Annotated in this window: 56 protein-coding genes and 2 pseudogenes (1 of these 58 running past the window's edge); 19 read left to right on the top strand and 39 right to left on the bottom strand. The window is 40.5% G+C overall.

Annotated elements, in window-relative coordinates:
* Positions 1-235 precede the first annotated feature (235 nt).
* The 15 genes from FB6_RS09720 to ndhC form a co-directional block, all read right to left on the bottom strand.
* A complete protein-coding gene (locus FB6_RS09720) occupies positions 236-529 on the bottom strand; it encodes a cold-shock protein (protein ID WP_174559805.1) in 294 nt (97 codons plus the stop codon).
* An 84-nt stretch (positions 530-613) separates the two neighbouring features.
* The gene (gene upp, locus FB6_RS09725; protein WP_174559806.1) at positions 614-1,249 is read right to left on the bottom strand and encodes a uracil phosphoribosyltransferase; all 636 of its coding nucleotides are present in this window, start codon (positions 1,247-1,249) and stop codon (positions 614-616) included.
* Positions 1,250-1,371: 122 nt separating this feature from the next.
* Positions 1,372-2,865, bottom strand: coding sequence for an NADH-quinone oxidoreductase subunit NuoN (gene nuoN / locus FB6_RS09730; protein ID WP_174559807.1), 1,494 nt, complete (start codon positions 2,863-2,865; stop codon positions 1,372-1,374).
* Between the two features lie 3 nt (positions 2,866-2,868).
* Positions 2,869-4,473 carry an NADH-quinone oxidoreductase subunit M gene (gene nuoM, locus FB6_RS09735; RefSeq protein WP_174559900.1) on the bottom strand — a complete coding sequence of 535 codons (1,605 nt, stop codon included), beginning with the start codon at positions 4,471-4,473 and terminating at the stop codon, positions 2,869-2,871.
* Positions 4,474-4,480: 7 nt separating this feature from the next.
* Positions 4,481-6,376 carry an NADH-quinone oxidoreductase subunit L gene (nuoL, locus tag FB6_RS09740; RefSeq protein WP_174559808.1) on the bottom strand — a complete coding sequence of 632 codons (1,896 nt, stop codon included), beginning with the start codon at positions 6,374-6,376 and terminating at the stop codon, positions 4,481-4,483.
* Positions 6,373-6,681 (bottom strand): NADH-quinone oxidoreductase subunit NuoK, encoded by a 309-nt coding sequence (gene nuoK / locus FB6_RS09745; RefSeq protein ID WP_067726428.1) that lies wholly within the window; start codon positions 6,679-6,681, stop codon positions 6,373-6,375. Before nuoK ends, nuoL begins: the two co-directional genes overlap by 4 nt.
* On the bottom strand, positions 6,681-7,199 hold the full coding sequence (nuoJ, locus tag FB6_RS09750; protein WP_174559901.1) for an NADH-quinone oxidoreductase subunit J: 519 nt from the start codon (positions 7,197-7,199) through the stop codon (positions 6,681-6,683). The genes nuoK and nuoJ overlap by 1 nt, the downstream gene beginning before the upstream one ends.
* On the bottom strand, positions 7,199-7,741 hold the full coding sequence (gene nuoI, locus FB6_RS09755) for an NADH-quinone oxidoreductase subunit NuoI (RefSeq protein WP_174559809.1): 543 nt from the start codon (positions 7,739-7,741) through the stop codon (positions 7,199-7,201). Before nuoI ends, nuoJ begins: the two co-directional genes overlap by 1 nt.
* A gap of 18 nt (positions 7,742-7,759) precedes the next feature.
* Positions 7,760-8,776, bottom strand: a complete 1,017-nt coding sequence (gene nuoH, locus FB6_RS09760; RefSeq protein WP_174559810.1) for an NADH-quinone oxidoreductase subunit NuoH — start codon at positions 8,774-8,776, stop codon at positions 7,760-7,762.
* Positions 8,777-8,779: 3 nt separating this feature from the next.
* Entirely contained in the window at positions 8,780-11,461 is a 2,682-nt protein-coding gene (gene nuoG / locus FB6_RS09765; RefSeq protein WP_174559811.1) for an NADH-quinone oxidoreductase subunit NuoG, read from the bottom strand.
* An 11-nt stretch (positions 11,462-11,472) separates the two neighbouring features.
* Entirely contained in the window at positions 11,473-12,801 is a 1,329-nt protein-coding gene (nuoF, locus tag FB6_RS09770) for an NADH-quinone oxidoreductase subunit NuoF (RefSeq protein ID WP_174559812.1), read from the bottom strand.
* A complete protein-coding gene (nuoE, locus tag FB6_RS09775) occupies positions 12,798-13,307 on the bottom strand; it encodes an NADH-quinone oxidoreductase subunit NuoE (protein WP_174559813.1) in 510 nt (169 codons plus the stop codon). Before nuoE ends, nuoF begins: the two co-directional genes overlap by 4 nt.
* 13 nt (positions 13,308-13,320) lie before the next feature.
* Positions 13,321-15,108 carry an NADH-quinone oxidoreductase subunit C/D gene (nuoC, locus tag FB6_RS09780; RefSeq protein WP_174559814.1) on the bottom strand — a complete coding sequence of 596 codons (1,788 nt, stop codon included), beginning with the start codon at positions 15,106-15,108 and terminating at the stop codon, positions 13,321-13,323.
* An 87-nt stretch (positions 15,109-15,195) separates the two neighbouring features.
* The gene (locus tag FB6_RS09785) at positions 15,196-15,873 is read right to left on the bottom strand and encodes a NuoB/complex I 20 kDa subunit family protein (protein ID WP_174559815.1); all 678 of its coding nucleotides are present in this window, start codon (positions 15,871-15,873) and stop codon (positions 15,196-15,198) included.
* 6 nt (positions 15,874-15,879) lie between these two features.
* On the bottom strand, positions 15,880-16,428 hold the full coding sequence (gene ndhC, locus FB6_RS09790; RefSeq protein ID WP_174559816.1) for an NADH-quinone oxidoreductase subunit A: 549 nt from the start codon (positions 16,426-16,428) through the stop codon (positions 15,880-15,882).
* A 528-nt stretch (positions 16,429-16,956) separates the two neighbouring features.
* On the opposite strand from ndhC, the gene FB6_RS09795 reads away from it, so the two are divergent.
* Positions 16,957-17,313: a hypothetical protein gene (locus FB6_RS09795; RefSeq protein WP_174559817.1), complete on the top strand. Its 357-nt coding sequence runs from the start codon at positions 16,957-16,959 to the stop codon at positions 17,311-17,313.
* A gap of 42 nt (positions 17,314-17,355) precedes the next feature.
* On the opposite strand, the gene bfmS is transcribed toward FB6_RS09795, so the two are convergent.
* Both bfmS and bfmR read right to left on the bottom strand, forming a co-directional pair.
* The gene (bfmS, locus tag FB6_RS09800) at positions 17,356-19,026 is read right to left on the bottom strand and encodes a sensor histidine kinase BfmS (protein WP_217427336.1); all 1,671 of its coding nucleotides are present in this window, start codon (positions 19,024-19,026) and stop codon (positions 17,356-17,358) included.
* A 27-nt stretch (positions 19,027-19,053) separates the two neighbouring features.
* Positions 19,054-19,770, bottom strand: a complete 717-nt coding sequence (gene bfmR / locus FB6_RS09805; RefSeq protein ID WP_174559818.1) for a response regulator transcription factor BfmR — start codon at positions 19,768-19,770, stop codon at positions 19,054-19,056.
* A gap of 598 nt (positions 19,771-20,368) precedes the next feature.
* On the opposite strand from bfmR, the gene FB6_RS09810 reads away from it, so the two are divergent.
* The 3 genes from FB6_RS09810 to FB6_RS09815 all read left to right on the top strand — a co-directional run bounded on the left by FB6_RS09810 (position 20,369) and on the right by FB6_RS09815 (position 24,915).
* Positions 20,369-23,188: a ribonucleoside-diphosphate reductase subunit alpha gene (locus tag FB6_RS09810; RefSeq protein WP_174559819.1), complete on the top strand. Its 2,820-nt coding sequence runs from the start codon at positions 20,369-20,371 to the stop codon at positions 23,186-23,188.
* A 174-nt stretch (positions 23,189-23,362) separates the two neighbouring features.
* Positions 23,363-23,491, top strand: coding sequence for a hypothetical protein (locus FB6_RS16650; RefSeq protein WP_302476191.1), 129 nt, complete (start codon positions 23,363-23,365; stop codon positions 23,489-23,491).
* Between the two features lie 140 nt (positions 23,492-23,631).
* Entirely contained in the window at positions 23,632-24,915 is a 1,284-nt protein-coding gene (locus tag FB6_RS09815; RefSeq protein ID WP_174559820.1) for a ribonucleotide-diphosphate reductase subunit beta, read from the top strand.
* A gap of 141 nt (positions 24,916-25,056) precedes the next feature.
* On the opposite strand, the gene FB6_RS09820 is transcribed toward FB6_RS09815, so the two are convergent.
* The 5 genes and pseudogenes from FB6_RS09820 to FB6_RS09835 form a co-directional block, all read right to left on the bottom strand.
* Positions 25,057-29,055 (bottom strand): NACHT domain-containing protein, encoded by a 3,999-nt coding sequence (locus FB6_RS09820; RefSeq protein ID WP_174559821.1) that lies wholly within the window; start codon positions 29,053-29,055, stop codon positions 25,057-25,059.
* A 6-nt stretch (positions 29,056-29,061) separates the two neighbouring features.
* On the bottom strand, positions 29,062-29,577 hold the full coding sequence (locus FB6_RS09825; RefSeq protein ID WP_217427337.1) for a DUF6375 family protein: 516 nt from the start codon (positions 29,575-29,577) through the stop codon (positions 29,062-29,064).
* Positions 29,578-29,585: 8 nt separating this feature from the next.
* A complete protein-coding gene (locus FB6_RS09830; protein WP_174559822.1) occupies positions 29,586-30,479 on the bottom strand; it encodes a radical SAM protein in 894 nt (297 codons plus the stop codon).
* 77 nt (positions 30,480-30,556) lie between these two features.
* A pseudogene (locus FB6_RS16575) lies at positions 30,557-30,681 on the bottom strand (helix-turn-helix domain-containing protein); the annotation flags it as partial.
* 172 nt (positions 30,682-30,853) lie between these two features.
* Positions 30,854-31,060, bottom strand: a complete 207-nt coding sequence (locus FB6_RS09835; RefSeq protein ID WP_174559823.1) for a helix-turn-helix domain-containing protein — start codon at positions 31,058-31,060, stop codon at positions 30,854-30,856.
* A gap of 94 nt (positions 31,061-31,154) precedes the next feature.
* Between FB6_RS09835 and FB6_RS09840 the strand changes: the two genes are divergently transcribed.
* From FB6_RS09840 to FB6_RS16585, 7 genes are all read left to right on the top strand, one after another.
* Complete coding sequence (locus FB6_RS09840; RefSeq protein WP_174559824.1) at positions 31,155-31,637, top strand: hypothetical protein; 483 nt, start codon at positions 31,155-31,157, stop codon at positions 31,635-31,637.
* Between the two features lie 126 nt (positions 31,638-31,763).
* Positions 31,764-31,946, top strand: coding sequence for a DNA-binding protein (locus FB6_RS09845; protein WP_174559825.1), 183 nt, complete (start codon positions 31,764-31,766; stop codon positions 31,944-31,946).
* Between the two features lie 283 nt (positions 31,947-32,229).
* A complete protein-coding gene (locus FB6_RS09850; RefSeq protein WP_174559826.1) occupies positions 32,230-32,934 on the top strand; it encodes a hypothetical protein in 705 nt (234 codons plus the stop codon).
* A 1-nt stretch (position 32,935) separates the two neighbouring features.
* A complete protein-coding gene (locus tag FB6_RS09855; protein ID WP_174559827.1) occupies positions 32,936-34,816 on the top strand; it encodes a Mu transposase C-terminal domain-containing protein in 1,881 nt (626 codons plus the stop codon).
* Entirely contained in the window at positions 34,803-35,747 is a 945-nt protein-coding gene (locus tag FB6_RS09860) for a TniB family NTP-binding protein (protein ID WP_174559828.1), read from the top strand. Before FB6_RS09855 ends, FB6_RS09860 begins: the two co-directional genes overlap by 14 nt.
* An 8-nt stretch (positions 35,748-35,755) precedes the next feature.
* Positions 35,756-36,994, top strand: a complete 1,239-nt coding sequence (locus FB6_RS16580; protein ID WP_254592226.1) for a TniQ family protein — start codon at positions 35,756-35,758, stop codon at positions 36,992-36,994.
* Complete coding sequence (locus tag FB6_RS16585; protein WP_254592227.1) at positions 36,988-37,710, top strand: hypothetical protein; 723 nt, start codon at positions 36,988-36,990, stop codon at positions 37,708-37,710. The genes FB6_RS16580 and FB6_RS16585 overlap by 7 nt, the downstream gene beginning before the upstream one ends.
* 223 nt (positions 37,711-37,933) lie before the next feature.
* Here the strand turns inward: FB6_RS16585 and FB6_RS09870 are convergent, their stop codons facing one another.
* A complete protein-coding gene (locus tag FB6_RS09870; protein WP_217427338.1) occupies positions 37,934-38,614 on the bottom strand; it encodes a hypothetical protein in 681 nt (226 codons plus the stop codon).
* A 344-nt stretch (positions 38,615-38,958) separates the two neighbouring features.
* Here FB6_RS09870 and FB6_RS09875 point away from each other — a divergent pair, with 344 nt between their 5' ends.
* Both FB6_RS09875 and FB6_RS09880 read left to right on the top strand, forming a co-directional pair.
* Positions 38,959-39,714 carry a DUF3800 domain-containing protein gene (locus FB6_RS09875; protein ID WP_174559830.1) on the top strand — a complete coding sequence of 252 codons (756 nt, stop codon included), beginning with the start codon at positions 38,959-38,961 and terminating at the stop codon, positions 39,712-39,714.
* A gap of 163 nt (positions 39,715-39,877) precedes the next feature.
* The gene (locus FB6_RS09880; RefSeq protein ID WP_174559831.1) at positions 39,878-40,483 is read left to right on the top strand and encodes a DUF805 domain-containing protein; all 606 of its coding nucleotides are present in this window, start codon (positions 39,878-39,880) and stop codon (positions 40,481-40,483) included.
* Between the two features lie 43 nt (positions 40,484-40,526).
* Here FB6_RS09880 and FB6_RS09885 read toward each other — a convergent pair whose 3' ends face one another.
* From FB6_RS09885 to rutD, 8 genes are all read right to left on the bottom strand, one after another.
* A complete protein-coding gene (locus FB6_RS09885) occupies positions 40,527-40,940 on the bottom strand; it encodes a TM2 domain-containing protein (protein ID WP_174559832.1) in 414 nt (137 codons plus the stop codon).
* Positions 40,941-41,168: 228 nt separating this feature from the next.
* Positions 41,169-42,041 carry an NAD(P)-dependent oxidoreductase gene (locus FB6_RS09890; protein ID WP_174559833.1) on the bottom strand — a complete coding sequence of 291 codons (873 nt, stop codon included), beginning with the start codon at positions 42,039-42,041 and terminating at the stop codon, positions 41,169-41,171.
* A gap of 9 nt (positions 42,042-42,050) precedes the next feature.
* On the bottom strand, positions 42,051-43,421 hold the full coding sequence (gene rutG / locus FB6_RS09895) for a pyrimidine utilization transport protein G (RefSeq protein ID WP_174559834.1): 1,371 nt from the start codon (positions 43,419-43,421) through the stop codon (positions 42,051-42,053).
* A 34-nt stretch (positions 43,422-43,455) separates the two neighbouring features.
* Positions 43,456-43,962 carry an NADH-dependent FMN reductase RutF gene (gene rutF, locus FB6_RS09900; protein WP_254592230.1) on the bottom strand — a complete coding sequence of 169 codons (507 nt, stop codon included), beginning with the start codon at positions 43,960-43,962 and terminating at the stop codon, positions 43,456-43,458.
* Positions 43,963-44,123: 161 nt separating this feature from the next.
* Positions 44,124-44,504, bottom strand: coding sequence for a pyrimidine utilization protein C (rutC, locus tag FB6_RS09905; RefSeq protein WP_174559836.1), 381 nt, complete (start codon positions 44,502-44,504; stop codon positions 44,124-44,126).
* A 25-nt stretch (positions 44,505-44,529) separates the two neighbouring features.
* Positions 44,530-45,288, bottom strand: a complete 759-nt coding sequence (rutB, locus tag FB6_RS09910) for a pyrimidine utilization protein B (protein ID WP_174559837.1) — start codon at positions 45,286-45,288, stop codon at positions 44,530-44,532.
* Positions 45,285-46,400, bottom strand: coding sequence for a pyrimidine utilization protein A (gene rutA / locus FB6_RS09915; protein WP_174559838.1), 1,116 nt, complete (start codon positions 46,398-46,400; stop codon positions 45,285-45,287). Before rutA ends, rutB begins: the two co-directional genes overlap by 4 nt.
* Before the next feature lie 334 nt (positions 46,401-46,734).
* Positions 46,735-47,565 (bottom strand): pyrimidine utilization protein D, encoded by an 831-nt coding sequence (gene rutD / locus FB6_RS09920; RefSeq protein ID WP_174559839.1) that lies wholly within the window; start codon positions 47,563-47,565, stop codon positions 46,735-46,737.
* A 378-nt stretch (positions 47,566-47,943) separates the two neighbouring features.
* Between rutD and FB6_RS09925 the strand changes: the two genes are divergently transcribed.
* Positions 47,944-48,546, top strand: a complete 603-nt coding sequence (locus FB6_RS09925) for a hypothetical protein (protein ID WP_174559840.1) — start codon at positions 47,944-47,946, stop codon at positions 48,544-48,546.
* Positions 48,547-48,583: 37 nt separating this feature from the next.
* Here FB6_RS09925 and lysM read toward each other — a convergent pair whose 3' ends face one another.
* From lysM to FB6_RS09955, 6 genes are all read right to left on the bottom strand, one after another.
* Positions 48,584-49,057 (bottom strand): peptidoglycan-binding protein LysM, encoded by a 474-nt coding sequence (lysM, locus tag FB6_RS09930; RefSeq protein WP_174559841.1) that lies wholly within the window; start codon positions 49,055-49,057, stop codon positions 48,584-48,586.
* 187 nt (positions 49,058-49,244) lie between these two features.
* On the bottom strand, positions 49,245-49,481 hold the full coding sequence (gene acpP / locus FB6_RS09935; protein ID WP_004651013.1) for an acyl carrier protein: 237 nt from the start codon (positions 49,479-49,481) through the stop codon (positions 49,245-49,247).
* Positions 49,482-49,567: 86 nt separating this feature from the next.
* Positions 49,568-50,302 carry a 3-oxoacyl-ACP reductase FabG gene (gene fabG / locus FB6_RS09940; RefSeq protein WP_174559842.1) on the bottom strand — a complete coding sequence of 245 codons (735 nt, stop codon included), beginning with the start codon at positions 50,300-50,302 and terminating at the stop codon, positions 49,568-49,570.
* Positions 50,299-51,285, bottom strand: coding sequence for an ACP S-malonyltransferase (fabD, locus tag FB6_RS09945; protein ID WP_174559843.1), 987 nt, complete (start codon positions 51,283-51,285; stop codon positions 50,299-50,301). The genes fabG and fabD overlap by 4 nt, the downstream gene beginning before the upstream one ends.
* Positions 51,286-51,443: 158 nt before the next feature.
* Positions 51,444-51,626: a 50S ribosomal protein L32 gene (rpmF, locus tag FB6_RS09950; protein WP_005011848.1), complete on the bottom strand. Its 183-nt coding sequence runs from the start codon at positions 51,624-51,626 to the stop codon at positions 51,444-51,446.
* Between the two features lie 77 nt (positions 51,627-51,703).
* Entirely contained in the window at positions 51,704-52,261 is a 558-nt protein-coding gene (locus FB6_RS09955) for a YceD family protein (RefSeq protein WP_174559844.1), read from the bottom strand.
* Between the two features lie 97 nt (positions 52,262-52,358).
* Between FB6_RS09955 and FB6_RS09960 the strand changes: the two genes are divergently transcribed.
* Positions 52,359-53,021, top strand: coding sequence for an elongation factor P hydroxylase (locus tag FB6_RS09960; protein WP_174559845.1), 663 nt, complete (start codon positions 52,359-52,361; stop codon positions 53,019-53,021).
* 84 nt (positions 53,022-53,105) lie between these two features.
* Positions 53,106-53,723 (top strand): L-threonylcarbamoyladenylate synthase, encoded by a 618-nt coding sequence (locus FB6_RS09965; RefSeq protein WP_174559846.1) that lies wholly within the window; start codon positions 53,106-53,108, stop codon positions 53,721-53,723.
* Between the two features lie 125 nt (positions 53,724-53,848).
* Here the strand turns inward: FB6_RS09965 and FB6_RS09970 are convergent, their stop codons facing one another.
* Positions 53,849-54,304 carry a hypothetical protein gene (locus FB6_RS09970; RefSeq protein ID WP_174559847.1) on the bottom strand — a complete coding sequence of 152 codons (456 nt, stop codon included), beginning with the start codon at positions 54,302-54,304 and terminating at the stop codon, positions 53,849-53,851.
* 98 nt (positions 54,305-54,402) lie between these two features.
* On the bottom strand, positions 54,403-55,122 hold the full coding sequence (locus tag FB6_RS09975; protein WP_174559848.1) for a GNAT family N-acetyltransferase: 720 nt from the start codon (positions 55,120-55,122) through the stop codon (positions 54,403-54,405).
* Between the two features lie 291 nt (positions 55,123-55,413).
* Between FB6_RS09975 and FB6_RS09980 the strand changes: the two genes are divergently transcribed.
* The 3 genes and pseudogenes from FB6_RS09980 to rluB form a co-directional block, all read left to right on the top strand.
* Entirely contained in the window at positions 55,414-56,208 is a 795-nt protein-coding gene (locus tag FB6_RS09980) for a segregation and condensation protein A (RefSeq protein ID WP_174559849.1), read from the top strand.
* Positions 56,205-56,795 carry an SMC-Scp complex subunit ScpB gene (gene scpB / locus FB6_RS09985; RefSeq protein WP_174559850.1) on the top strand — a complete coding sequence of 197 codons (591 nt, stop codon included), beginning with the start codon at positions 56,205-56,207 and terminating at the stop codon, positions 56,793-56,795. Before FB6_RS09980 ends, scpB begins: the two co-directional genes overlap by 4 nt.
* Before the next feature lie 41 nt (positions 56,796-56,836).
* Positions 56,837-57,671 (top strand): annotated as a pseudogene (gene rluB, locus FB6_RS09990) (23S rRNA pseudouridine(2605) synthase RluB) (its annotated part continues 20 nt past the right edge of the window); the annotation flags it as partial.

Genomic DNA, 57,671 nt, shown 5'->3' on the forward strand with positions numbered 1-57,671 from the left:
TTGATGAAATACGGTATTCTGATGTGACAAAACCTGAGTCCTTATAGTTAAAGTGTTTGGTCGCACTTATATTTTAACTACTTTAGACTCAGGTTTTTTATTTAAAGCAAACTATGGGACAGCAGTGGACTTTATGCCTCTTTTTTGCTCACCCACTGGTCAGATTTTAATCTAAAAAATATCCCTGTGCCGGTACCAGCTCAAGATTAGATTATTAATCTTAAAATCTGAATCATCAACGTTTAAAATTCGACAATAAAGCAGATGTAATTGATTTATTGTGCGCAGAAATTTTTGATTTCTTAGCTTTAGCTGATTTATCTTCAACGCGTTCTATACGAACGGCCTTGTATTTATCACCATTTTCAACAGCCACAAATTTAACCCGTTCATTACGTTTCGGTTCGCCTTCTGCCGCAGGAAAATCTGAGATATGAAAGAAGATATCTCCTTCAGCCGTACCAATAAAACCAAAGCCTTTCTCAGGGTCATACTTTTTAATTTTACCCTGATGTAATTCATCTTTCATGCTGCTGCCCTATGCTAAAAATGCCATGTCTACAGTATATAAAAAAAGAGGCTAAAAAGCCCCTTTTCCGCTTCTATCCAAAATTTAGTCTTTTTGAACAGAACCAAAGATTTTATCGCCGGCATCACCCAGACCTGGCACGATATAACCGTTTTCATTTAAACCATGATCTACAGATGCAGTAAAAATGGTCACGTCAGGATGCGCATCTTCAACACGCTTAATACCTTCAGGTGCTGCAACCAACACCATGACGCGAATATCTTTACAACCGCTGGCTTTTAATACGTCAATGGCTGCAACCAAAGATGAACCTGTTGCGAGCATTGGATCAATAATCATCGCAAGACGATTTTGTACGTCTGGAACCAATTTTTTATAGTAAGTACGGGCTTGTAAAGTTTCTTCATCACGTTCTAAACCGAGTACAGATACTTTTGCACTTGGAATCAGGTTCAAGAAACCATCTAACATGCCAATACCGGCACGTAGAATCGGCACAACAGTAATTTTTTTACCGGCAATGCGGTCTACAGTTACTTTACCCGCCCAGCCATCAATTTCGTGATCACATACAGGTAAGTCTTTAGTTGCTTCATAAGTCAAAAGCATGGTGACTTCTTGTGCTAATTCGCGGAAGTTTTTTGTACTAATGTCTGCACGACGTAGCAAACCAAGTTTATGTCGAATGAGCGGATGACGGATTTCATGAATAGCCACGGGAGAGCACCTAAAAGATGAGATAAAATTTCAGCTATTATAAATGTTTTTTATATCTCTTATAAACTAAAAAGCCCCCTATCAAAGGAGGCTTTTTCGAAAAAACTTATAGTTTTTTTAGATTATTGCTGAGATAGCATGAAATGCAATGGAGATAAAATCTCGGCTTGAAGCGCAAGCTTGATAATTGGATCAGGATAAATACCAATCACCAATACAGCCAATGCCGCTGCAAGCACCATAATACCACCCACTTTTTGACCCCAATGTTTGTCGGCATCAATACGTGGAGTATCTGGCGGAGTCATGTACATCACGACCATTACACGCAGGTAATAGTAAAGACCAATACCTGAACCCACTACAATCATGGCAGCCAGGAACCAGTGCTGAGTTGTTACCGCAGCCATCACCACCAGAAACTTACCAATGAAGCCTGCAGTCAATGGAATACCTGCAAGAGACAACATCATCACAGTCAAGGTTGCAGTCAAGATTGGACGGCGCCAGAACAGACCGCGGTAATCGGCCAAGCTTTGTGCTTCATCTACATTGTTATACGGACTCGACATCAATGCTACAGCACCGAATGCACCAATCGTGGTTAACACATAAGTGATTACATATACAGATACGTTACCCAGGCTTGCATACGTCATGCTGACTAAACCAATCAGCAAATAACCAAAGTGTGCAATAGATGAGTAACCCAGAATACGTTTCAAGTTGACTTGACGTACTGCAAGGAAGTTACCCACCAGGATAGAAAGCACCGCAATAATCGTGATGATTGTGACGATGGATTCGACCAGGATGGCACCTGAAGACAGTAAATAACGCACGAACAAACCAATGGTTGCCACTTTAGCTACAGTCGCAAGGAAAGTTGCGATTGGCGCTGGTGCACCTGCATATACGTCTGGAGTCCATTTGTGGAATGGTGCAAGAGACAATTTAAATGCAACAGCAAAGACAATCAGGCCTAGGCCTAAAATCACCATTGGCTGTTTGATGGCTTGCATCAAGGCTTGAACATTGTCATAGAAAGACAATGAACCAGTATAGGCATAGATATAAGCCATACCCATCAACAACATTGCAGACGCAGTCGCTGAAAGTACCAGGTATTTAATACCGGCTTCCAAAGACTGTGAGCGCTGATGTGTATAAGCCAACAGACCGTATACAGGAATCGACATCAACTCAAGGCTAATGAAGAAAGATGCATAGTGAGAGCTTGCCACCATGAGCATTGCACCCGCTACCGAACACAACATCAAGATATACAATTCTTCACGGTTATCTTTATAGCTTTCAATATAAGCGTGTGACAGCGTACAGCAAGCCAGCGCAGCGACCAAAATCACCAATTGATAAAGCAAGGTAAATGGGTCGAGCATAAACATGCCCATCACGTTCGCTGGTGCAGAAGCACCACCGAACATCGCAATCAAGACATAGGCTGCTGCAAGGTTTAAACCGACTACAGAAGCAGTTGCAATTAAATTATGGTTACGTTTAATTGCAATGAGAAGCATCACTACGATCGCAGTTAAAGCCACGATCATCACAGGAGCTAATGGCATAAGCTCAGAAAATGACATTGTGAAGTTCATGGCTTATTGGATCTCCACATTTTGTTGAGATACGACTTGTTGAGTCGCATCGACAACTTCTTGAACTGGGATATAGCTGTTTGCTAACCACGCCATGCTTGAATTTGAAATATCAAGGAAGCTTTGTGGGTAGATACCGAGCCATAGTAGACCAAAAGCACACACTAACAAAATAACAATTTCACGCGCATTCAAGTCTTTCAATGGGCTTGTATAATTTTGTTTTTGCTCTTCATTTGGTGTACCAAACAATGCTTTGTGAATCAGGATCAAGCCGTAAAGACCTGCCAATACCAAACTGATGGCTGCCAAAATGGTGAAGGTTGGGAATTTTGCGTATGAACCCATCAAGATCAGGAATTCACCAATAAAGTTACCCAGGCCTGGAATACCCACTAACGCAGCAACAAAGAACATCAAGAAGAATGCAAGGTATTGGAACTGACCGCGAATACCGCCCATTAAACGTAAGTCACGTGTATGTAAACGTTCATACACTTGACCACACATGATGAACAGTGCAGCAGATGAAATACCATGTGCCAGCATCATGATCATCAAGCCCTGGAAGGTCAGGATATTACCGGCGTAAAGCGCAAGTAATACAAAGCCCATGTGCGAGATAGAGGTATACGCAAGTAAACGTTTCATATCGGTTTGCTGGAAAGCACACCAAGCACCGTAGAAGATACCGATTAAACCGAAAATGATCGCGATGTCTGCAAATTGAGCAGAAGCCGCCGGGAAGAATGGCATTACAAAACGCAGCAAACCGTATGCAGCTGTCTTAATCAAGATACCTGCCAAGTCAACAGAACCGGCTGTCGGTGCTTGAGCATGTGCATCTGGTAACCAGCCGTGCAATGGGAACACTGGAAGTTTTACAGCGAAACCAATGAACATACAGATCATCAAGGCATAAGCCACTGATGGCAATTGTGCATCAAGCGTATTCGCTACACCTAACAGGTAGTTGTAATCGAAGCCGATCATGCCAGTCATCATGTAACCGTAAACCACAAGGCCTAGGATACCGATGAGCATGATTAAACCTGCGACTTGGGTATAGATGAAGAACTTGGTCGCAGCATATACACGTGATTTGTTGTCCGCACCTTTATGACCCCATAACGCAATCAGGAAGTAGATTGGTACAAGCATCATCTCCCAGAAGAAGAAGAACAGGAACAAGTCAATCGCAAGGAATACACCGATCACCCCACCCAAAGACCATAAAAGGTTTAAGTGGAAGAAACCAACGTTCTTTTGAATCTCACCCCACGAACAGCCCACTGCAAGTACACCCAGTAATGCAGTCAAGCCAACCATAAGAAGTGAAAGACCATCCACCGCAAGGTGAATGTTAATGCCTAGGGTTGAAATCCAAGGCAGCATGAATTCGGCAGACCAAGTTGGAACTTTGGCGCCTAATTCATATTGATATGTACCCGAATTCCAAAGCGCAACAGTGAGACCCAGTGTTACGAGCATCCCCACTAACGCAATGTAACGCGGGAGTTTGTCATCGAGCTTGTCGACTAACCAGCAAATAAAACCTGCAATGAACGGTACGAGGATCAGCGCGGGTAAAATCCAGTTGTTTGTGATTTCCATCTTATTTCCCCACTACCTGAATCACGATCAGGATCATCAGCAAGACCACTACACCGAGTGACATACTTGATGCGTATTCACGTAATGAACCTGTTTGGCGTGAGCTTGTGAAGCTATGACCACTTTTAACAATGGCAGGAAGCACTAACCACAAACCATCAATCGGATCACGACCTAAAATTTTCGCGATAAGCAAATATGGTTGAACAAATACGATGTTATACAACGCATCAAAACCAAGTGCATTACGGCAGATATTCGCAAGACCAGCACCCAATGAAGTACGGGCAAAACCTTTCACTGCATTATAAGCAAAAGCAAATAACACAATACCGACTACTAGACCGGCAAGCGCAATACCCACAGCTGTATATTCAGCACCATGTACACCTGCTTCAAGCGCTTCAGGAATAACGAAAGCTGGAATATTGGCTTTGGTTAATGCAGCTTCTACTGGTGCTTTCAAGAAATAAGCCAAACCAGTTGAAAGTACCGCCAAGATACCCAACGGCGCCCAATACGTCGCACCTTTGATTTCGTGATACGGTGTGTTTTCTTTACCAAAGAATACAACCCAGATTAAACGGAATGTATAGATTGAGGTTAAGAATGCACCCGCAACACCTGTCCAGTATAAGCAGTTATATACAGGAAGATTTGCAATGTGACTTTGCGCCCAAACTGCGCCCAAGATCGCATCTTTCGAGAAGAAGCCGATGGTCAGGAATGGAATAGCTGCCAATGCACCGCCACCAATCGCGAAACAGGCAAACAGGAATTTGTTATGTTTGAACAAACCACCCATTTTGAAAATGTTTTGTTCGTGGTGGTAAGCCAGAATCACCGCACCAGAAGACAAGAATAATAATGCCTTGAAGAATGCGTGTGAAAGCATGTGGAATAGACCGGCCTGGTATGCTTCAGCACCTACTGCCATAAACATATAACCGAGCTGACTCATGGTTGAGTAAGCCAGAATACGTTTGATGTCGGTTTGAACCAGTGCCGCAAAACCAGCAACAATCAGTGTTACTGCACCAGTGATCGAGATGAACATCATCACTTCTGGAGTCATTTCAAACACGGAGAACATACGGCAGCACAAATAAACACCAGCGGTGACCATTGTTGCAGCATGGATCAATGCAGAAACAGGTGTAGGACCTGCCATCGCATCAGCCAACCATGTTTGTAATGGAATTTGTGCAGATTTACCGGCAGCACCCAAGAACAACATTAATGATGTCCAGATCGCAAGTGAATGGTCACCAGCTAGAACTTGAGGTGCATTGGCAACGATTGTTCCAATATGCAAAGTACCAAACTGTTGGTAAAGCAAGAACAATGCGATCAGCAAGAATACGTCACCGATACGGGTTACGGTAAATGCCTTGATTGCTGCAAAACCATTTTCCGGGTTTTGATAGTAGTAACCAATCAGCAAGTAAGAGCAAAGACCTACACCTTCCCAACCCAAGAACAATAACGCTAGGTTATCGCCCAGTACCAGCAAAAGCATGCTGGCTACGAACAGGTTGAAGTAAGAGAAGAAACGCGCGAAGTCTTCTTCACCACGCATGTACCATGATGCAAAGATGTGGATCAGGAAGCCCACACCGGTGATCATGCCGGTCATCAATAATGACAGGCCATCTAGATGCAAGCTCATGCCCGGTGCAAAACCACCGACATTGAACCAAGTCCAAAGATGTTGAACCTGAGCCAACGAGCCGTTACTGACAAAGCCCATACCGGCAATCAGTGCAAATAAAGCAGATAAACCGACTGAACCCACGCCAATAATGGCTGCCACATTTTCAGGAAGCTTATTGCGCCCCGCCGCTAAGAGGACAAAACCAATGAGCGGAAATAATACTGTTAAATATAAATAACTCATCCGCGCATCTCACTAGCAGCATCCACATCCAAATGATGGAAGCGATGGTAGAACTGAAGGACGATCGCAAGACCAATACAAGCCTCTGCAGCAGCCAAAGTTAAGATCAGGATGAACATGATTTGCCCATCTGGTTGTAACCATGCACTACCTGCAAGAACGAACGCAAGCGCAGCTGCGTTCATCATCACTTCAAGGCTCATCAACATAAATAGTAGGTTGCGTCGCACCATTACACCGTAAAAACCCAGTGCAAAAAGAATGGTTGCAACGATTAAACCGTGTTCTAAAGGAATGTTGCCCATTATTCTTTTTCCTCTTTTGCACTTGGTTCACGTTTACCTAAATGGAATGCTGCAACCAGGGCTGCAAGCAATAACATTGCGGCAACTTCAACCAATAGTAAGTAGTGAGTAAAGAGCGCAGTACCGACAACTTTAGGTCCTACAACTTTAGTGCCCATTACCGGACCTGCGGTTGTGTAATCCGAACCGAGCATCCAGACAAGCACAAGGCCCATCAGGAAGCTCATTAATGCTGGATATGCCCAAGCCGATGAAGTCAGCCATTTACGTTCCTGGTCCACTGTATTTTGACCAAGATTCAGCATCATCACCACGAACACGAACAACACCATGATCGCGCCGGCATAAACAATAATTTCAAGTGCACCGGCAAAAGGCGCACCCACGATCATGAATATCCCTGCTACAGCAAGGAGTGACACGATCAAGCTTAATAAAGCATGTACAGGATTTGCGTTAGTCACAACACGAATCGTAGAAACAATGGCCACGAGTGCCATCAAATAAAATGGCCACATCATGGTAATAAGCTCCGTACGTCAACTGGTGCACTTTCACGTTGTGCCTGACCTTTTTCTTTGCCTGCTACAGCCATACCGGTTACACGGTAGAAGTTGTAGTCAGGATATTTACCAGGACCTGAAATGAGCAAGTTCTCTTTCTCGTAAACCAAGTCTTGACGAACGTATTCACTTAACTCGAAGTCTGGTGTCAACTGAATTGCTGTCGTCGGACACGCTTCTTCACACATACCGCAGAAAATGCAACGAGAGAAGTTGATACGGAAAAATTCCGGATACCAACGACCATCTTCTTTTTCCGCTTTCTGTAAAGAAATACAGCCCACCGGACATGCAACCGCACACAGGTTACATGCTACGCAGCGCTCTTCACCATCTGGATCACGTGTCAAAACAATACGACCACGGTAACGTGGCGGAACAATTTGTTCAGCTGGCACTTCTGGATATAAAATCGTGTCACGTTTACGTGTCACGTGGCTGAAAACCATCCACAATGAACGTACAATTGACCCGAATCCAGCTAGAATTTTATACATTTTGTACTCCCTGCTGTCCTAGGCCTGATTCATCAGAATCACAGCACCAGTCACCAACAAGTTGACCAACGCCAATGGCAAACAAATTTTCCAACCAAAGTTCATGACTTGGTCATAACGTGGACGCATTAAAGAACCACGAGCCAAGACAAACATCATCACAAAGAATGCTGTTTTGATAATGAACCAGAACACTGGTGGAATAAATGGAATTTCTAAGTTGAATGGCGCTAACCAGCCACCGAAGAATAAAGTGACGATTAAAGCAGAGATCAGTACAACGTTAACGTATTCCGCAACGAAGAACATCCCCCATTTCATACCGCCATATTCGACATGGTAACCTTCCGCCAATTCTTGTTCCGCTTCTGGTTGGTCAAATGGATGACGGTGAGTTACCGCAACACCCGCAACCACAAAGATCAAGAAACCTAAGAATTGAGGAATCACAAACCAGACATCACGTTGAGCTTCAACAATTTCACGCATGTTGAATGAGCCTGCAATTGCAACCACACCCATTAATGAAATACCCAAGAACACTTCATAAGAAATGGTTTGAGCTGCAGAACGTAGACCACCCAAGAGTGCATATTTGTTGTTAGACGACCAACCGCCAAATAACACTGCATATACAGCAATACCGGCCATTGCCATAAAGAACAACAGGCCGATGCTCATGTCAGCAACACCAAGTGTTGGGCTGACAGGAATCACCATAAATGAAAGTACCGCAGTACCCATAGCCACTGCTGGTGCTAAACGGAAAGTCAGTTTGTCGGCAAACTTAGGTGTCCAATCCTCTTTGAACATGATTTTCAACATGTCGGCAACGATTTGGAACATCCCCCCAGGACCAACACGGTTTGGACCGTAACGGTCTTGCCATAACGCAAGTAAACGACGTTCGATGAATGACATCAACGCAGCGACAAGCACCACTACAAGCAAGATCACAATCGCCTGAATCACAGAATAAGCGATTGGCCAGTTCTCAGCCCATAGCGGTGTTTGACGTATAATTTCTTGATTCATGAATTACACTCCTACCGCGACTGATACAGGCTCTGCAAGTGAAACCGTTGGTGCAAGACCAATTGGGTAACCAATATAACCTGTAGGTAAATATTCAATAACTTGCACTGGAAGGCTAATGGTTGCCTCACCTGCTTGCACCGTAATTTTTTGACCATCTTGCAGGTTCAAACGCGCAGCATCCTGTTCACCTACGGCAAACATGGCATCAGGAATACGTGATTCCATCGCAGGTGTTTTCACCGTAAATTCACCAGAAGCAAAGATGTGATGCATAGGCACTAAACGGAAACTTTCAGGGTTTGCAAGTACTGGTGCCGGAGCAACAAAACTACGTGCCGGACGTTTCGCCAAACGGTCGAATAAACGAATACCTGAATCACCGCCTTTTAAGTGACCACCCACGTTGTCTTGGAATTTATTCCAAGCTTGTGGCGAATTCCAGCCTGCAGACCATGCAAACGGTATCAGTGATGATGGCGTTTCATTTCCGACATAACCTTCCATAGAGAACGTTAATGCAGAATCGACATCAATTGGCTGTTTAGGCTCATGAACTGAAAGCGGAGCACGCATTGCAGTACGACCTGAATAGCGACGTGGTTCACGCGCAATTTTCAAGCCATGGATACGGTAACCGGCATCTGGTGCAACCTCTTGAATCGCTTCTAGAGCAGGTACGTTTTTCACCACAGATTCAATCACGTCATCCAGCAAGGTCCAGGAAATCGCTTTACCTTTCACGCCAGTTTCAATGGCATGCAACCAGCGCCAAGATTCTTTAATCGCGTATTCAGGTTTGTAGTAGCTTGGGTCATACACTTGGTAGAAACGCTGTGCACGGCCTTCTTGCGATACCACAGTACCATCACCTTCCGCGAAGCTTGCTGCTGAAAGCACGATATCCGCTTTTTTCACAGTTTCAGTTTCAGAGTGATCCAAAACAATCACTTCTTTACCTGAAAGTGCAGCATTCACTTGTGCAGCAGGTAAACGGCGATACAAGTCATTTTCCACAATCACGACAGTGTCATAATCTTGGGCAAATGCTTGTTCCAGACTTTGACCACCAAAGATTGCCATGCCCATTGAGTTCACTTCAGGAACAGTCAATGTTAGACCTGCATTTGAACCCAGATTTTGCGCCACTTGTGCCGCAGCTTCCATGATTGATGCATCTTGTAAGCTGGTACCAGAGATGATCAGTGGTTTTTTCGCTGCTTTTAAGGTATCTGCCATGGTTTGAGCAAATGCTTTGGCATCATCATCCAGACCAGAAATGCTTTCACCTTTCACTGCTGCCGCAACCGCGAAGCCTAAACGTGCGATATCATTTGGAGAAGCAACTACTTCACCAGTCGCCACGTCTGCTAAACGGGTTTGAGTCGCAGCCAAGATATAAATCGGAGATTTTTCATCCTGAGCAATACGTTGTACCGGTTCAGCCAACCATTCTTGAGTACGACGCTCAGCTGCCATTTCTTTAGCTTTGTTTTTCGCTGCTTGGCGAACCGACAAGGCCATACGTGGCGCAGTTTGAGTTAAGTCTTCACCTAAAATCATTACCGCATCGTAGCTTTCGATTTCACGCATGGTCGGGTTATAAACACCCTCGGTTTGCATGATCGATGCAGCCAATTCAACCAGATTTTGCTCTTTTTGTGAGATACCGATTGAATAGTTGTCTTGACCGACCAATTCGCGAAGTGCGAAGTTGGTTTCAAGCGATGCACGTGGTGAACCAATACCTAGAACTTTTTTGCCCTGGATATTTGCAATCACCGTATCTAGCGCTGTATCAACTGAAACAGTCGTTACGTTGGCACCATCACGGAATTGTGGTTGACGTGGACGGTCTGCACGGTTCACATAACCCGTACCGAAACGGCCTTTATCGCAAAGGAAGTATTGGTTAACGTCACCATTGAAACGGTTTTCTACGCGACGGATTTCACCATAACGCTCACCCGGAGAGATGTTACAACCTGAAGAACAGCCTTGGCATACGCTTGGCGCATACTGCATGTCCCATTTACGGTTATAGCGTTCTGAATGAGTCTTGTCGGTGAATACGCCAGTTGGGCAGACTTCAGTCAAGTTACCAGAGAATTCAGACTCTAAAGTGCCTGATTCTGGACGACCAAAGTAAACACGCGAAGCATTGGCATAAACACCAAAGTCCGTACCACCTGCGTAGTCTTTGTAGTAACGCACACAACGGTAACACGCGATACAACGGTTCATTTCGTGTGAAATGAATGAGCCTAGCTCCTGGTTGTAATGCGTACGCTTGGTGAAACGGTAACGACGACGGTCGTGCTGTGTCATCACAGTCATATCTTGTAAATGACAGTGACCACCTTCTTCACAGACTGGACAGTCGTGTGGGTGGTTGGTCATCAAGAATTCAACAACAGAAGCACGGAAGCTTTTTGCTTCGTTATCTTCAATTGAAATATAGGTATTGTCAGCTGCCGGAGTCATACATGACATGACCAAACGACCACGGGTATCTTCCGGATTCGCATATTGAGTCACAGCACATTGACGGCAAGAACCGACAGAACCTAAGGATGGATGCCAACAAAAATACGGAATATCAATACCCAAAGACAAACATGCTTGTAGCAAGTTCTCTGAGCCATTGACTTCGTACGATTTGCCATCGACATGAATTGTAGCCATAGTCGAATTCCTTAAGCTTGTTCTACGTTGCTAGTCTGAGCAGCCGCATTTACGACTTTCGCTTCAAACTCGCCACGGAAATGTTTGAGTGCGCCCATAAGTGGTTCCATCGCACCTGGTGCGTGAGCACAGAAAGTTTTACCAATCCAAAGCTTACGAGTAAGCTCTTGTAAGTGATCGATGTCTTCTTTCTTACCTGTACCATCTTCAAGTGCTTTCAGCGCTTTCACCGCCCAAGGTAGACCATCACGGCAAGGTGTACACCAACCGCAAGACTCACGTGCAAAGAATTCTTCAAGGTTACGTGTCGCTGAAACCATACATTGAGTTTCATCCACTACCATGAGCAAACAGGTCCCTAAACGTGAACCCGCTTTCATGATGCTTTCTGCATCCATTGGCAAGTCAATATGCTCAGCGGCCAGAAAGTCAGTCGATGCACCACCGGGTAACCAGGCTTTCAGTTTTAAACCGTCGCGCATACCACCAGCGTGATCTTCAATCACTTCACGTGCAGTGGTACCAAATGGTAGTTCCCATAGACCAGGGAATTTCACTTTGCCTGATGCACCGTAAATTTTGGTACCCGGATCTTTCGATTTACCTGCAGACAAACCGATATACCATTCAGGACCGCGCAGCATAATCGCTGGCAAGTTGTTGTAGGTCTCTACGTTGTTGACAATTGTAGGACGACCCCAAGCACCTGCAACTTGCGGGAATGGCGGTTTAGTACGCGGATTGGCACGGCGACCTTCAAGCGAGTTAATCAATGCAGTTTCTTCACCACAGATATAACGACCCGCACCGGTATGCACGTGTAAATCAAAGTTCCAGCCAGTACCCAGGATGTTTTCACCCAAGTAACCTTTGGCACGAATTTGCTCTAATGCTTCATTTAAGTATTGAGCCGCTTCGATGTATTCACCACGGATGAAGATATAACCTTGAGTTGCTTCAAGGGTATAACCTGCAATCAGCATCCCTTCGATCAATTGATGAGGAAGTTTTTCCATCAACAAACGGTCTTTAAAGGTACCTGGTTCCATTTCATCGGCATTACAGATCAAGTAACGAGGGCCACCATCATTCGGTGCCATCAATGACCATTTAATCCCTGCCGGGAAACCTGCACCACCACGACCTTTTACAGTCGCCGCTTTAATCACTTCAAGCACTTCTTTCGGTTGCATGCCAATGGCTTTTTTAAAGCCGGCATAACCTTCAAGCGTTTCGTAATCATCTGCACTGCGAACGTGTTCTTGTTTACTCAAACGCCAAGTTAATGGATGAGTTTCCGGGTTACCGTCGCCATAAATTGGTTTTGGTTCGGTATTCATACATACTTCTCCAATAACTGTTGAATTGATGTCACTTCAACCAGACCGTGCGTGTCTTCATCAATCATCAACGTAGGACCTTTATCGCAGTTACCCAAGCAGCAAATCGGAAGCAAGGTAAAACGACCATCAGCGGTGGTTTGACCAAACTGGATCCCGAGTTCGCGCTGGAATGCTTCTGCCAAAGTTTCCGCACCCATCAAGAAGCATGCAATCGAATCACATAACAAGATTACGTGACGGCCTACAGGCTGGCGGTAAATACGGTTATAGAATGTTGCTACCCCTTCTAAATCAGCAACGCTGATTGAAAGCATTTGAGCAATCGCATTTAGCTGCGCATCATCTACCCAGCCATTACGGCGTTGTACACCTTTGAGCGCATCTAGCGATGCAGCACGTGGGTACGGATAGTGACCAATGTGATGTTCAATTTCGTGGATTTCTTCCGCAGTTAAAATCCCTTCGACATTCACGCGTGGCTTTTTATCAGTCAAAATCATCATATTGCGTTACCCCTTAACGATCCACGTCAGCCATAACGACGTCAATTGTCGCTAAATAAATGATCAAGTCAGATACAAGACTGCCGTTAATCACAGAAGGCATTTGCTGTAAATGGGTGAAAGTTGGTGTACGAATACGGGTACGATAACTCATGGTTGACTTGTCTGAAGTCAAGTAATAGTTAGACGCACCTTTTACTACTTCCGCCATCACAGATGCTTCACCTGCAGGCATTACAGGACCCCATGACACGCTTAAGAAGTGCGTAATCAAGGTTTCAATATCTTGTAATGTCTTGTCTTTTGGTGGTGGAACAGCCAGTGGATGGTCTGCTTTGTATGCACCAGAAGGCATGTTGTCTAAACATTGTTGAATGATTTTTAGTGATTGTTCGATTTCACGGAAGTGAACCAGAACACGTGCATATGCATCACCTTCGTACTCTAAAGGCACTTCGAAGTCGTAGTTTTCGTAGCCGCTATAAGGACGGTATTTACGCACGTCAAAGTCGATACCTGTAGCACGTAGACCTGTACCTGTTACCCCCCAAGCCAATGCAGATTTTGCATCGTATTGCGCAACATTACGGGTACGACCAATAAACACAGAGTTTTTAAGTGCTGCTGTGTAGTATTCGTTCATACGTTTAGGCATCCATTCGAGAATTTCACGAATGAGTTTTTGCCAGTTGTTTGGAAGATCGTGTGCTGTACCACCAATACGGAACCATGCTGGATGCATACGGAAACCGGTGATCGCTTCAATCGCGTCATAGATTTTCTGACGGTCGGCGAACATATAGAATACAGGCGTCATACCGCCGGCATCCTGAATCGCAGTACCGATATACAACAAGTGGTTATTGATACGGAACAGTTCCGACATCATGACACGGATACATTGTGCACGGTCAGGAACCGTAATTCCTGCAAGTTGTTCCACACCCATCACATAAGGCATGTTTTGCGCACAACCACCCAGGTAGTCGACACGGTCGGTATAGGGAATGAATGAATGCCAGGTTTGACGTTCAGCCATCTTTTCCACACCACGGTGGTGATAGCCGATATCCGGCACGCAGTCTTTCACTTCTTCGCCGTCCAGCTGCAAGATGACACGGAACGCACCGTGCGCAGATGGATGGTTAGGACCTAAGTTCAAGAACATGAAGTCTTCGTCAGCATTACCGCGTTTTAGACCCCAATCTTCCGGAACGAAACGTAAGTGTTCCTGTTCAAAATCCTGCTTCGCCTGGTTCTGCATATACGGGGTATATTCAGTGGCACGCGCAGAATATTCTTTACGCAGTGGATGACCTTCCCAATAAGTTGGCAACAAGATACGACGGAGCATTGGATGCCCTTCGAAGTTGATACCAAACATGTCATAGGCTTCACGTTCGTACCAGTTGGCATTTGGCCAAATGTTGGTTGCCGTTGGAATGTTTACATCATTCTCATTCAATGCAACTTTAATACGAATATCACTATTACGTTCTAATGACAGTAAGTGATAAAACACGGTGAAGTCTGATGCAGGCAAACCTTCTCGGTTTGTACGTAAACGCTCATCTACCGCAGACAAGTCGAACAACATCACGTATGGACGTGACACAGTACGCAAGAACATTAAAACGTCTTGTACGCGTGCGCGCTCAACCCAGACCGTTGGAAAGTCTTCAAAAGTCGTTTGCACGTAGAAGTTCTCACCAAATTTGGTTTTGAGCTCTTCTATGATTGCAAATGCTGGGCGTGAATCAACTGGAGTTGATTCTGGCATAGCAATGTCAGTTTCAGCCATTAGCTTGGCTTCCTATTTAATACAAATTCAGTCAACCTTAACGACAATTACACCCAGACCGGGTGCATCAATATTTTGTCGCTAAAATTATTCAATCTCATCCATAGAGCGTAAGTTTTTCACTGCAATACGTTCAGCATTCTTACGGTCACGTTCTGGCATCATCTTTGGCTTATACACTGGCTGAAGATCATCACCAATTACCGCTGAAAGTGGACGGCGCTCTAATTGAATTTGGTCTTGTAACAACATTAATGCTTGCAATAATGCTTCAGGACGTGGTGGGCAACCTGGGATGTACACATCGACAGGAATAATTTTATCCACACCTTGTACAACTGAATAAATGTCGTACATACCGCCAGAGTTTGCACAAGCACCCATTGAAATCACCCATTTAGGTTCTAACATTTGCTCGTATAAACGTTGGATTACAGGTGCCATTTTCACGAAGCAGGTTCCTGCAACGATCATCAAGTCAGCCTGACGTGGTGAAGCACGAATAACCTCGGCACCGAAACGTGACATATCATGCACACCGGTCAAGGTGGTTGCATATTCTACGTAACAGCATGATGTACCAAAGTTAAAAGGCCATACAGAGTTTTTACGGCCCCAGTTTACAGCTGTATGCATTACATCCTCTAAGCGAGTCATGAACACATTTTTATTCACTTCTTCTTCAAGCGGATCGGTAACAATTTGACGCTCTTGAAGTGGATATTGATCAGCATCCGGATTCGCACGGGTTAAGGTATATTTCATCCCGTCTTACTCCTTAATAGATGATGTAGCCGGTGCTTTAGCTTTCACACGGCCAGATGATTGAGCTGGGATTTGACCAGTAGGGTCAACCACCAATTCTTCAATTGAGTTGAAACGGGTAATATCTGCAATATTCATTGCCGGTGAACCAATCTTCACATCTTTACCTGCAGCTTTGCGTCGGTCTGTTGGCGCCCAATTCAACGCACCCACTTTCACTGCATAAACCAATGCAATCAATAAATCGACTACAAAAATCACAACAGTGGTAAAACCGAACCAACCTACTTCACGAACCGATGTAGCCCATGCGTAGAGATACAATGCTTCCAAGTCAAATACCACAAAGAAAATAGCAACCAAGTAGAACTTAGCAGATAAGCGGATACGTGCTCCACCAGCACTTACCACACCTGACTCAAATTGCTCTTGCTTTGCACGGCCCCATGATTTACCCCCAAGGAGTAAAGGAACTGTGAGCATAAAGACACAAAGAAATGTAACGCCGATCACGAAGGCAATAATTGCCCAATCGTATGGAGTAATGGCACTCATGCGGGGATAACTCCTGGCAGGCCTAATTTATTAACAAAGAATGTATGTATTGGCCTTCAAATACACCAAACACAAAATTAATCCCGCCAATTGTACCTGATTTATGATTTCACTTGCTAGTTTATAAACCTTAGTCTTTTGGATGATTTTTTCTCATTTTCTTATCTGAGAGGCATTTATACTCAAGATACAGCACATTAATCGCTTTATTAAATAAAGTTAGCTATTTTTATTAGTTTTTATCAAATTAAGATTTTTTGTCTAAAATTTATGTGTATTTTATCAAATTCAAATAGCAATTTTATTAAATTAGTACTTTATTAAAAATAATCAATGCTGCAATTTGCACTTTAACTTACTTCAACACCTCATTTGATCATCCTTTCACCACAATTCCAACTTTTTACCTACCTATAAATAATCTTCATTTTCCATTCTTGTGGCTTTTTTGCAAAACCTTGACACAGCTTTCAAGGTTTGTGGTATTTGTATTTAAAACTCTAAATTGAAGATAAAGGAGAAATAATAATGACTTTAAAATATGCCCACGAATCTGAATATTTCTTTTTTGCACAACTGTTAGTGCGCCATGTGCAAAAATATATAGAAAAACACTCCGATGCGAATGAGGCCATTTTTGATCTGCGTGACATCTATGACCTATTTCGTCAGGACTTTGCTTCTGCGACCACAAATCTGGAAGCAATTTTGAATATTGCCGATGAATACAAGGTTGAAACAATCAATGGCGATCAAAAGCTGATTAGTCATTATGCGATTGACCCGAAAAATAATTCCTTGCTGCTGGATTTTAATGCCGAAGCACTAGCAAGCCTAAAACAGGGAAAAAGCCTGATTGAACCTGAAGCAACCAGTCACGAGTGAGCTAAAAAAAGCACCTGTTATGGTGCTTTTTTATTTATTTTTTTAGAATTCGGTATTGGTAATACCATCAGCTTTCATGACACCGACTTTCTTTTTGGCTTTATTGAAGCGCTGCACTGGCCATGACATAGTAAATCGCGCCCCACCTAAAGCTGGGCTCTGATCCACTTCAATTCTCCCACCAAACCAGTAAGCAATACGACTGACAATCGACAATCCCAAACCATAACCGCCAGAAGCACGGGTACGACTATCATCTAACCGGGCAAAAGCTTCAAAAATGCGCTGACGTTCTTCTTCCGGAATACCCGCACCGTCATCTTCAACCTGAACATAAGCCAGACCTTCATCATTGATGCCGCCACTAACGATCACCTTATGATCACAATAACGGACTGCATTTCCCACCAAATTTTGCACCACGCGATGCAAGTAACGACGCTCAGCATCGACCACAACAGTAATTGGGGGTGCTTTGAGTATAATTTCTTTTTGAGTCTTAAGCGCCTCTGTTTCAATCACCACCTGATCCAGCACTTCAAACAAGACAATCTTTTCAAAATCCAGAGAAGGTGTACCCTGCTCCAGCTTGGCATAGGTCATGATTTCATCAATCAAGGTATTGAGTGCTTCAATATCCTTATCAATCTGCTCAACCTGCTGCAAGCGATACTCGTAGTCATCCTCTTCAGCCAACATTTCCATCCCAAAGCGGATACGCGCCACCGGTGTCCGCAGTTCATGCGAAACTGCACGCATCAGCTCACGCTGCGCTTCAATCAAACGCTGAATATGATCCGACATGCTGTTGTAATTGGTCGCCAGACTGGCCATTTCATCCGTTCCATCAACAGGCAAACGCAAGGTCATGTCACCAGACTTCATCCGATGCAAGGCGTAATTCACTTCACGTAAACGACGCTGCATAGGCACCAGCAGACCATACACCCCTAAACTCAGCACAAACAGACTCAGCAAGGTAATTCCCGCAGCCAGCTGGAATGGCATCCAGTTAAACAGTGGTACCGGGCCGAGTACCAATACTTCTGACGGAGAACTTGGCATCGGGGAGACAATTGAAATGGTCGTGCCGCGAACCGTAGCGTTGTCACGGTATAAAATAATGCTGTGATCTAAACGCAGCCGGCCAATCTGCTCTGAATCGAGTGGCAGATTCTGGACTTTTTCAATCTGAATCGGATAAGAGAAATTTGACTGGATTTTGGCAAGATATTCTTTTTCCTGCCCCGGGTAATACACCAGATAATCTAGAATAAAAATGGGTAAGGCCTTCATTTGGCGCTCACCAATTTTATCCACTTTTACATACAGCAGATGATCAGGATCATCTTTTAAGCCAATGATAATATAGGCAATTGAATTTTCAGCATCATAACGGACTGCGGCTTTGCGCTCATCAATACGTTTTCTTTCCGTGCGCGACAACTCAACTTTGCTGGTATCGACATAATAAATCGGCAATTCCAGCAAATCAGACGCATCAGAAATCCAGTCTTTTTTCTGCTGCTCATTGGGCTGCCGTGCAATCCCCTCACTAATGATATAAGACACCCCATCGGTCAAAGATTCACGATATTCCTGCGCCCTCTGATAGTTAATGATTTGGACCAACAGGTAACCAAATACCGCCACCAAGGCCACCAAAATCACTAACCCTGCGTAAATACGCAAGAATATACTGTGTTTAAACACGGGGTTGTCCTATAAAATTAAAGGATATTAAAGACCATTGGTTTCTTTAACAAATAAATAACCTTTACTACGCACAGTCTTAATACGTTTTGGATTTTCAGGATCATCGCCAATTTTTGGACGAATACGTGAGATACGCACATCAATAGAACGGTCTTGACCATCGTATTCAATCCCGCGCAGACGCTCAAAAATGTCTTCGCGCGATAAAATACGACCAGCATTAGACGCCAACAACCATAACAAGTCATATTCAGCGCTGGTGAAATCAACCAGATCACCATTGAGCGTCACTGAACGACCGCCGTTATCGATCACCAGATCATCAAATTCAATACGTTGAGCCACTTCATCTTCAGGTGCCTTGTCGGTACGACGCAATAATGCGCGAATACGTGCAAGCAATACACGAGGCTGAACAGGCTTGGCAACGTAATCATCCGCACCCATTTCCAGACCTAAAACCTGATCCATATCTTCAGTACGTGCAGTTAACATCAAAATTGGTTGATGATAATGTGGACGCACTTCACGACAAATGGTTAAACCATCTGCACCGGGTAACATGACATCAAGCACCACCAAATCTGGTTGTTCAGCAATGATGCGACGGATTGCACGATTTCCATCAGGTTCCACCCCAACTTCTAACCCATTACGAATAAGGTATTCTTGAGTCAAACGTGCAAGACGCTCATCGTCTTCAACAATTAAAATTTTAGGTAACTTTTCTTCTTGGCTCATAAAATGCCCCTTTATATGGATTAAGGTATCCTTAAAAATCCGACGGATACGCTTCAATACGCTTCAATATATTCAGCAATATACACACGTTTACATTGTAAACAAGATAGCATTCACCAAACTGATACATCAAAGTAGTTTTTTGTTATATTTTTATTAAACATTGAATTTATTAGATTTTTCCTATTTAACGGATATTACAGCACTTTTTACAACACATCTTGTTACAAAATGTTTATTTTGTATACAGATAGACCTTTTGATCAGATTCTGAGTGATCGATTCGGCACTTTTAAACTTATCCACAATGTTATCTATAAGCACATTTTTTTAGCTTTGCTATGCTATGCCCTTGTCCAATAAGGCTTATACAAGAAACATAAAAAAGGGATTTTATTTACAAAGGATCAGGAACAGGATTCATCAAAAATTTTAACGAAATGTCAATATTGATCTACCCCGAATTTTACCGTATCTTGTGCTTAATTCGTTTTTAAACCACTAGTTCTTGTGTTTAATCCTCAAACACTGCGACAAGTTTTGTCCAGTTCAAACGGTCCACACAGATAACAATAGATGACAATGGAGCTATGCCACAATGAGCGTAATCACTTCAACCCCTGGTCAACTTCAGGTGATTAAACGCACCGGTGATGTTGCCGCTTTTAATGCAGAGAAAATTTCTGTAGCGATAGGTAAAGCTTTCCTGGCTGTTGAAGGCCAGCAAAGCGCTGATTCAAGCCGTATTCATGATCGTATTGAACAACTGACTGAAATGGTCATGAACACGTTTAACCGTCGCTTACCATCAGGTGGCACTATTCATATTGAAGAAATTCAGGATCAGGTTGAACTTGCGCTCATGCGTACAGGTGAACAAAAAGTGGCTCGTGCGTATGTCATCTACCGCGAACAACGCTCTGAAGCACGTAAACAGACCGGTGCTCACCATCACCCGACTTTGCAAGTGACCGGTACCAATGGTCAGCTTAAACCGCTTGACCTCGGTGCTTTAGAAGCTCATGTGGCAAAAGCAGCTGAAGGTTTGGAAGGTATTGACGTTCAGGCGATTGTCGATGAAACCGTAAAAAATCTATATAACGGCGTAAAAGAGTCAGACATCGCAACCACCATGATGATGGCGACGCGTACCCGTATTGAACAAGAACCTAACTATACTTATGTCACTGCTCGCCTGCTTCGTGACAACCTAGTGGCAACCGGTTTAGAGTTCCTGGGCTTAGGCGAAGACACTTTAGAGAGTGATGCTTTAGAAACCTTCCTGAAAAAAGGTGTAGAGCTTGACCTGTTATCTGCAGATCTTCTTGACTTTGACTTGGCAAAATTGGCAGCAGCGATTCAGCCAGAACGCTCTAACCAGTTTACTTATTTAGGTCTGCAAACCTTATTTGACCGTTACTTCATTCATTCTGACGGCGTCCGCTTTGAACTTCCGCAATTGTTCTTCATGCGTGTTTCGATGGGCCTTGCGTTAAATGAAGATAACCGTGAAGAACGTGCCATCGAGTTCTATAACTTGTTGTCTAGCTTCGACTACATGGCTTCAACACCTACCCTGTTCAACTCTGGTACTTTACGTCCACAGTTATCTAGCTGCTACTTAACTACGATTGCCGATGACCTTTACAACATTTATGGCGCAATGCGTGATAACGCAATGTTGTCTAAGTGGGCAGGCGGTTTAGGTAATGACTGGACTCCAGTTCGTGCCTTAAACTCTTATATCAAAGGTACCAACGGTAAGTCTCAAGGTGTAGTACCTTTCCTTAAAGTTGCCAACGATACTGCAGTTGCGGTAAACCAAGGTGGTAAACGTAAAGGTGCGGTATGTGCTTATCTCGAGACTTGGCACTTGGACATCGAAGAATTCTTAGAGCTGCGTAAGAACACCGGTGATGACCGTCGTCGTACCCATGACATGAACACAGCGAACTGGGTTCCTGACCTGTTCATGCAACGTGTATTTGAAGATGCTGAATGGACCCTATTCACCCCATCCGAAACGCCTGATCTTCATGATTTAACCGGTGAAGCATTCGCTGAACGTTATGCACATTACGAAGCAATTGCCAAAGAAACTGACATGCTGCATAAGAAAGTGCGCGCGAAAGACTTATGGCGCAAAATGCTTTCTATGTTGTTCGAAACTGGTCACCCTTGGATCACATTCAAAGACGTATGTAACTTACGTTCACCACAACAACACGTGGGCGTGGTTCACTCATCGAACTTGTGTACTGAGATCACACTCAATACAAACCAAGACGAAATCGCGGTATGTAACTTAGGTTCGATCAACCTTGTACAACACGTTCAAGGTGGTGTACTCGACCGTGAAAAACTTGCTCGTACAGTAAAAACTGCTGTTCGTATGCTCGACAACGTCATCGACATCAACTACTACGCAGTACCTCAAGCGAAAAATTCGAACTTGAAACACCGTCCAGTGGGTATGGGTATCATGGGCTTCCAGGATGCACTATATGAAATGAAACTGGCTTATGGTTCTGAAGCAGCTGTAGATTTCGCTGACGAATCGATGGAAGTGATTTCTTACTACGCTATTCAAACTTCTAGCGACTTGGCGATTGAACGTGGTACTTACGAAACATTTAAAGGATCACTTTGGGATCAAGGTATCTTGCCGATCGATTCTTTAGACATCGTTGCCAAATCACGTCCAGAACGCATGTTTGAAGTTGACCGTACTCAACGTTTGGATTGGGACACTTTACGTGCCAAAGTTCAAAAAGACGGTATGCGCAACTCGAATGTCATGGCGATTGCACCTACAGCGACTATTTCAAACATCTGTGGTGTTTCTCAGTCGATCGAACCGACTTTCCAAAACTTGTATGTGAAATCTAACCTTTCTGGTGAATTCACAGTGATCAACCCGTACCTGGTACGTGCGTTAAAAGATCGCGGTCTTTGGGATTCAGTCATGGTGAATGACCTGAAACACTTCGAAGGTTCGGTACAAAAAATTGCCCGTATTCCTGATGAATTGAAAGCCATTTTCGCCACTGCGTTTGAAGTTGAGCCACGCTGGATTGTAGATGCTGCATCACGCCGTCAAAAATGGATCGATCAAGCTCAGTCTCTTAACCTTTACATCTCTGGTGCAAACGGTAAGAAACTTGACATGACCTATAAAATGGCGTGGTTACGTGGTCTTAAAACCACTTATTACCTACGTGCATTGGGTGCAACATCAGCTGAAAAATCAACCATTAATACGGGTGCATTAAACGCAGTTAAACCAACAACAGTTGCAGCACCAGTGACTGCTGCAGTAGCGCCGGAAGTGAAAGCTGAAGAAGAAGATTTTTCTCAAGCCGCTCCAGTGCCAATGGCATGTTCAATTGACAACCCTGATTGTGAGGCCTGTCAGTAATCTGACAGGTTTTTAATCCCCCTAAATCCCCTGAGCAAGACTTAAGCACTGCTTTAAGTCGAAGTGCAAGAAAGGGGGGACTTCCTAAAACCCTTTTGGATTCAAGGAAGCCCCTCTTTTTTAAAGAGGGGTTTGGGGAGATTTAAAAATTAAAAATAAATAAAGGAAACCACCATGCTCCATATGACCCACAACTATATGTTAGGACTTGTTGCCTTGGTGGTTTCCTTTACTCTGACTTTTTATGTCCCGATTGGCTATTTCTGGCTCAAGGCACATAAAACGCGCAAGCAAAATAAGTAGTGCGGACTTTTACGCTATTGAACAAATTTAAAGCGTTAGTCGACAAAACTTAATTTTGCTTACACAGAATAAGCGTATAGTAGACATCTTCGTTTGTGAGATGTCAGAAAACAGATATAAGCAACGAAGCGAGAATTGATATGTCTATCCTAAGTTGGGACGATTTCGAAGATGATGAACCGAAACAAGCTGCACCATCACAGCAGCCTGCGCCCGTCGAACCGCAAAAAGCGGCTCATTCGCAAGTGGTATCTGATACACAGCAATCATCGCCGAGTGTGGCAACTGCACAACCCGCTAGAACCCGTTCAAATCGAGCAACAAATTCAGCCGATCCGCTGGCAAGAGCATCTGACGCTCTAGATCACCTTGATGTTGCACCAGGCCTAGAAGAGCTTGAAATGGGTGCACAGCGTGTACAGGTTGATGATAAAGCCATGATCAACTGTCGTGCTGACTTGAACCAGCTGGTTCCATTCAAATACGAATGGGCTTGGCAAAAATATCTGGACGGTTGTGCTAACCACTGGATGCCGCAAGAAGTCAACATGAACCATGACATCGCACTTTGGAAGTCTGAAAATGGCTTGACCGAAGATGAGCGTACCATTGTTATGCGTTCTTTAGGTTTCTTCTCTACTGCCGATTCATTGGTTGCCAACAACTTGGTACTTGCGATTTACCGTCACATTACCAACCCTGAATGCCGTCAGTACATCTTGCGTCAAGCTTTTGAAGAAGCGATTCACACTCATGCTTACCAGTACTGTATCGAATCTTTGGGTATGGATGAAGGCGAAGTCTTCAACATGTACCGCGAAGTTCCATCAGTTGCGCGTAAAGCAGCTTGGGGTCTGAAATATACCCAGTCTTTAAGTGATCCTACTTTCAAAACCGGTACACCTGAAAACGACCAAATTTTGCTACGCAACTTGATCGCATTCTACTGTGTCCTTGAAGGTATCTTCTTCTACTGTGGTTTCAGCCAAATCTTGTCTATGGGCCGTCGTAACAAGATGAATGGTGTTGCCGAGCAATTCCAGTACATCCTGCGTGATGAGTCTATGCACTTGAACTTTGGTATCGACATGATCAACCAGATCAAGATCGAAAACCCAGGTTTATGGACTGCGGAATTCCAGCAAGAAATCATTCAAATGATTCTTGAAGGCACTATGCTTGAAATCGAATACGCACGTGACACAATGCCACGCGGTGTACTCGGTATGAATGCTGCGATGATGGAAGAATACTTGAAGTTCATTTGTAACCGTCGTTTAGCGCAGCTTGGATTGCCTGAACAGTTCGCTGGTGTGAACAATCCATTCCAGTGGATGTCAGAAATGATGGACTTGCGTAAAGAGAAAAACTTCTTTGAAACTCGCGTAACTGACTACCAAACTGGTGGTGCGTTAAGCTGGTAAGGCTTTTTTAGCGTCACGCGACACATAAGTTGTCATTTGCGACGCATAAAATGTCATTGCGCGACACATAAGTTGTCATTGAAAAACCGCCATTAATGGCGGTTTTTTTCTTTAATCGAAATTGAGTTTTAATCACATGAGTTAATCTAATTTAACTATTTGATTATCTTTCCAAATATAGATTTGCTTATGCAGATGCTGATTAGTTCTAAGGTATTCATATACCTCTATATCCCCTTTATAGTTTTGTCCTCTTTCTCCCCATAATATCCATATAAATGTTTGTCCAGTTTCTAAAAGATATTTTTGAAAGAGATCTTTTCTTAAATATGATAAATGACCTTCTACATTATTCTCACTAGACTTCAATGTTCTGAAAATAGACGCCGCTCCATCTAGATCATATAAATCAGGATCCCCATTATGATATTTTAAACTTAGTCTCTGACATAACTCAGGGTTTGGAAAGTCAATTCCTCCTGCTTGATTCAAAGAACTGTGATAAGACTCCCAAGAATAAGATTGCACAGGGACTTCAATTAAAAAACTGGATTCATCCCATTCATCAAAATTCACCCGACTACTTACATTGTAATTCAGTTTTAAAAATGAATTTCCCAAAACCATTTCACCTGCGTATTTATAATGGTTTTCAGGAATTTGTGGCAAAGCATTATTACCAAGATAATCCTTATTACAAACAAATTCACTTATTGTAGAAACATGTTCATTTGCAACAAAAAAACCTCTCATGAATGTAAATACTTCACGATAATCTGTTTTTGAATCTTCTTGTATAAATCCATTCAATAGAATCCAACTATCAGTTTGAGTAAGATTCTCTGTCTCTAAAAGATCAAAATAATTAGGGGTTGGGCCTTTAATTATCCACTCACCGATATCCTTTGGGAACTCAGTAAATGTATCAATCAGTTTTGGACGCCAAGAATTATTAACTTTAGGGAACGTTGGATCGATACTTACATCACTACATCTTTCATTATCACGCCATTCATCTAAAAGTTCTCTGTCAGCCTTCCATCCATACATTTCATAGAAAGCAATCCAACTATATTTTTTCCCATATCTATCTATTTTTTCATTTCTATTATGGTAAGAACTCGAACCTATATCTCGATCAATCTCTTGAAATTTTTTAGGATCATATCCAAGTTGGATCATTCTTTTCAAAATAATCTTACGTGTCTGAATATAATCAGGATGTGAATCATCGTAATTACGTCTATCAGTAATTAATCTCCCAATAGTGTAATTATTAAAGTCCATACGAAGGGCTTCTTTCTTGACTTCAATTATTCTCTCTTCACTTATATCAGGTAGACTATCAAACCGATTAGGTAAATGCTTATAAGGCTTTTCACAATACCCTAAATATTCTTGACTGATAAAATTTGGATTTACCGTTAAAGCATAATTAATAATACCTAGGAAATATTCTCTAAAAATTGTATGAGTAGTTGAAAATTTTGAATTTGGCACAAAACAATATTCAATTATTCGTTTCGCAAAATCAAAAATATTGCTATTTATTTTTTCTGCATCAATAAAATCAGCACTTAAAATAGCTCCATACGCTGCCGCAAAAGTTCTTTCTGGCACATATGGATCCGTAATTTCTAAAGAATTAATTGCCATTTCAAAGAATGTTTTTGGATCTTTTTTCGCATATATAGAAAGTACTTTTGTAGCTTGATCTCTTAAATCTCTATGGTTAGTAGTTAATAGCCATTGTACCCAAATAACTCGACCTCTCTCCTTAAGACCAATCTCTATTTGAGACCATCTTTTTTCAAGGACATCTAAGTCATTTTTAAGTTCTCTAGAATTTTTTCTTATCCATTCAGACCATGTTAAATCACGGTATGTATTTCCCATATCTCTTAAAGCTTTATCTAAGAAATTTGCATCAAATGGATGAGCATATGCCGCCCTAGTAATTTTCAGATTATGAAAAGCTTGATTATGAAAACTATAATTTGTTAATAAATTATGCTCAAATTCTTCTACCGTTATTCGTGTGATTAACTCAGCAGGCTCCCGAGCTGTCAATAAATTTGCTTTAATCCTTAAATCACCTTCGAGAATTTCCCAGAAATGTTGTCTATTAAATCGTTGCGGATATAGACCAACTAATGAACTAAACGTATCGTATGCCAATGTATGGCATCCTACCTGATTAAAGTGAACCAACTTAATATTTTCAGGATCAGATAGCCAATTTTTAAAATTTTTTCTAAGTAAAGATTTAGCTATCATAAATCCAGCCATCAAATCATAAGGAAAACCTATCTCTATATCCCTATCAACTGATACCTGCCTTAGTAATACACCTTGTGATTCCAAGCTTTTGATAATACTTACAGCCCAATCTTTTGAATCATTAACTAGTCTTTTTGCCTCTTCAAGATTGATAGTTCTCCATTTACTACTCCACAAAGCTTCTGCAATATTTAATAAAGCATTTTCGACATCATCATAATAAAGTCTTTGATAAAAGGGACTTAAATCAACGATACGTTCAATTGAATTTTTAAAATATCTTTCAAAAATAGAAGCTTGAGAGCGAGGTAGTTTCTCTACTCCTACCATCACTCGTCTTTCAGAGTTTGCTGCTTCACAGAAAAGTCTTAATGTTAAAGGGTGTGTAAGTAGCTCAATTGGTATGTCTGCATCTAAAGCATCAATTTTGTAATACTCAAAGTACTTATGTATGGCCTCAACAGGATTGTCCTCAAATCCGTTTAACTCTAAAGTTTGAGTATTTTCAGGAATACAGTCCTGATAAAATTCGCCCCTCAAAGTCAACACAAGTAATACATTTGGATAATTTTCCAACAATGTATTTGCTTTAGCTATTTCGCTTTTCCAATCCCTTGGATCTTCAGATTCACTTAGCCCATCAACTACAATTGGAATACGTTTACAAATACGTTGACCAGCCGCATCTACCGCTTCTAAGAGATTGTCAAATGTATTAACAGTTTGACCATGTATTTTAAAATTTTTAACTAAATCATCTAAGGTATGTCTTGCATTTAAATTTTTACCAAGAAAAAGTACTCCCGCAGTACTACCTTCTTTTGGTCTACATATATCTAAAGCAAGATCCGTTTTACCATTACCAGCATCCCCGACAACAACAAGGATTTTTGCATTTAAAGCATCCTTTACACCCTGGATTTCTTGCGAAAAAGCATAATAATCTGCTAACAAATTTGCAGCAAACATAGAAGTATGGCTTCGCTTAGCACGCAATCGAGCTATTGTTTTTCGGTATTTAGTCCAATCACGACTTAAATCTTCGGATAATAGATCTTTTGCTTTTTCAAAATTTCCTGCAGCCAACTCTGAAAATAAAGAGTTTAAAAAACTGCTCAAGCTTTCCCCATCAGCTATAAAATCAGGTAAGGTTGTTTGAACATAGTTATCTGCAAGATTAACTGCATCTTTGACTATTTTTAAATTATTGTTTATAGCTGCCTCAAGACTATCTAGTGATTCCCAAGAGGAATGCCGTCCTAAAGATTTCTCAATTATCTTTTCAACTTTAACTGTTTGGTGCACTTCAGGCTGAAACTTTTTACTATGAGTAGATGCGATAATCTGATAGTTTTGATTTAATACATGTTCATCAATCACCAACTCACCAAAATAGGCTTCTCGCAAGGCTACGGCTGGCCCTACTAATAAGTCCTCAATATCATCACAAGTTTGAAGATGCAATGTAAATGGATAAGTAGCTTGTAATCCATAAAACCATTCCTGATCACCTTCTGTAAGAATATATTTAGTCCATAAGACCCAATCCGTTAAATCAGGCAAATATTTCTTAGACTTATCAAGACCATCTACAATTTTAGCTTTTCTAGTTGTTCCTAGAGCTCGTGCTCTAGGTAAATCATACCACTTGCATTGCCATCCATACCATCGCGTTGAATCTCCCAATTCACACTCTTTATCTAACTTAAGATGAAATTCAACTCCTGCCTGATTTGCCAATTCTTTAAAGGAACCATATTGACCATAATGTCTTTTTATTAATGATCTACACAGCTTTTCAAAATTTGCTTCAGCGGCACCCGATAAACTTTCAAACTTACTCCAATCAAGTTGAGACATTTTATCTTACTCTCTAGGATTCTCAGGATTCTCAGGATTCTCAGGATTCTCAGGATTCTCAGGATTCTCAGGATTCTCAGGATTCTCAGGATTCTCAGGATTCTCAGGATTCTCAGGATTCTCAGGATTCTCAGGATTCTCAGGATAAAAATGCTTTGAGTAAACTTCTACTTTAGCACCAGCCTCTACAAATATTTTAATAAATGCAGATATATCACTCTCATCTGTCTCAAACGTTAATTTATTACCATCTCGCTCTAGATAATACTCAGAATTAAACTGCTCGATTTCAAAAGGTGATAAAGAATGAATGCGTAATTCTTGGAGAGTTTCTAGTACCTCTTTAGAAAATCTGTGATCTTGTGGAGGTTCATTAGATAAATAATACCCCTCTTGCTCTGAAACTTGTCTTAACTTTTCGACTAACTTTTCGATATTTTCAGCATCTTTTACTTGAACAAATGAACCTATTAAGACTAAATTCATAGAATGCTCTGAGCCATAGCTATTCCAAATTTTCATACTTCCCTCTACTTACATTCTTTTAATAACTGAAGTGCTTCTAAAATACTTTTTTCACCAATTTGCTGACCAATATTTGAATATGAACTAGCTTTGAGAAAGCCCAAGGCATCTATATGGGCATAAGCATTAAGTCCAGTTTCCATCGAAAGTGGATTACATATAAAATTTGATTCAAGCCCAACATCACTTATAGTTAAGCGAGTTTCCCCACCATACCCTTCTATCCACTTCTTCATTTTTTCATAAGAATCTTTTGATAAACTTTTGACGTTTTGAGTAGCTTGCTGGGGTAAAAGTAGAACTTCGGATATATCAAACTTCTCTGCAATTTCTGTGACCTGATCAAGGTCCTGTATAGTTGAATCATTAATTACAACATTGAAACCCAAAGAACTGATTTCCCTTGTTCTTTCAATACGTTCTATTAATTTATCAAATTTTCGACTACGAAATTTCTCATAAGTAGTCCCAACACCATCAATACTTATTCTTATGAAATGTACATTTCCTTTAAGATTAGACAATAAATCATCAGTTAAACGATGTCCGTGAGTAGTGAATGTTACAGCTAAATCTGTCTCGTTAGCTGTAAATTCACATATCTCAGCAAATTTAGGATATAAAGTTGGTTCCCCGCCTCCAAAGCCCACTCCAAAAGTACCAAGCTGATCAATTTCCTTTAACCATTTTTTTAAGTAATCAAATGGAAGAGAGGCTTTTATTTTGGGCGCATAGCAAAATTTACAATGCAAATCACAAATATTAGTAAGTGCTACTGAAATTTGTCTAGGAGCTACAGTCCATTCTACTTCTGGCAATAGAAGTTCATTTATTAGGATATTATTCCCATTAGCCCTATCAAAAAAATGAACTCCATCTGGACCTATTCTTTTTTTCATTGTAAATCAATAAACTTAATACAGATAATGTATTTTAAACATAAAAATCGAATTGATTCATACATACTCTCATATCTTTATCTAAGATAAGTAAGCCAATCTACCAATTCAATTATATTCAATCTTCTTTGTAAAATTTCAACTTTAGATACATAAGACTGTGGCTTATTAAAAGACGAGCAAGCTCTAACTGAGTCACATTTCAATTGTCACTTAAAGGCAAGTATGATGTTATTGAAGCAAGTGAATCATAAACGTATTTATCGCATCATGAAGCAGATGTATTAAAAAAACCATTTTCTTTAGGAATATCGGCAAGACTCATCGAACGTCATAAATACCCAAAACTGTTGGATGTAATAGGTAATTTAATTTTAAGGTAGTAAATCTTTGGCACTAATTTTCAACACAAAAGCAATTTCATAAATTTTTTCAACAGTGAGATTAACCTCGCCACGTTCAATACGTCCCATATAACTACGATCTATCCCACATTGAAGAGCAAGAGATTCCTGAGTTAATTTTTGTTGTGTTCGTCTATTGCGGATTAATTGACCGATTGCTACTGATAATTCTGACATTTGTAACTAATTGCTCAAAAACAGAAATATCACCAATTGAGGACTATATATCCACGGACTATAATCCTCTTTTTATCAAAAAGATTTAATAGCTATGTTTCAATTTTATCTTCCACATACAGAAAAGTTTGAAAAAGTTTTTCTTCAAAATGAAATCCATGAGTGGGAAGCGAAAATGTTTTTAAAAAACATTAAAAATCTTAAAGGAAAAAATTCTACCATTCATGCATCGCATATATATGCGTCTTTAAGAACATTATTGCGTCATGGATTCTTGAGTTTTAAAAGGTCAGAAAGTAATAGTCGTATATTCATTTATAGTGAAACTGAAAAACTAAAACAGAATAGAAATCATTTTTTAAATAGCCGCTTAAAAAAGGTTATAGAACTTGAAAAAAGTTTAATAAACAAAAACATAATTAGCTTAAACACTCAAAAAGAGTACTTGCATGAACTCGTATTAAAATATCCTGAACTTAATTCAGAATTTATAAAGTTAGATCAAAAAATTGATTTATACGGAGAAGAAAAAAGAGAGAAATTAAAGATTTTAGATAATATTTTAAAAATATTATGAAAATAAATAAGATAATATTTTCAAAAATATTTACTTAAAAAACAATAAATTAATTAAAAAAAATAACTTGATTTAATTTTTTTTTTGAAATTAAATTTCCTCCTATATCTTACAAATTTCAACGCTATGGCTAAATCTATTGAGCAAGTTAAGACAGAATTTCAAAAGAAAGGAATATCCTTTTCGGATTGGGCTAAGGAGAATAACTTTTCAACAGAATTGGTATATAGAGTCTTGAAAATGAATAGAGTTCCTATTCGAGGAGAGAGTCACAAAATCGCAGTTAAATTAGGAATTAAAGATGATTGATAGTTGTGTGAAATTATTAATACGTCTTTTTCATGAACCATCAAATTTCTCATACTTAAAAATACTCTTGGAGTAATTATGAAAAACTAGAGAAAAATTCAATAAAAAACGGACCCTAAAAGGATCCGTTGGTGACTTTATATAGAAGAATATAAAGACGTGAGAATCATAGTATCTTCTCTATATCGTCACCAGTCAAGTAAGTGCTATTCGATCGCAATAGTACAGATTAGCTCATTCTCAAATGTCTATTGAGAATAGAATTACTTATGGATGAACCGATATGTCTTATAAAACAGTTTTTTCAAAAACTGATGTTCAAACCAATATCTTGAAACAAATTAAGATTGCCTTTGAAACAACAGCAAATGTAGCAGCTACACTTCATGGGCAACGTAAAATCCACCAAGGAGCATTTGGTCGTCGAACCTCTCTCTTCCCTAGTGAAAAGTGTTGTGGAGCAATACCATTAGAAAGCCGACTTGAACTTGCTCATGCACTCTCGTTAGAACAAGATCCAAATGTCTTAAAATATCGCTCACAAGCATTAAAAATTTTACTGATCAATGAACAGTATTGTTTTCCAGATTTTTTAGTTCAAACCCAAAAAGGTGATTATGAAGTTCACGAAGTCAAACCATCCATAGCATCATTATCAACTGATGACTTAAACCGCTTTGCAATACTTTCCGATCTACTCCACTCAATTGATATTACTTTTAAGTTAATAGATCACCGAAATTTACCCAATGAATCAGAGATTTCTCAGTTGCTTTATTGGTATCAAAGAGGACATCAATACAACTGGAATACTTTCGAAATTAATTACGCTTTAGACCAGTTAAAACTCAAAGAATTTGATAACTCAACGCAAGCCTATAAAACACTTGAATCAATTGGTCTTAAACAAGAACTAGCAGACTATCTATTTTTTCATCAAAGAATAAAGATTGGCGGAGTCAAAAAAGAAATAAGAGAGGCTCATTAACATGAATAATGCTCTTTTTATTCCCCAGGCAGGTTTTCGTTTTTATTTTAAAGAACATCCTGATTATATTTTTGAAATCGGTTCTGTAACCTATAACGCTATACGTTACGCAGCTATTGCGGGGGGAAAATCATTTTCGATGTCCCCAAATGAGTTTGAAAACCGGTATACATCAGGTGAAATTTTATGTGTCTTCGCGCCAGATAAACTGATGATTAACCCCAAACATAGTACTGCGATTCATCGAAGAGAACGTTATGTAATAAGCGCCTTGCGGCTATTACAATACCCAACGAGTAATAATTTACTTTCACAATTAATACACCACATATCTGCTGAAATCCAAGACCCTAACCCACCTTCTAGCCGCACTGTTGCGAGATGGATAGCTCAATATAAGTCTGCTTTGGATAATAAGCTCAGCTTAAAACATAAATCGAAAGGCAATTTTACTTTGCGGTTCAGTCCAGAAATTTATCAAATTCTAAATCAAGCTATTAATGAGGTATATCTAAAACCAGAATACAGAAGTAGTAAAGATGTCCAAGCCCATATGCTTGGTCAGTTCATAGAGCAAGGCATCCCATTAGATAGTTTACCAACACGCAGATGTATTCAACGATATATCAAGAAATTAGATCCATTTATTGAACTGAAAGTAAAAAAAGGCTCTCGAATAGCAAAGAAAAAATTTCAAGCAGCGGGTAAAAGTATTATTAGTCCTTTTGCTATGTACATGGTCGAAATTGATACGCACTATCTCGACATTATTGTTATAGACCCAAAAACAAAAACTGCTTTAGGGCGGCCTTTTCTAGCATGTGCAATTGATGTTTACTCAAGAACAATTGTTGGATCTTATATCAATATGTATCCACCTAGTGCTGCAACAACATTAGAAGTAATTAAAGACATGATTACTCGGCCGAACCAAAAGCTACCAGGAGGAATTCCAAGCATCATCATTCCAGATAATGGTGTGGAATTTAAAAATAATGCTCTCGCAAGAGTTTGTGAACAACTGAAAATTACTCTAACTCCTTCTCAAGTTGGTACGCCTAATAACAAACCGCACATTGAACGTTTTTTTAGCACGCTGACACATGGAATTCTTCAAAAGCTACCTGGTACAACCTTCTCAAACCCAACAGAAAGAGGTGAATACAATTCCAGTAAAAATGCACAATTAACTTTGGAGCAACTAAGAGAATATATAAGCAGATGGATTAATGAGGTCTATCACCAATCTATCCATCACACAACAGGACGTTCACCCATCATCATGTGGCAAGATGCTATTGAAGATATCCAGCCTAGTTTTCTAACAGAAATAGATGCCAAAATTCTCTGTCGTAGGCCTATTGAAAGAAGTATTAATCACGGTCAAGTCCGAGTGGACAATATCAGTTATTTTTCTCATGCACTTACTACTTTACAAGCACAAGGCATAAAGACCGTTACTGTGCTTGTTGATGACTTAAATTTGAATGAAGTTTTTATCATTGATCCCAACAATAAAGATGTCGTCATTCAAGCAGACTCAACTAATCAAGACTATACATTTGGATTGACTCGTGTAACCCATTTAGAGGTTCAAAAACTTAAGAAAAATCAGTCACAATTAGATATAAAAAAGATCGGTTCAATGTCCGATTTATATTATTTATACAAACTTATGCAAGAAATTCAAACCAATATTGTCAGAAAAAAGCCAAGGTTAAAACCACTTACACTAGAGCTTCCCAAGCAGTTACAAAGAGTTGAAGAACAACTTCTTTCGAAGGAAAAGGATATTTCTGAACAATCTATTTCCACTATAAATACACCTACTTCAATTGATCAGTTTGGTTCTTTGGAGGTATTGAAACATGGAAAAATTTGACAACCGATTTGAACAGATTCGATCTATTAACAATATTGTCATTACTTCAAATGAATTTATGGCAGCTTTCACTGGTATACAAGATTGTGTCAAAAGAAGTATTTCTTATAGTGAACCAGTTGGAAGCATGCTGCTGGCAGAAGGAGGATTAGGAAAAACAACTTTGTGCAAAGCAATCTTAAGCTTGATGCCACGTTCAGAAAAAACTGAAAAGGATCATAAAAAATCTATCATCCCAGCATGTTATGTAGAAGTACCCTCACCTGCCACAGTGAAATCATTAGCCATAATGATGCTCAAAGAGCTGGGGGATATCACTTGTGAAAATGGATATGGTACGACTGAATACTTAACAAGTAGGCTTATTCATTTACTTGCCCAATGTGAAACCAAGCTTATATTTTTAGATGAGTTCCATCATTTATTTGAGCGTAAACCGACGTCGACAAGAATGAATCGCACTACAGGCAATTGGATTAAAACCTTAGTGAATAGAACTGGAATCAGTTTTTGTTTAGTTGGTTTACCTGAGTTTGTACCACTACTTCAAATTGATAGCCAAATTGCACGCAGATTTCAATTCATCTACCAGCTAAACCCATTAACTGTTGATCCCTCACAGGGTGGAAGTATGTTTGCATTTCTTGCCGAAGTTTCAAGAATTCTCGATAGGCAAAATATTACCTTCATGCCAGCATTAGATAGCCAACTGGTAGGCATGCAAATTCAATTAGCAACGAAAGGTTATCACTCATACATTATGAGCCTTATTAGAGAAAGTATTACGCATGCTTTAAACGATGGTCGGCAGGTTATTAACTCTAATGATTTAAGTTATGCCTGGAAATTAGGTATCACGATATACATTAGCAAACAAAGTAAAAATCCCTTCGAAATGAATATGTCTCAAATTATCTCACTCATGAAATAAATATAATTATGCAAAATACTCTTTTAATCCAAGCAATTCCTTATGAAGATGAATCACCAATCAGCTTCCTACTAAGAACCGCCAAACTTAATGCACATAGTTCAATCTTTAATTTAGTCGGTAAAGTTAATTATCAATCTATCATTAAGGAATCACTCAATTACCATCTTGTAGACGATGTTCGCTTTAGCTTAGTTTTGAATGCTTTAAATATAAATAGTGATTACTCATACCTAGCATTTGAAAGATCAGGTCCTACAAATAGATCACCTAGAATAATAGGTGCTATTGAAGTGGATCATGAATTGTTTGTATTAGATAACATACGCTACTGTCCTATTTGCCTTGCTGAAAATGCGTATTTAAAAAAATTATGGATGCTCAAACCAATTTATGCATGCCCAACTCATTCTTGTTTTTTAATCGATTCTTGTCCCAATTGTGACAATCCTATCACATTAAAAGCTAGTGTAAAAAACTGCTCGTGCTGTGGTTATGAACTGGATAAAGCCCCCACCAGAGAAGCAACGTCTCTTGAAACAATTTATTGGTTTATTGACGTTCTAAATATTAACTCCAATAAACTGTTTAAAGAGTTCACAGCTTGCTGGAAAGCCTTTAATGAATTTTTTGAATTTGATGGATCTAATACAGACTTAAAGGTCCTTCTTTATGTCTATGAATATTTTCAGAGTCCTGAAACTTCAGTAATCAAACTAAGCTCATGTATCCATTCACGTCGTGATTACTCTCACCCAAGGATTCAACTATTACCTTTTTTAAAGTATGAACGATTTTTCAAACAGCACATTCAAACTGTAGAAGAAAATGCTTACGAATACAAAATTAGCGGAAAAAGTATTTCTAGAAAACTTAGCAATCATCAGATAAAACGTGTTTTGAAGGTTTCTCGTTTCGAGCTTGAGAAATTGATAGAAAGTGACTATTTGAAGTTTGGAAACAAAGAGCTTTATCATGGAAATATCTCAAGTTTAGATATTGAGCGCTTTATTATGGGCTTAAATAATATAGATCAACCTACATTCGAAATACTAGATACAGTAACTATCTGTAATGATCGCATTGACTTAAAAGAGATTTCTAAAACTTTAGAAATCAATTATGAAACAGCAAGGAAACTGGCAAATAATGGATGGTTTGATGTAGACAAAAACGTTCAAATTGCAGATAAGCCTCAAATGTACTCAAAAAAAAAGTTCATATATTCGAAAGCAAATACATGCTAGTGGCAACGTTGGCTAAACAATTTAGAGTAAACCCTACAAATCTTGTGGAGAAATTAGAATCAATAGGTATAACGCCCGTTCATGGACCTCATATTGATTCGACCCCAATTAATATTTTTTTAAAAAACGATGTTCAAGATACTAATTCAAATGATTTAAACTCAATTCAACACTATCCCACACGTACTGGTAGACGAAAAGATACGCTAGGATCTTTAACTACCAGTTTGAATTATTACTCGCTAAGAGATGCAGCTACACTTTTAAAAATTAGCCCAAATAAAGTTGCAGTACTTGTTCAAAGAGGAATTCTTAACAAAGATAAGAAAAACCCTTTATCAGTTCAAATCCAAGCTTGCTCGCTGTTAAATCTTAAGAAGAAGCTCGATAGCGAGGATTATATTTCCTATCTAGATGCAACAAATCAATTAAATTGCCCTATCAATTGGATGCAAAAATATTGGTGTGAAACAGGTTTCTTAAACATTGAAAATCTAGTTTATTGGAAACTTGTAAGTAAGAAGGAGCTAACAGCTGTTTTAGAGCTAAAACAGGAATATGTTACTGGTGCTGAAGCAAGTGCAATTCTAAATATGCGTCACTCACATATTACCAACTTACAAACTCAAGGTTTTATAAAACCTTACTATTTTGGAAAAACAGATAAAAGAGTAAGGCTTTTCAAGAAGACCGACGTTTTAAAACTAATAATTTGAAATATTTTAACGGTGAGCTAAATCACGATTATAAGATTGTTTAGCTGGTACGATACAAAACCGCCATTAATGGCGGTTTTCAAATTAAAATAATGCTCAAGAAAAATTAATGTCTCCTAAGTTAGATGACCTAATCAACGATAATAGATTAGAGCGACTATTCTCAACAGACGCTAGCTACTGCACACTTCAACTCGAGATATTACAAATAGACCTTATTTCTTCATATAAAGGTGTCATTTAAAAATCCCCCTTCTAAAAAATTCTGAATATGAACATAAAACTCCCATTTAGCTGTTGGCTTTATCTTCTTTTCTATATTTAAACTCGGTTGAAATTGATATATAAGATGAGATTCAATACTATCTAAAAGTTCATGAGCTAAAGCTTCTGGTTGAATCCAATCAAGAGAAATATATTCCTCATCATCATGAAACCAAACTGTACTTCTATATATTTTCTTTTGCTTATTGCTATATTCTGGTGCATGGAGTTTTAAGGCTGCAGAATGTCCGCCATTAAATCGAGACGTATTCTTTGTCTTTCCAACATATACGAGCTCTTCGCTAGAATCATCCAAACAAGAAATTAAATAAATTGGTAATGATGGAAAAGGTGGCATTCCAAGATGCTCTAAAATCTGTTCCTGTTCCCATCTATCCAACGACCCTCCTTCCAATCCAGATATCAACTCACTTGCTGTTTCCAAATATTGTGCTGTATTTTCTCTTGACTCTCTTAAACTTAGCCACTGCATTTCTCTAGCGAGATGAAGAGGAGCAACTTCCTCAATTGAAAGCCAAACACTCCAATTATCTTTCGGTACATCAATATATCCTGGCGTATAAAAACGTTTAGGAATCGGCTGTCTACGTTCGATCCAAGATGACAAAGGCTTAAACATATACAAAAAATCCATTAATAATCAAACAGATCATAAAACTCACGTAAGAAGCACGAAAGAATATAATATTCTAGACATAATAATATAATCTAAAAACTGCTTTTCAGAAAATGACAGCTTATGTGTCGCAAAACTCGAAAAATGACACTAATTGTGTCGCAGAAGTTGTCATTAATTATCCCTAATGATATCTAAATATTTGATTTGTCATATTCTCGATGACAACTTATGTGTCGCATGATGTTTAGATTTATTTCTAAAAAGGGAGGATTCATTCCTCCCTTTTTTAATCCTCATACAGAATAAATTATTTAATCATTTAAAATCAAATAATTGAGGTTAAATTGACAATATATAATGCATATACAATATTTGCTGATGAAAGCGGCACCGATAACCTAAACAACTTTAAAGAGGATGACAGATACTTTGTTTTAGCCTTTTGCTTATTTGATAAAACTTATTACAGTCAAACAGCTGTTCCTAGCTTTCAAAAATTGAAGTTTGATACCTTTGGCTATGATCAAGTCATTATTCATGGTTATGACATGATGAACTGTATTGGTGATTTTGAATGCTTACAAGATTCAAAATTTAGAAAAGTTTTTCTAGGTCGACTGACCGAAATTATAGAGTCAACAAACTTTATTCTTATTGCAACAGTAATAGACAAATTGAAATTAAAAGAGAAATATATTATTCCACAGAATCCTTATGAACTTGCGTTAAAGTATTCCCTAGAACGTATTTATAGATTTATGAAAGAAAGGAAACAAGAAAATAGAGTTTCACACATTTCAATTGAAAGTAGAGGGAAGCAACAGAATTTGAAGCTAGAAGCCGCATTTAAAACCATAAAAAATGGTGAAAATTGGAAAAGTGAAAAGTTCCCTTTTGAAATTAAATTTATTGATAAAAAATCAAACTCTACTGGGTTGCAACTCGCGGACTTAGTAGCAGAACCAATTCGCTCACAATATTTAAGACCACATAAAGTTCATCCAAACTTTAAAAGTCTAGAGCAAAAATTTTATTGCAAAGGTGGGAGAAATCTTACTGGTATAAATTTTAATGGATATGGATTAAAAGTATTTCCATGATAGAAAATTCCCGCTTGTCGCGGGATTTTTTAATAATAAAAACTTTATTAATACAGCAACTTAAAAATGAATAATAAGTTTAAATTTTAATCACTTCTGCTATGATGACATGCAATAACAAGACTAAATTTATAACGTATACACATAAAAAATAGAGGTAAAAATGAAAGGTCAGATTCTAGATTATTCAATCCAAACCAATTCAGGCATTATCAGTGGCGATGACCAAAACCGCTACAATTTTACCGGTGCAGAATGGCGCGGACAACGCCCACCAACTCGTGGTGACCGGGTCGATTTTGATATCGATCAGTCCGGCAGCGCAGTTCAAATTTTTACAGCCTTAGGTCCAAGCAATCCCATACACAATATTTCAGAACAGTTAGACAAAATTTCCGACCAAAACAAGGAAGAAGAACAATTCAACATGATTGACTGGTTTGTCAAATGTCTCAAAAATTATGTGGTTTTTGAGGGGCGTGCACGACGTAAGGAATTTTGGTTTTTTATGCTCGTTTGTTTCATTTTAGGCATTATTGTACAAATGATTGATGCAATACTCGGTACTGACAAGTTACTGAATGGCCTATTAAATTTGGCTTTATTCCTACCAAGCCTGGCTGTAGGTACGCGTCGTTTACATGACACCAATCGATCAGGCTGGTGGCAACTTCTTATCCTGACTGTTATTGGCATTATTCCGCTCATTATCTGGTGGGCTTCAGACACCAAACGGGAAAATAATCAGTGGGGACAGCCTGCTAAATAAAGCAGACAAAAAAAGGGCGATCTCGCCCTTTTTTCAATCAGAATCAGCCATATTTTCGGGCAAAGTCTTCATCTGATGTACACAGATAAATAATGAATTCAATGAAAGCCACGATTGCCGGAATGAAGGTCCAGAAGAAAATCAGATAAACAATACCCCAGCCAATTTGCCCCAAATAAAATTTATGAATACCAAAGCCGCCAAGGAAAAAAGCTAAAATTGCAGCCACAATCCTATTTTTATCGCCGACTTGAGCTGGAAATGCAGAAGCTGAGCTGAGGATATAAATCTCATTGGCCTGTCCTATTCCATCTACAGTAAAATCAACTTTCTGACCCCGAGCCGGTGGAATTTGTCCACGCCAGTTTGCGCCAGAAAACTGGTAGCGAGGTTGGTCATCGCCACTAATCACACCCGAATTACTTTGAATGGAAAAGTCCAATATTTGCCCTTTCATAAAACCTCTTATTTTTCTTTATATTAGCTTTTTAAAGTATAGGTCGAATTGTTCATATTTAAAACAAATATTCACCTATTTCTAATTCGGATCATATCCAACTTGCGAACGTTTATCGTTTTTGGGCAGCTGGATTTCCTGCAATTGATGACCAAATGAAACAACAAAAAAAACCTGAATTTTTCAATCCAGGTTTTTAAGTAATCATACAATTCATGGGCGATGTATTTAGCTCAATTCAATCTGATTGATCTGCTCTAAACGTTGTACCGCAGCTGAAAAATCCAGTTGCCGGGCCTGTTCTTTTTTAATCAATGCAAACTGATCCTGAATTAAATGCATGCTTGGCAAATTCAGAGCTTGTTCCTGAATCAAATCGATGGCAATGCCTATATCTTTTTGCAACAGATCCAGAGCAAAAGTTTTATCAAAACTTCGACTGAGTACCCGCTGCGCCATGATATTTTCAGACATGCTGCTTTTGCCACTGGAATGGTTGATACAGTTCAAAGCCGCAGACAAATCTACCCCTTTCGACTTCAGCACGGTTAAACCTTCTGCCAAAGCCCATAAATGGGTCGCCATTAAAGTATTGTTAATGGCTTTAACCGCAAAGCCTGAACCACTTTCCCCCACATATTCAATCAGACCCGCAAAAGCCGAAATAATCGGTTTAGCACGCTCAAAAGCATCGACATCTCCACCAATCATCACGGTTAAAGTACCTCTTTCCGCACCGATGGTCTGACCTGAAACCGGTGCATCCAGATAGGCAACCCCTGTTGCTTTCAGACTTTGACTTAAAGATTGCGCCGATTGAGGAACACCACTGGTGCAATCAATCCAGATACTACCCGGCTTGGGTGGATTTTCTGCAATCAGCTGCTCTACATCCACACTGGTGGGCAAGCAGGAGAAAATAAAATCAGCCTGCACTGCTTTTGCTACATCTACGGACTGTGTTTGAAAAAGCACAGAATGATGATCTGCCTTGGACTCAGTTCTGTTCCACACCCAGACTTCATGACCAAGTTTAGGAAGATGGGAGGCCATATGCCACCCCATTGCCCCGAGTCCAATAAATGCAATTGTATGACTCAAAATAAACTCCTAATGGTTAACTGCTGAAGTCGCTGAAGTATCAGTGTCAATACTGCTTAAACTTGCTTCGGCTGTGCCATCTTTTTCTTCACCACGATTCAAGAACAGGTTCAATACAATTGCCGCCAAAGTTGCTGTACCAATACCGCCTAAATCGAAGGAACCAATGTGCAAACTGAAGTTACCCGCGCCCATAATCAGGCTGACTGCTGCAATAATTAAGGTACTGTTTTTAGTGAAATCGACCTTGTTGTCCACCCAGATTTTGGCACCCGCGACCGTAATCAAACCAAAGACCACAATCGATGCACCACCGAGTAATGCCACCGGAATGGTACTAATCACTGCACCAAACTTTGGTGATAAGCCTAGTAAAATGGCAAACACGCCCGCAACCACAAAAATGGTGGTTGAATACACCTTCGTAACAGCCATCACCCCAATGTTTTCAGCATAGGTGGTCATCCCTGTGCCGCCCACGGATGCAGACATAGTGGTACACACACCATCCGCCAAAAATGCACGTCCCATATAAGGTGAGAGGTTTTTACCGGTCATCGCCGATACTGCTTTAAAGTGCCCCAGATTTTCTGCAACCAGAATAATCGCCACAGGTGCAATCAATAGCATTGCATTGGCATTAAAGACTGGACTTTGGAAAGTAGGTAGACCAAACCAAGCTGCATTGGAAATGACTGAAAAATCGATGGCTTTACCAAAGCCCATCATGTTGGCGAGCACAAAATAAACCAGATAGGAACTACATAGCCCCAGTAACAACAAAAGACGGCGAACCATACCACGAGTAAACACCGCTACAGCACTGATACAGATAATGGTGACGACAGCCATCCAGGTATCGAAGCTACTTGCTGACACACTCTTGATGGTGATTGGGGCTAAATTCAGACCAATAATCATGACAATCGCACCGGTCACAATTGGTGGCATCAGCTTTTCAATCCAGCCGGTTCCAGTTTTCATCACAATCAGGCCAATCGCAGCATAGATCAGACCGCAGACCATGGTGCCACCCAGTGCCAGCCCGATATTCGGATTGGAGCCAGCTCCGGCATAACCGGTCGCGGCAGCCACTGCCCCAATAAAGGCAAAACTTGATCCCAGATAACTTGGCATTCGCCCGCCAGTGATCAGAAAGAATAAAATGGTGCCAATCCCGGTGATAAAAATCGTCAGATTCGGATCAAAGCCCATTAACAATGGTGCGAGTACGGTAGCCCCAAACATGGCAAAAGCATGTTGCAGACCCAAAACCATACTTTTACCAGCAGGTAAATATTCATCCACCTGCACCGGTGTGACATCTAGATTGCCTTGATAAGGCTTAAATTTCGGGAACCACGATTCTTTTTCTTGCATGGGTTTCCCCTCCCCTTAAATTAGGAATATTGGATTAGTTCATTGGTTGAGGCTCACAATAAGCACGGTTAAAATACATCAATGCATTGCTGCCCTGATTTTGTTGCATCGCCTTGACCTGACAGATCAGCACATCATGGCTCCCCACAGACATGCTCTGTACCACTTCGCAGTCAAAGGAAACGAGTGCATCTTGTAAAACAGGTGCTTGCGTGATCAAGGTTGACCATATGCCACGCAAGAATCGTTCCGACATGGGCGTTTTTCCACCAAAAATATTGGATAAATCTTTTTGATGCGCCGCCAAGGTATTTACACAAAGCACCTGATTTCGTTTAAAAGTCTCAAATACCGAGGCAGAACGATTCAAACACACCAGCAAGGTTGGTGGTGTATCAGTCACACTACATACAGCTGAAGCGGTAAAACCGGCCTGCCCGGCTGCACCATCCGTCGTGATCACATTCACGGCTGCACCTAAATTGGACATTCCCTGCCTAAAGGTCAACGGATCGATGTCCTGAGACTCTTCGTTTGCCATTTGGAACCTATGTGCATGTTGTACATCATCTGTAGCAGATTGAAGAGACATTATTTTGCTGTTCATCGGCTTCTCCCTGAATGAAATCTGGTCTGGATGATTAAACTCAGATTTCAATGCTATTGGTTTTAATCACGCAATTTGATTAATGGTTAGTTTGCTTATACATGGGCAATTGAAGCGATTTCCACTAAAGCATCAGGTTTGACCAACCCGGTTTGTACGCAGTAGCGCGCAGGTTTATCGCCTGGAAAATATTCAGCATATACACTATTAATGGCGGCATAATCGGCCCAATCTTTAACAAAAACATGGTTAAAGGTCACGTCATCCATCGTTCCACCTGCTGTTTCAATCACTTTTTTGATGGTTTCCAGAATATGTCGTGCTTGGCCAGCAGCATCGCCTACATGCACCACATTATTGTTCTCGTCAAAAGCCAAAGTTCCCGATACATACACGATATTGTTGGCTTTCGTTGCCGGAACATAAGGTGCAAGCGGTTTTGAAGTTCCTTCTGGAATAATGATTTCTTTAGGCATACTGTTCTCCGAATCTGTTATAGATTTAAGCCGATTTTTCTAATTGCGCTTGAGGCTGAAAGGTGGTTACAAAGTTTTCTGTGTCTGAAACCCAGCCAAAGAAAGTTTTAATGTTATACAAACTTGCGGCATGGGCTTCTGCCGGACCTGCCTGATAGCAGGCATCTGCCAGCGCTACACCGAAATATTCCAGAAAGAAGCCATCACGCAAGGTCGATTCCACACAGACATTGGTGGCAATCCCGACAAACACCAGATTACGAATGCCTTTACAGCGCAACATGCTGTCCAAAGCGGTATTAAAGAAGCCGCTATATCGTGGTTTTTCAATCACAATGTCTTGTGCTAAAGGCTGCAATTCATCAATCAGTTCAAAGTCCCAATGCCCTTTTGCCAGCAAGGTGCCTTGCAATTCAGGACGCTTGCGCATGGTTTTTAAGGCATTGGATTTATGAAAATTTGGAGAATCAACCCCACCTGCTTCTACATATTGCTCATCCCAACCATTTTTGAAATAAATCACCTGAATGCCTGCCGCATGTGCTGCATCCACCGCCTTTTTGATGTTCTCCACCACCGGTTTGGTTTTCGATACATCAAAACCGGCCAAGTCTAAATACCCACCCTCAGAGGTATAGGCATTTTGCATGTCTATCACGATCAGCGCTGTTTGCTCTGGAGCAAGCTGGATGGCTTCCGGTTCAGCCTTTAACACTTTTCCGCTGCCTGCTGTTTGGGTAAATCCGGCACAGACCACATTCTCTAAAGCTTCATTGCTATTCATGCTGATTTCTCCAAAACTGCGACTGGAGCCGCTTCACCGTCCAGCACAATATGTTCACGGCATTTCATTAAAGGCTGAATTTTTTGACCAAAATCCTCGACTCCTTGAATAAAGTCATCAAAGGTTAAAAGAATGCCTTCAGTTCCGTCTATTTCACCAATTTCATCCAGCATTTTTGCAACATTTTCAAAAGAACCGACAATAGTTCCCATGTTGATATTGACCGGTGAAACACTGGATGCCATTTGGCGAATATTGGTATCAGCGCCAGATTTGGTATCTTTGCCGCCCTGATTCATCAGCCAGTTAATTGCTTCAACATCTGCCCCATCGTTATAGCTTTGCCATTTGGCAAAAGCAGCTTCATCGGTTTCTGCAGCAATCACCATAAACAGCACATAAGTCTGTACATCACGACCGGTTTTATCCGTTTGTGCTTTTAAGCGGTCATTGATCTCGGCATAGGCCGTCGGAGTATTCAGACCTTTACCAAACACAAAGTTGTAATCAGCATATTTGGCAGAGAATTCAAGACCGCTATCCGATTGTCCAGCACAAATGATTTTCATATCAGCTTGTGGCACCGGACTAACTCGGCAATCTTCCATCTGGAAATGCTCACCTTTAAAGTCCGATTTTCCCGTAGCCCATAGTTCACGTAAAATTTCTACATATTCAGATAAATAATCATAACGCTTGGCAAAGTATTCATCCCCTGGCCACATACCCATTTGGCTATATTCAGGGGCTTGCCAGCCTGTGACCACATTCAGTCCAAAACGTCCATTGGAAATGGAATCAATGGTGGATGCCATGCGGGCCACAATCGCAGGTGGCATAACCAAAGTTGCAGCCGTAGCATAAATCTTGATTTTGCTCGTTACAGCCGCCAGTCCAGCCATTAAGGTAAATGTTTCGAGGTTATGATCCCAAAATTCGGTTTTGCCACCAAAGCCACGTAGCTTGATCATGGAAAGTGCAAAATCAAATCCATAATGTTCTGCACGCTGCACAATTTGCTTGTTCATTTCAAAACTTGGTTTATATTGCGGTGCATTTTCCGAGAGCAACCAGCCATTATTTCCGATTGGACAAAAGACGCCTATTTTCATTTCGAATACCTCTTTTTTTTACCATCTGGTTATCAATCTGCTTCAAGTCATTATCTTGAATTTGTTATATTTGATATTTAGCATATTCTATGCCAATTATTTTTAATTATTATTTATCAAATATTTATAATTTATTTATTTTAACAAACAGTAAAATAGAAAATTAGACCACTGCACCGTTATGGCTATTTTGGCTCCAAAAAAATGCATTATTGGATAAAAAACAGGCCCTGAATTTTTGGCAATACTGGAATTATTTCACTAAAATTCAAGCAAAAAAAACCGCGATATCAAGATCGCGGTTCAGTCAAAAAATAGCTTCGATTGCATTGAATCAGCCTGTAACACCCGACAAGGAAGCTTCAGGTGCAAAATGCTTTTGCAGAAATTCAAGGATAGTGCTATTCAGCAGTTCAGTCTCTGTCACCGTAGATGCATGTGCGCCAGAGGCAAGAATACTGAGTTGCCCATGACCGAGTCGCTGTTGTAAATCCGTGGACTTTTGTACCGGCACTAAAAAATCATCCTGATTGGCAATGAAATGCAACTGACTATGTTGCAATGCCCGTTTGTGCTGATCGTTAATTTTAAATAGCTGCGCAGCCTGAATGCGCTTGAGTACATTTTGATGAGGCGGAAAATCTTCAAGCTGAATATTTTCTAAAGTCTTTAAATGTTGATGATGCTTTGAAATCCAGGCTGGTGGATATAGAAATAATCCCTGTGCCCGCACATAAGCCTCTGCACCTGAACATTTTAATAATTCGGTACGTGCCTCAAAACATTTTTGCGTATGCGGATCGAGTTCATCCCAAGAATTTATACAGGTCAAGCTGAGCAATCCAAACTCAGTCGAATTGACCAATATCGCCAGTTCCGCACCAATAAAGCCACCAATCGCATGTCCTACAAAATGAAAGCGGTGAATACTTTCTCGCTTTAGAATTTCATGTAACTGCTTTGCCATATCGCCAAAGCTATAGGGATCAGGCAAAATGGCTGAGTCCGCATGACAACCTTCCTGATCATAAGCCAGCACATGAAAATAGCCAGATAAAGCGGCAATTTGTGGTTTCCAGAAACTGGCATGGCCACCTAAACCTGAAGCCAAAACCAGATAATCAGCTTCTTCATGTTGTGTACAGCGATGAATTTGAAAGCTCATTTTTACCGTTCATTAAAAATTAATTCACTATGGAACAGCAAAATTTGTGCCTGAATAAAGTTCATACTGCATTAAAATATAGAGATGGAAATATTATATAAAACAATAAAGAATAAAAACTTAAAACGCTCAGTAACAACATTTACCTGTCCATTCAAATCTACAACAGAAATAGATAAATCCATGTAAGATTAAAACTTAAAATAAAATAATCTAAGAAAACAGGATGCTAAAAAATATTAAAAAAATTCAACTACTATTGATTAGAGGAGGCAAATTGATAACCATCATGTGCAATCTCTGTCCCACAATGGAACAGTCTCTGCGCTAGTAATAGCAATCATGCCCTATTTATACTTTTTTAAAAGGTGCGGGTTCATGGACATAGCAACTGAATATCCTCTATTTCAATGTCGTTATCTGCCTCGCTATCTAATTGCACTGATCTTTATTCCTGCCCTGTTTATTGTTTTAGCGCAGCACTCACTCAGTACCTTTTCTCAGGTTCAAGATTTGAGTAGCCTGATTCAGTATTTATTGCATCAATCCACGCCGGGTTGGTTCATGCTGACGCTCTTCATCATGCTGGCATTTATCGCCCTTAATATGAAATTTGTAGTCACCAGCAAAAGCATATCCATACAAAGTTTTGGAATAAAGCTCAGGAATCTGGTGCAACGTAATAAGCTGTTAAAAACCCAGCTGTACTGCTCTCATCTCTTAAAGTCTCGTACCCTTAAGCCAACCAGAGCAAAAGTCTTAAGCCAAGAGCAACATTGGAAAACGAGTAGTATCGGCTTTATTTTAAAGCTAGAGTTTCGCAAACAATATAAAATGACACATGTTGATCTGAATATGTTTAATGAAGATAACCGCAGGCAACTGATTAAGATTTTGGTGCAACACTATTATTTAGACCCTAAAAAATTGTTAGATAGAAAACAACTTGCCAGACTTAAACTACAACACAAACCTCGATAAAAAAGGCGCTCAAAGCGCCTTTTCCATATAGTCCAACTTAAGCGGGAATACGCAGGACTTGCCCTGGAAAAATGTCATCTGCATTTTTTAACAATGGGCGGTTAGCTTCAAAAATTTTATTATATTGATTGGCATCACCATAATATTCTTTTGAAATTTTAGACAAGGTGTCACCAGATTTTACTGTATAAAATTTGCTTTCTGGTTCAGGCGTAGCGACGGTCATTTGATCATCCACTTGTGCCACATGATCGACATTTCCGACTGCTAACACAATTTTTTCACGATCTGCCTGACTTTGCACCTGACCTTTAATCGTCGCTAAATCAGAAGTACTATTATAGCTCACAGACAAGCCAGTCACTGGCAAGCCCAAAGCCTTGATATGGCCGAGCAGTTTATTGGCAATTTCCTGTGCTGAGGGTTCAACTGGAGTGGCTGGTGCAGCTTGTTGCTCTGCTGGCGCTGTATTCTTTTTACCAATACCTTTGACAAAATCAAAAAGACCCATTGTATTTCTCCATCATTGTTATTCATGCTTTTTTAAAAGAGTACTCTTTTTTTATACATAACTTTGTCAGGTGGAAAGGTTGTCTTTGGTGAAACAAAAGTAAAGATATGTAATTTATACTTTTGATCTGCAATAAAAAAGCCACCTGATGGTGGCCTTTTTATATTCAGCAGAGCTGAAACAACGATTAACCTAGTTTCTTAGAAACATAGTCAATTGCTGATTGAACAGTTGTGATTTCGTTAGAATCTTCATCAGGGATAGTGATGTCAAAATCATTTTCGAAAGACATAACAAGCTCAACTAAGTCTAAAGAATCAGCACCTAAGTCATCCATGAAAGATGCTTCGTTTTTAATTTCTTCAGCTTTAAGACCAAGTTGTTCTGCAACCGCTTGTTTGATACGTAGTTCGATATCGCTCACAGGAATTCTCCTCATTGCTTGTGGCGTTTTTAATGCCGTTAGTTTAATTGAATATATTATTTTTGCAAAGTTTATACATCAGCCAATTAGCTCATGTATAAACCGCCATTTACATGTAAAACAGTTCCAGTGATATAACTTGCTTTCTCGCTCGCTAAAAAACTCACTGCATTTGCGATATCTTGTGGATCTCCCAAACGGTTCAATGCCACTTGATCACTCATTTTTTTGCGAATGTCTTCGCTTAATTGGTCAGTCATTTCTGTTGCAATAAAGCCAGGTGCCACAGCGTTCACCGTAATCTGGCGGCTGCCCATTTCTTTTGCAAGACTACGACCAAACGCTTCAATCCCTGCTTTGGCAGCAGAATAGTTCGCCTGACCTGGGTTTGCAAAATGTGCAACAACAGAACTGATGTTAATAATGCGGCCAAAACGTGCTTTGGTCATGCCTTTTAAAACACGTTTAGACAAGCGGTATACAGCCTTCAAATGAATATTGAGAATATCATCCCAGTCATCTTCAGACATACGCAGTAACAAATTATCTTTGGTAATACCCGCATTATTCACTAATGCAAGAACAGGACCATATTTTTGTTCAATGTCTGTAACCAAAGCATCAATTGCTGTCGCATCACGTACATCCAGTACTGCACCAGCACCATTTTCAGCAAAATTCGCAGATAATTTTTCTGCGCCTGCCTCAGAAGTTGCTGTACCCACCACAAAATAACCGTCTTGAATCAATTGCTGAGCGATGGCTGCACCAATCCCTCTGCTCGCACCGGTCACGAGTGCGACTTTGCGTTCCTGTGTCATGCAATTTTTCCTTCAGCCACTAAAATGGCATTTAATGCATCTTCCATACGCACTTTCGTGTCGAGTGGGAATGCTTTTTCGATATTTGGTAAACGCTTCGCCAAATTGGCAAGTACATTACCCGGACCACACTCAACCACATATTGCACGCCTTCATCTTGAAGGAATTGCATGGTCTTGGTCCACTGCACAGATTGAAACAATTGTGCAGTTAATGCCTGACGTAACCCTGTCACATCTTGCGCAATTTCCGCGTTGACATTTTGTATTACAGGAAGGCTAGGTAGCTCAATGGCAGTTTGTTCCAAAGCGGCTGCAAACTTCTCGGCAGCTGGTTTCATCAATGAACAATGTGACGGAACCGATACTGGTAATGCAATAGCTTTACCTGATTGTTCTTTTGCCAATTCAATCACTGCATCCACAGCATCTTTACTGCCCGCAATCACCACTTGGCCTTGCGCATTAAAATTGGCTGCTTCTACACTGCCCTTACCTGCAGCACTGGCTTGTGCACAAAGTTCAATCACTTTGTCATCATCAAAGCCTAAAATAGCCGCCATCGCGCCCTGACCTTGTGGAACGGCATCTTGCATGAGCTTGCCGCGCAAGTTCACCAGTTTAACAGCATCGCCCAGGCTCATTGCTCCAGCAGCCACCAAGGCACTGTATTCACCCAATGAGTGACCCGCCAGATATTTAGGTGCAACACCACCCAACTCTAACCACACGCGCCATAAAGCAATACTTGCAGTAAGCAATACAGGCTGAGTAAATTCGGTTTGATTTAAGCCTTCACCACTTTGCGCAATGTGCCACAAGTCAAAACCAATTGCTTCCGATGCTTCAGCAAAAGTGTCAGTCACACCGCTAAACTGTTCTGCAAGTTCAGCCAACATTCCCACTTTTTGCGAGCCTTGACCAGGAAAAACAAATGCAGTTTTTGTCGCTTGAGCTGCTTGCTCGAGTCGTTTAGCAGACATATAAAAATCCTTTCATGAACCTAAGCTCGTTTATGGAGCGAAATTTAACACTTAATTTTTGCTTTGGTAATTGCCAAATACAACAAAAAACGGCAATAAAAAAAGGGAGCTTTCGCTCCCATTTTTTCTACTAAGCTTGACGCTTAATACACCGTATATTATTCAGCAGATGCTTTAGCGAATAATTGACGACCACGGTAAACACCATCTTTAGTCACGTGGTGACGACGATGAGTTTCACCTGTAGTTTGGTCTACAGTTAATGCATTCTCGGTTAAAGCGTCATGTGAACGGCGCATGTCACGGCGAGAGCGACTTTTACGGTTTTGCTGAACGGCCATGATGGCTCCTTACAAAGATCGAAAAAATGGATCAGAACAAATTCGATTGTCTTATACGCGAGAGTATAACACAAAAATTAGTTAAGTTTACCCTTCAAACTTGCCAAAACGTCAAACGGGTTATCCCGCTTTTCTTCGACAATGTTATCAGTGGCAGGTTGATGCTTATGCTCACAAACGTCATGCTTAGGAGACAAAGGCATCAACAATAACAATTCATCTTCTATCAGAGAGAGTAAATCAGCGGTTGCAGGAGCATCATAGCTACCTTTTGTCGTTGCTTCACTTTCACCCAAGACGATGAAATCAGCATCCTCATCCAAGCGCTCTATCAGTGATTCATCATCCACAAGCGCTAAATGAAAGTCTGAAACGAGAGGAATTTCAACAGAATTCAGACAACGCTGACATTCCATTGGCACTTTCGTTTCAACATGACCATCTAACCATACGATACGATGATACGCATCCATTGATAGCTTACAGTCTATATTGATCAATTGATTATCAATTGACCCAACAGCTTCACGGGAAATTCGAACAAAGCGAGACAATGGCAGTGTACCTGACCATGTAAAGCCTTGTTCAGCCCATTTAAACGGCTCAATCTGTGCCGGAAAGGTATTTGCTGACATAATTAAGGCGGCAATTCTACAAATTCATCGGTACTCTGTCAAAGATTAAGATACAATTTTGTACTTATTTAGACAGATCATTTGGGTAATACAAGTCATGCATCAGTTGCAGCCGCAACCTGAAGTCACAACTTCATTACGGTTAACCTCTCATTCAACCTCAAATTCTGTGGTTTCTGTAGACCATGTGCAACTCTCACCTTGGGCCAGTTTGCAGACAGAAGTTCAACAAGTAGATTGGCTTATACTACACTTTAATCACTGGTTTTCCCACTTAAATGTGAGTTTAGTCAAAGGTGACTTTGAACCTGAATATTTTCCGGCAACGGAAGATGCCCCTGCCCGCATTCAATTTGCCCATGGCTTCTTTAATAGTGCCCTACATGAGATCAGTCACTGGAGTATTGCTGGCGACAAAAGACGACTATTAGCCGATTTAGGTTATTGGTATGCCCCAGATGGCCGTAGCGCAGAACAGCAGGCTTTATTTGAACAGGTAGAAATCAAGCCGCAAGCGATTGAATGGATGTATGCTACTGCCTTTGGACGAAAGTTCCGCGTTTCCCTGGATAACCTGACTGGTGACGGCGGTGATGGTAGCAGCTTTAAGGACAATGTCTTTGCGCAAGTGCAACGTTATTTTTTGGGTGAAGCAAAGCTTCCACGCGATGCTGCACATTTTATTGCATGTATCTGCGCCTGCACCCGGGGTGGCAAAACATTACAAAGTGACGAATTTCAGCGTGAAATGCTGGATTAAATTACATAAATTCATCAAAGCCTGATTGCAAGACTTTGTTAATTCAACAGATAATATCTAAAAATAAGTCGGGAGCGAATAACTATGCTGCATTTAAGAGTACATCCTGATAATCCACAACCGCGTTTGATCAGTCAGGCAGTAGAACGTATTCGTGCCGGGGATGTCGTGGTTTATCCAACAGATGCCGCTTATGCCATTGGCTGCCAGATTGGAAATAAAAATGCCATGGAACGGATCTCGCAAATTCGTGGTCTAGGTCCAAAACATCAATATGCCATTATCTGCTCTGACTTATCCGATATTGCCACTTACGCTAAAGTGGACAATGCCATGTATCGTCTACTGAAAAACAATACTCCCGCAGTCACCACCTTTATTTTGCCCGCGACCAGTGAAGTACCACGCCGGCTCATGCATCCGAAAAAGAAAACCATCGGTCTACGCATCCCGAGCAATCCAATCTGTCAAATGCTGCTCAAAGAGCTGGGGGAACCACTATTAACCAGTACCCTGATTCTTCCCAATCATGAAGATCCGCTAGATGACCCTTATGATATTGAAATGGAATTAAGTAAGCGGATTGATGTATTTGTAGATGGTGGCCTGGGTACTTTAAGTACCACCAGTATTGTCGATTTATCTGGCGATCATCCCGAAGTGATTCGTCGAGGTGCTGGGGATATCAGCGCTTTTGAATAAGTGCTTTTTCCTGCATTCCTGAATGCAGGAAAAATCAAATATTGCTTTCTTTTTTTGAGTGAAAATTACTACTTATTCAGAAACATCTAACTTGCACATATCTTTTAATATCTGCTTTTATTTAGTTATATAATCTGATTAAAATTCGGACATTGAGACAGATTTTGCTTGGCCTGATAAATTTCTTGTCTGTATTTATTCTGAATAATATAAGTTGCTGTGACCTGATCATCCTTATAGACGGTTAAATAGGCCTTGACCAAATCCGGTTCCTGACCTTTTAATTTATCTAGAATTGAACAACCTAACTGATTGACATTGTTTTTAATCGGATCTGGAACCAGTTTCCCATTAAACTCTGTCAAATGCATATAAGTAATAATATTCGGATACTGATTTAAAATATCCCCTTCTATAGGTAAGCCAGTACTTTTAATTTGCTGGCGCATCGCATCATCCATATGAATATTTTTTAAGGTATCACGTGCTTGCTGTTGAAACTTATGCTTCCAATACAGCTCAGTTCCCCCAAATAAGCCTGCAATGATGAGCACCCCTGCTATCACAAATTTTAAATTCATCCCCTAACCTACTTATACTTATCAAAAAATTATTATTATGCAAAAAATATCACACTTTTAACTTAATTCAACGATAAAGTTTTGTTTTTAGGATTTTTTTATTGAACCATCAAATCTTTTAAACGCTGCTTCTGTTTACCCTCTTGATCAAAATTATCTGCATGCAACCATGCCATATAAGCGTATTTCAAAACACTCCATTCTTCATCTAATATAGAAAACCAGGCTGTATTACGATTACGCTGTTTATAAATACGATCTTGCCTAAAGACTCCCTCAAACTGAAACCCATATCGAAGTGCTGCCTGCTTAGAGGGTACATTTAACTCATCACATTTCCATTCCACCCTGCGATAGCCAAGAGAGCACGCTTCCTGAAGCAATAAATAGATGGTTTCTGTAGCAGCTGTTGAGCGCTTCATAGCATGAGAAAAATAGACATTGCCAATTTCGATGGCTTGATGCTCAGGTCGAATATTCAAAAAAGCGACCCACCCCACAATATGCTGGTTAAGCTCTATTAAATAATGCACAGCATTTGCAAAATTAAACTGTGAGTTTAGAAACTGTTGTAGCTGTTGCAAGCTTTGTGGAGCATCATAAGTTAGATAGGTCCAGCATTGATGGTCGACTTCTGTCTGTATAACCTGCCAGAGCTGTTCCAATCGAGTCTGGGTTAAATTACTGGAAGTAAGCTGTCGCAAACAGACTGTTGACCCATTGAGATCCTGCTGAGGCACCTGTGCTTGCGGTGTCGCAATATCAAAGCCAATCGGCTGTCCATATTCATTTTCTTGTCTTTTTTGATAATGTGGCATTCGTGAGTTCTCTTTTTTTTGTGACATATAGTGCATAAAAATTGGCTTTTACTCTACAAAAAGATGACTCGGAACATGAAATGGCGAATATTTCCCTGCTAAAAATTGATAATCCCTATTTATTTTAGGTTTTTTTATTTTTTGTTCGTTTTGGTAATTTATTTAGAGCGCATTTTCCTTTAGACTACGCAGATTAAATCTATGCTTTTTCTCATCATACTTATCCACTCTGAAAGCTGATCCGAAATTGCATTTTCATGCCTTTGAAAATTCGCGTGGCCAATAACTGCAATGAATCAATCCGTCCATAATCCTATGGAGCAAACTTCACACATCCGTGTTATGGATGAGTGGCAAGATACGATTCCAGAGGATTTATACATTCCTCCTGCTGCATTTGAAATTCTACTAGAGCATTTCGAAGGACCACTCGACTTTCTAATTTACCTGATTCAAAAAAGCGGTTTTGACTTATTACAGCTGGATATTGCGCCAATTGCCGCTCAGTATCTGTCGTATATGGATGCCATGAAGTCGCTCAATATTGAGCTGACCGCAGACTATATGGTGATGGCCGCATTATTGGCAGATCTAAAATCGCGACTGCTATTACCAAAGCCAAGCTCCGCTGTACTGATTGAAAAAGATCCAAAACAAGAACTGATTGACCGGCTTGAAACTTACTTAAGAGTGAAACAGGCGGCTGAACGCTTAGGACAAATGCCTGTTCTGGAACGTGATACCTTCCCGACCAATGTCAGTCTGGGAGATATAGTTCAGAACAACGAAGGCTATGATGTCAGCCTTTTGCAGGATGCCCTGTTTTGTGTGTTTAACCGACCAGAACCGATCACCCATCAAATTCAGCAAGAACCTGTTTTACTGGAAGAACGGATTGCTTTTATTGAAAGCAAGATTGCCTCTGGTGAAGTTTTAGAGTTTGCAGCCCTGTTACGCCCAATTCAAGGGCGCATGGGCGTTGTGGTTACATTCATGGCTGTTTTAGAATTGACCCGTCAACAACGTATTCAGATTGTGACTTCAGGTGTTGAAGCTCCACTTTCAATTCAGGGAGTGAAAGCATGATTGAACAACAAAGCACTCCGGTATCGAAAGAAGAAAATTTACATGAAGTATTGATGCAACTGGAAGCGATTATTTTTGCCAGTGAAACTGCAGTTTCGCTTGCACGTTTGAAAGAAGCGTTCCAAAATCAATATACTAAACAAGAATTGCGTCAATGCTTACAACAACTTTCCATGCTACAACATGGCAGGTCGATCGAACTGGTGGAAACAGCACAAGGTTTCCGTTTTCAGGTTCGTGCTAAATATCGCAATATCATTACCCAAGTTTGGCCTGAGCGACCAACTCGCTTATCGCCAACCATGCTCGAAACGCTTGCTGTCATTGCTTATCATCAACCAGTAACACGAGCAGATATTGAGCAGATTCGTGGCGTATCAAACAATAGTCAAATACTCCGATCATTGTTTGACTGGAACTGGATTAAAGAATCCGGTTTCAGAGAGCTACCGGGAAGACCCGCGTTGTTAGTTACAACGCCACAATTTTTAAACGCTTTTGGCCTGGAGTCTTTAGGTCAATTGCCTCCCCTGCAGGATGCCAAGGAAGCTTTTATGGCGCTCGATGCTCACGCACCGAAGTCATAGATAGGTGAACTGTTGATGATAATTTCTAAGGTTATGCTGTCATGAGTGAAAAATTACAAAAGGTGCTTGCACGCGTTGGTTTGGGTTCTCGCCGTTATATGGAAGAAGTCATTGCCGCTGGCCGTGTCAGTATCAATGGACGTGTTGCCCAAGTGGGTGAACGCATTGAACCAACAGATGAGCTTCGCATCGATGGTCGTAAAGTCCAATTTCAGATTGAAGACGAAATTCGTCGTCGTGTTCTGATTTATTACAAACCAGAAGGTGAAATTTGCTCACGCAATGATCCTGAACAACGTCCAACGGTATTTGAACAGCTTCCGGCAATCGCCAATGATCGCTGGGTGATGGTGGGTCGTCTGGATATTAACTCGACTGGTCTGTTACTGTTCACCAACGATGGTGAATTGGCCAATCGCCTGATGCACCCTTCAAACGAAATTGAACGTGAATATGCCGTTCGTGTGATGGGTGAAGTAACTCCACAAATCAAAAACAACATGCTTCAGGGTGTTGTTTTAGATGATGGTCCGGCAAAATTTGAATCATTCTCTGAAATTGGTGGTGACGGGATTAACCGTTGGTATCAAGTGGTGGTAAAAGAAGGTCGTAACCGCGAAGTTCGTCGTATTTTTGAATCACAAGGCTTGAAAGTTAGCCGCTTGTTACGTACCCGCTATGGCACGGTTATTTTGCCGCGTGAACTGCGTACTGGTCGCTGGATGGAGCTGGATAAAGCCGACATCGACAATTTGACCAAACTGGTTGAACTTAAACCACGCCAAGGTACAGGTCTATTCGGTATGGCTAAACGCCGTACTGAACGTATGCAAGAAAAACCAATGGCTGCACGTCGCGGCGGTTATTTACGTCAGC

This window comes from Acinetobacter bouvetii, assembly GCF_902753875.1.
Taxonomy (GTDB): domain Bacteria; phylum Pseudomonadota; class Gammaproteobacteria; order Pseudomonadales; family Moraxellaceae; genus Acinetobacter; species Acinetobacter bouvetii_A.

Coding starts and splice junctions, on each gene's coding strand:
- FB6_RS09720 (WP_174559805.1), bottom strand. CDS start 529: ATGAAAGATGAATTACATCAGGGTAAAATTAAAAAGTATGACCCTGAG.
- nuoN (WP_174559807.1), bottom strand. CDS start 2,865: ATGAACTTCACAATGTCATTTTCTGAGCTTATGCCATTAGCTCCTGTG.
- nuoL (WP_174559808.1), bottom strand. CDS start 6,376: ATGAGTTATTTATATTTAACAGTATTATTTCCGCTCATTGGTTTTGTC.
- nuoK (WP_067726428.1), bottom strand. CDS start 6,681: ATGGGCAACATTCCTTTAGAACACGGTTTAATCGTTGCAACCATTCTT.
- nuoJ (WP_174559901.1), bottom strand. CDS start 7,199: ATGTGGCCATTTTATTTGATGGCACTCGTGGCCATTGTTTCTACGATT.
- nuoI (WP_174559809.1), bottom strand. CDS start 7,741: ATGTATAAAATTCTAGCTGGATTCGGGTCAATTGTACGTTCATTGTGG.
- nuoH (WP_174559810.1), bottom strand. CDS start 8,776: ATGAATCAAGAAATTATACGTCAAACACCGCTATGGGCTGAGAACTGG.
- nuoG (WP_174559811.1), bottom strand. CDS start 11,461: ATGGCTACAATTCATGTCGATGGCAAATCGTACGAAGTCAATGGCTCA.
- nuoF (WP_174559812.1), bottom strand. CDS start 12,801: ATGAATACCGAACCAAAACCAATTTATGGCGACGGTAACCCGGAAACT.
- nuoE (WP_174559813.1), bottom strand. CDS start 13,307: ATGATGATTTTGACTGATAAAAAGCCACGCGTGAATGTCGAAGGGATT.
- nuoC (WP_174559814.1), bottom strand. CDS start 15,108: ATGGCTGAAACTGACATTGCTATGCCAGAATCAACTCCAGTTGATTCA.
- FB6_RS09785 (WP_174559815.1), bottom strand. CDS start 15,873: ATGAAATATACCTTAACCCGTGCGAATCCGGATGCTGATCAATATCCA.
- ndhC (WP_174559816.1), bottom strand. CDS start 16,428: ATGAGTGCCATTACTCCATACGATTGGGCAATTATTGCCTTCGTGATC.
- FB6_RS09795 (WP_174559817.1), top strand. CDS start 16,957: ATGACTTTAAAATATGCCCACGAATCTGAATATTTCTTTTTTGCACAA.
- bfmR (WP_174559818.1), bottom strand. CDS start 19,770: ATGAGCCAAGAAGAAAAGTTACCTAAAATTTTAATTGTTGAAGACGAT.
- FB6_RS09810 (WP_174559819.1), top strand. CDS start 20,369: ATGAGCGTAATCACTTCAACCCCTGGTCAACTTCAGGTGATTAAACGC.
- FB6_RS16650 (WP_302476191.1), top strand. CDS start 23,363: ATGCTCCATATGACCCACAACTATATGTTAGGACTTGTTGCCTTGGTG.
- FB6_RS09815 (WP_174559820.1), top strand. CDS start 23,632: ATGTCTATCCTAAGTTGGGACGATTTCGAAGATGATGAACCGAAACAA.
- FB6_RS09820 (WP_174559821.1), bottom strand. CDS start 29,055: ATGTCTCAACTTGATTGGAGTAAGTTTGAAAGTTTATCGGGTGCCGCT.
- FB6_RS09825 (WP_217427337.1), bottom strand. CDS start 29,577: ATGAAAATTTGGAATAGCTATGGCTCAGAGCATTCTATGAATTTAGTC.
- FB6_RS09830 (WP_174559822.1), bottom strand. CDS start 30,479: ATGAAAAAAAGAATAGGTCCAGATGGAGTTCATTTTTTTGATAGGGCT.
- FB6_RS09835 (WP_174559823.1), bottom strand. CDS start 31,060: ATGTCAGAATTATCAGTAGCAATCGGTCAATTAATCCGCAATAGACGA.
- FB6_RS09840 (WP_174559824.1), top strand. CDS start 31,155: ATGTTTCAATTTTATCTTCCACATACAGAAAAGTTTGAAAAAGTTTTT.
- FB6_RS09845 (WP_174559825.1), top strand. CDS start 31,764: ATGGCTAAATCTATTGAGCAAGTTAAGACAGAATTTCAAAAGAAAGGA.
- FB6_RS09850 (WP_174559826.1), top strand. CDS start 32,230: ATGTCTTATAAAACAGTTTTTTCAAAAACTGATGTTCAAACCAATATC.
- FB6_RS09855 (WP_174559827.1), top strand. CDS start 32,936: ATGAATAATGCTCTTTTTATTCCCCAGGCAGGTTTTCGTTTTTATTTT.
- FB6_RS09860 (WP_174559828.1), top strand. CDS start 34,803: ATGGAAAAATTTGACAACCGATTTGAACAGATTCGATCTATTAACAAT.
- FB6_RS16580 (WP_254592226.1), top strand. CDS start 35,756: ATGCAAAATACTCTTTTAATCCAAGCAATTCCTTATGAAGATGAATCA.
- FB6_RS16585 (WP_254592227.1), top strand. CDS start 36,988: ATGCTAGTGGCAACGTTGGCTAAACAATTTAGAGTAAACCCTACAAAT.
- FB6_RS09870 (WP_217427338.1), bottom strand. CDS start 38,614: ATGTTTAAGCCTTTGTCATCTTGGATCGAACGTAGACAGCCGATTCCT.
- FB6_RS09880 (WP_174559831.1), top strand. CDS start 39,878: ATGAAAGGTCAGATTCTAGATTATTCAATCCAAACCAATTCAGGCATT.
- FB6_RS09885 (WP_174559832.1), bottom strand. CDS start 40,940: ATGAAAGGGCAAATATTGGACTTTTCCATTCAAAGTAATTCGGGTGTG.
- rutG (WP_174559834.1), bottom strand. CDS start 43,421: ATGCAAGAAAAAGAATCGTGGTTCCCGAAATTTAAGCCTTATCAAGGC.
- rutF (WP_254592230.1), bottom strand. CDS start 43,962: ATGGCAAACGAAGAGTCTCAGGACATCGATCCGTTGACCTTTAGGCAG.
- rutC (WP_174559836.1), bottom strand. CDS start 44,504: ATGCCTAAAGAAATCATTATTCCAGAAGGAACTTCAAAACCGCTTGCA.
- rutB (WP_174559837.1), bottom strand. CDS start 45,288: ATGAATAGCAATGAAGCTTTAGAGAATGTGGTCTGTGCCGGATTTACC.
- rutA (WP_174559838.1), bottom strand. CDS start 46,400: ATGAAAATAGGCGTCTTTTGTCCAATCGGAAATAATGGCTGGTTGCTC.
- rutD (WP_174559839.1), bottom strand. CDS start 47,565: ATGAGCTTTCAAATTCATCGCTGTACACAACATGAAGAAGCTGATTAT.
- FB6_RS09925 (WP_174559840.1), top strand. CDS start 47,944: ATGGACATAGCAACTGAATATCCTCTATTTCAATGTCGTTATCTGCCT.
- lysM (WP_174559841.1), bottom strand. CDS start 49,057: ATGGGTCTTTTTGATTTTGTCAAAGGTATTGGTAAAAAGAATACAGCG.
- fabG (WP_174559842.1), bottom strand. CDS start 50,302: ATGACACAGGAACGCAAAGTCGCACTCGTGACCGGTGCGAGCAGAGGG.
- fabD (WP_174559843.1), bottom strand. CDS start 51,285: ATGTCTGCTAAACGACTCGAGCAAGCAGCTCAAGCGACAAAAACTGCA.
- rpmF (WP_005011848.1), bottom strand. CDS start 51,626: ATGGCCGTTCAGCAAAACCGTAAAAGTCGCTCTCGCCGTGACATGCGC.
- FB6_RS09955 (WP_174559844.1), bottom strand. CDS start 52,261: ATGTCAGCAAATACCTTTCCGGCACAGATTGAGCCGTTTAAATGGGCT.
- FB6_RS09960 (WP_174559845.1), top strand. CDS start 52,359: ATGCATCAGTTGCAGCCGCAACCTGAAGTCACAACTTCATTACGGTTA.
- FB6_RS09965 (WP_174559846.1), top strand. CDS start 53,106: ATGCTGCATTTAAGAGTACATCCTGATAATCCACAACCGCGTTTGATC.
- FB6_RS09970 (WP_174559847.1), bottom strand. CDS start 54,304: ATGAATTTAAAATTTGTGATAGCAGGGGTGCTCATCATTGCAGGCTTA.
- FB6_RS09975 (WP_174559848.1), bottom strand. CDS start 55,122: ATGCCACATTATCAAAAAAGACAAGAAAATGAATATGGACAGCCGATT.
- FB6_RS09980 (WP_174559849.1), top strand. CDS start 55,414: ATGAATCAATCCGTCCATAATCCTATGGAGCAAACTTCACACATCCGT.
- scpB (WP_174559850.1), top strand. CDS start 56,205: ATGATTGAACAACAAAGCACTCCGGTATCGAAAGAAGAAAATTTACAT.